At 73.8% G+C, this 56,170-nt stretch carries 49 protein-coding genes (2 of these 49 cut by a window edge); 28 read left to right on the top strand and 21 right to left on the bottom strand.

The window, feature by feature from the left end; translation table 11 throughout:
• The 14 genes from LPC08_RS13765 to LPC08_RS13700 form a co-directional block, all read left to right on the top strand.
• On the top strand, positions 1-243 hold the end of the coding sequence (locus tag LPC08_RS13765; protein WP_230448814.1) for an ArsR/SmtB family transcription factor. The gene continues 696 nt to the left of window position 1, outside the view; the window shows 243 of its 939 coding nt (coding positions 697-939); the start codon falls outside the window, past its left edge; the stop codon is at positions 241-243.
• Between the two features lie 110 nt (positions 244-353).
• Positions 354-2,306 (top strand): ABC transporter substrate-binding protein, encoded by a 1,953-nt coding sequence (locus LPC08_RS13760; protein WP_230448813.1) that lies wholly within the window; start codon positions 354-356, stop codon positions 2,304-2,306.
• A gap of 64 nt (positions 2,307-2,370) precedes the next feature.
• Positions 2,371-3,375, top strand: coding sequence for an ABC transporter permease (locus LPC08_RS13755; RefSeq protein WP_230448812.1), 1,005 nt, complete (start codon positions 2,371-2,373; stop codon positions 3,373-3,375).
• A 1-nt stretch (position 3,376) separates the two neighbouring features.
• Entirely contained in the window at positions 3,377-4,240 is an 864-nt protein-coding gene (locus LPC08_RS13750) for an ABC transporter permease (protein ID WP_230448811.1), read from the top strand.
• Entirely contained in the window at positions 4,240-5,268 is a 1,029-nt protein-coding gene (locus tag LPC08_RS13745) for an ABC transporter ATP-binding protein (RefSeq protein WP_230448810.1), read from the top strand. The genes LPC08_RS13750 and LPC08_RS13745 overlap by 1 nt, the downstream gene beginning before the upstream one ends.
• Positions 5,265-6,095, top strand: a complete 831-nt coding sequence (locus tag LPC08_RS13740; protein ID WP_230448809.1) for an ABC transporter ATP-binding protein — start codon at positions 5,265-5,267, stop codon at positions 6,093-6,095. Before LPC08_RS13745 ends, LPC08_RS13740 begins: the two co-directional genes overlap by 4 nt.
• Before the next feature lie 22 nt (positions 6,096-6,117).
• Complete coding sequence (arfA, locus tag LPC08_RS13735) at positions 6,118-7,662, top strand: arabinosylfuranosidase ArfA (protein WP_230448808.1); 1,545 nt, start codon at positions 6,118-6,120, stop codon at positions 7,660-7,662.
• 363 nt (positions 7,663-8,025) lie between these two features.
• Positions 8,026-8,853, top strand: coding sequence for an ABC transporter ATP-binding protein (locus LPC08_RS13730; RefSeq protein ID WP_230448807.1), 828 nt, complete (start codon positions 8,026-8,028; stop codon positions 8,851-8,853).
• Positions 8,843-9,691, top strand: a complete 849-nt coding sequence (locus LPC08_RS13725; RefSeq protein ID WP_230448806.1) for an ABC transporter permease — start codon at positions 8,843-8,845, stop codon at positions 9,689-9,691. The genes LPC08_RS13730 and LPC08_RS13725 overlap by 11 nt, the downstream gene beginning before the upstream one ends.
• Positions 9,692-9,723: 32 nt before the next feature.
• A complete protein-coding gene (locus LPC08_RS13720; RefSeq protein WP_230448805.1) occupies positions 9,724-10,095 on the top strand; it encodes a cupin domain-containing protein in 372 nt (123 codons plus the stop codon).
• A 70-nt stretch (positions 10,096-10,165) separates the two neighbouring features.
• Entirely contained in the window at positions 10,166-10,654 is a 489-nt protein-coding gene (locus tag LPC08_RS13715; RefSeq protein ID WP_230448804.1) for a CinA family protein, read from the top strand.
• Between the two features lie 128 nt (positions 10,655-10,782).
• Positions 10,783-11,517, top strand: a complete 735-nt coding sequence (locus LPC08_RS13710) for an ImuA family protein (protein WP_230448803.1) — start codon at positions 10,783-10,785, stop codon at positions 11,515-11,517.
• Positions 11,518-11,891: 374 nt separating this feature from the next.
• The gene (locus LPC08_RS13705; RefSeq protein WP_230448802.1) at positions 11,892-13,244 is read left to right on the top strand and encodes a Y-family DNA polymerase; all 1,353 of its coding nucleotides are present in this window, start codon (positions 11,892-11,894) and stop codon (positions 13,242-13,244) included.
• Between the two features lie 10 nt (positions 13,245-13,254).
• On the top strand, positions 13,255-16,506 hold the full coding sequence (locus tag LPC08_RS13700) for an error-prone DNA polymerase (protein ID WP_230448801.1): 3,252 nt from the start codon (positions 13,255-13,257) through the stop codon (positions 16,504-16,506).
• Positions 16,507-16,526: 20 nt separating this feature from the next.
• On the opposite strand, the gene LPC08_RS13695 is transcribed toward LPC08_RS13700, so the two are convergent.
• Entirely contained in the window at positions 16,527-17,702 is a 1,176-nt protein-coding gene (locus LPC08_RS13695) for an aminotransferase (RefSeq protein ID WP_230448800.1), read from the bottom strand.
• 13 nt (positions 17,703-17,715) lie between these two features.
• Positions 17,716-18,414 (bottom strand): DNA-3-methyladenine glycosylase family protein, encoded by a 699-nt coding sequence (locus LPC08_RS13690; RefSeq protein WP_230448799.1) that lies wholly within the window; start codon positions 18,412-18,414, stop codon positions 17,716-17,718.
• 293 nt (positions 18,415-18,707) lie between these two features.
• Here LPC08_RS13690 and LPC08_RS13685 point away from each other — a divergent pair, with 293 nt between their 5' ends.
• Complete coding sequence (locus tag LPC08_RS13685; protein WP_230448798.1) at positions 18,708-19,430, top strand: response regulator; 723 nt, start codon at positions 18,708-18,710, stop codon at positions 19,428-19,430.
• Complete coding sequence (locus LPC08_RS13680; protein WP_230448797.1) at positions 19,427-20,764, top strand: ATP-binding protein; 1,338 nt, start codon at positions 19,427-19,429, stop codon at positions 20,762-20,764. The genes LPC08_RS13685 and LPC08_RS13680 overlap by 4 nt, the downstream gene beginning before the upstream one ends.
• 341 nt (positions 20,765-21,105) lie before the next feature.
• Here the strand turns inward: LPC08_RS13680 and LPC08_RS13675 are convergent, their stop codons facing one another.
• The 3 genes from LPC08_RS13675 to LPC08_RS13665 all read right to left on the bottom strand — a co-directional run bounded on the left by LPC08_RS13675 (position 21,106) and on the right by LPC08_RS13665 (position 23,612).
• Positions 21,106-21,729, bottom strand: a complete 624-nt coding sequence (locus tag LPC08_RS13675) for a hypothetical protein (RefSeq protein WP_230448796.1) — start codon at positions 21,727-21,729, stop codon at positions 21,106-21,108.
• Between the two features lie 114 nt (positions 21,730-21,843).
• On the bottom strand, positions 21,844-22,191 hold the full coding sequence (gene uraH, locus LPC08_RS13670) for a hydroxyisourate hydrolase (protein WP_230448795.1): 348 nt from the start codon (positions 22,189-22,191) through the stop codon (positions 21,844-21,846).
• Positions 22,188-23,612, bottom strand: a complete 1,425-nt coding sequence (locus tag LPC08_RS13665; RefSeq protein WP_230448794.1) for a SidA/IucD/PvdA family monooxygenase — start codon at positions 23,610-23,612, stop codon at positions 22,188-22,190. The genes uraH and LPC08_RS13665 overlap by 4 nt, the downstream gene beginning before the upstream one ends.
• A 233-nt stretch (positions 23,613-23,845) precedes the next feature.
• Between LPC08_RS13665 and LPC08_RS13660 the strand changes: the two genes are divergently transcribed.
• Positions 23,846-25,123 carry a Zn-dependent hydrolase gene (locus tag LPC08_RS13660; RefSeq protein WP_230448793.1) on the top strand — a complete coding sequence of 426 codons (1,278 nt, stop codon included), beginning with the start codon at positions 23,846-23,848 and terminating at the stop codon, positions 25,121-25,123.
• Between the two features lie 12 nt (positions 25,124-25,135).
• Here LPC08_RS13660 and LPC08_RS13655 read toward each other — a convergent pair whose 3' ends face one another.
• Both LPC08_RS13655 and LPC08_RS13650 read right to left on the bottom strand, forming a co-directional pair.
• Positions 25,136-25,897 (bottom strand): SDR family oxidoreductase, encoded by a 762-nt coding sequence (locus tag LPC08_RS13655; RefSeq protein ID WP_230448792.1) that lies wholly within the window; start codon positions 25,895-25,897, stop codon positions 25,136-25,138.
• A gap of 63 nt (positions 25,898-25,960) precedes the next feature.
• Entirely contained in the window at positions 25,961-26,173 is a 213-nt protein-coding gene (locus tag LPC08_RS13650; protein ID WP_230448791.1) for a hypothetical protein, read from the bottom strand.
• Between the two features lie 247 nt (positions 26,174-26,420).
• On the opposite strand from LPC08_RS13650, the gene LPC08_RS13645 reads away from it, so the two are divergent.
• Both LPC08_RS13645 and LPC08_RS13640 read left to right on the top strand, forming a co-directional pair.
• Positions 26,421-27,152 (top strand): DUF1028 domain-containing protein, encoded by a 732-nt coding sequence (locus tag LPC08_RS13645; RefSeq protein WP_230448790.1) that lies wholly within the window; start codon positions 26,421-26,423, stop codon positions 27,150-27,152.
• A 143-nt stretch (positions 27,153-27,295) separates the two neighbouring features.
• Entirely contained in the window at positions 27,296-27,982 is a 687-nt protein-coding gene (locus LPC08_RS13640) for a Crp/Fnr family transcriptional regulator (protein ID WP_230448789.1), read from the top strand.
• Positions 27,983-28,007: 25 nt separating this feature from the next.
• Here LPC08_RS13640 and LPC08_RS13635 read toward each other — a convergent pair whose 3' ends face one another.
• Genes LPC08_RS13635 through LPC08_RS13625 form a run of 3 tightly spaced genes read right to left on the bottom strand, consistent with a single transcriptional unit; the run spans position 28,008 to position 30,915 of the window.
• Positions 28,008-29,018: a PDR/VanB family oxidoreductase gene (locus tag LPC08_RS13635; RefSeq protein WP_230448788.1), complete on the bottom strand. Its 1,011-nt coding sequence runs from the start codon at positions 29,016-29,018 to the stop codon at positions 28,008-28,010.
• A gap of 48 nt (positions 29,019-29,066) precedes the next feature.
• Positions 29,067-29,846 (bottom strand): GntR family transcriptional regulator, encoded by a 780-nt coding sequence (locus LPC08_RS13630; RefSeq protein WP_230448787.1) that lies wholly within the window; start codon positions 29,844-29,846, stop codon positions 29,067-29,069.
• 4 nt (positions 29,847-29,850) lie between these two features.
• Positions 29,851-30,915, bottom strand: a complete 1,065-nt coding sequence (locus tag LPC08_RS13625) for an aromatic ring-hydroxylating dioxygenase subunit alpha (RefSeq protein ID WP_230448786.1) — start codon at positions 30,913-30,915, stop codon at positions 29,851-29,853.
• 212 nt (positions 30,916-31,127) lie between these two features.
• On the opposite strand from LPC08_RS13625, the gene LPC08_RS13620 reads away from it, so the two are divergent.
• The 3 genes from LPC08_RS13620 to cueR all read left to right on the top strand — a co-directional run bounded on the left by LPC08_RS13620 (position 31,128) and on the right by cueR (position 35,346).
• Positions 31,128-32,270: a 5-methyltetrahydropteroyltriglutamate--homocysteine S-methyltransferase gene (locus tag LPC08_RS13620; RefSeq protein ID WP_230448785.1), complete on the top strand. Its 1,143-nt coding sequence runs from the start codon at positions 31,128-31,130 to the stop codon at positions 32,268-32,270.
• Between the two features lie 185 nt (positions 32,271-32,455).
• Positions 32,456-34,933 (top strand): heavy metal translocating P-type ATPase, encoded by a 2,478-nt coding sequence (locus LPC08_RS13615; protein WP_230448784.1) that lies wholly within the window; start codon positions 32,456-32,458, stop codon positions 34,931-34,933.
• On the top strand, positions 34,930-35,346 hold the full coding sequence (gene cueR, locus LPC08_RS13610; RefSeq protein WP_230448783.1) for a Cu(I)-responsive transcriptional regulator: 417 nt from the start codon (positions 34,930-34,932) through the stop codon (positions 35,344-35,346). Before LPC08_RS13615 ends, cueR begins: the two co-directional genes overlap by 4 nt.
• A 706-nt stretch (positions 35,347-36,052) precedes the next feature.
• Here cueR and LPC08_RS13605 read toward each other — a convergent pair.
• Positions 36,053-37,078, bottom strand: coding sequence for an LLM class flavin-dependent oxidoreductase (locus tag LPC08_RS13605; protein WP_230448782.1), 1,026 nt, complete (start codon positions 37,076-37,078; stop codon positions 36,053-36,055).
• A gap of 49 nt (positions 37,079-37,127) precedes the next feature.
• On the opposite strand from LPC08_RS13605, the gene LPC08_RS13600 reads away from it, so the two are divergent.
• Positions 37,128-37,646 carry a nucleoside deaminase gene (locus LPC08_RS13600; protein ID WP_230448781.1) on the top strand — a complete coding sequence of 173 codons (519 nt, stop codon included), beginning with the start codon at positions 37,128-37,130 and terminating at the stop codon, positions 37,644-37,646.
• Positions 37,647-37,665: 19 nt separating this feature from the next.
• Here LPC08_RS13600 and LPC08_RS13595 read toward each other — a convergent pair whose 3' ends face one another.
• The 3 genes from LPC08_RS13595 to LPC08_RS13585 form a co-directional block, all read right to left on the bottom strand.
• On the bottom strand, positions 37,666-40,116 hold the full coding sequence (locus LPC08_RS13595) for a recombinase (RefSeq protein WP_230448780.1): 2,451 nt from the start codon (positions 40,114-40,116) through the stop codon (positions 37,666-37,668).
• Between the two features lie 420 nt (positions 40,117-40,536).
• Entirely contained in the window at positions 40,537-41,940 is a 1,404-nt protein-coding gene (locus LPC08_RS13590; RefSeq protein WP_230448779.1) for a M20/M25/M40 family metallo-hydrolase, read from the bottom strand.
• Between the two features lie 52 nt (positions 41,941-41,992).
• The gene (locus tag LPC08_RS13585) at positions 41,993-42,640 is read right to left on the bottom strand and encodes a DUF6134 family protein (RefSeq protein WP_230448778.1); all 648 of its coding nucleotides are present in this window, start codon (positions 42,638-42,640) and stop codon (positions 41,993-41,995) included.
• Between the two features lie 237 nt (positions 42,641-42,877).
• Between LPC08_RS13585 and LPC08_RS13580 the strand changes: the two genes are divergently transcribed.
• Positions 42,878-43,411 (top strand): SixA phosphatase family protein, encoded by a 534-nt coding sequence (locus LPC08_RS13580; protein WP_230448777.1) that lies wholly within the window; start codon positions 42,878-42,880, stop codon positions 43,409-43,411.
• 434 nt (positions 43,412-43,845) lie between these two features.
• Here the strand turns inward: LPC08_RS13580 and LPC08_RS13575 are convergent, their stop codons facing one another.
• Positions 43,846-45,186: an ABC transporter substrate-binding protein gene (locus tag LPC08_RS13575; RefSeq protein ID WP_230448776.1), complete on the bottom strand. Its 1,341-nt coding sequence runs from the start codon at positions 45,184-45,186 to the stop codon at positions 43,846-43,848.
• Between the two features lie 305 nt (positions 45,187-45,491).
• Here LPC08_RS13575 and LPC08_RS13570 point away from each other — a divergent pair, with 305 nt between their 5' ends.
• From LPC08_RS13570 to der, 3 genes are all read left to right on the top strand, one after another.
• Positions 45,492-46,142 carry a tetratricopeptide repeat protein gene (locus LPC08_RS13570; RefSeq protein ID WP_230448775.1) on the top strand — a complete coding sequence of 217 codons (651 nt, stop codon included), beginning with the start codon at positions 45,492-45,494 and terminating at the stop codon, positions 46,140-46,142.
• A 6-nt stretch (positions 46,143-46,148) separates the two neighbouring features.
• Positions 46,149-47,522, top strand: a complete 1,374-nt coding sequence (locus LPC08_RS13565; RefSeq protein WP_230448774.1) for an outer membrane protein assembly factor BamB family protein — start codon at positions 46,149-46,151, stop codon at positions 47,520-47,522.
• A 208-nt stretch (positions 47,523-47,730) separates the two neighbouring features.
• Positions 47,731-49,107, top strand: a complete 1,377-nt coding sequence (gene der / locus LPC08_RS13560) for a ribosome biogenesis GTPase Der (RefSeq protein WP_230448773.1) — start codon at positions 47,731-47,733, stop codon at positions 49,105-49,107.
• Between the two features lie 216 nt (positions 49,108-49,323).
• Here der and LPC08_RS13555 read toward each other — a convergent pair whose 3' ends face one another.
• The 6 genes from LPC08_RS13555 to LPC08_RS13530 form a co-directional block, all read right to left on the bottom strand.
• Positions 49,324-49,536, bottom strand: coding sequence for a hypothetical protein (locus LPC08_RS13555; protein ID WP_230448772.1), 213 nt, complete (start codon positions 49,534-49,536; stop codon positions 49,324-49,326).
• 309 nt (positions 49,537-49,845) lie between these two features.
• Complete coding sequence (locus LPC08_RS13550; RefSeq protein WP_230448771.1) at positions 49,846-50,820, bottom strand: TAXI family TRAP transporter solute-binding subunit; 975 nt, start codon at positions 50,818-50,820, stop codon at positions 49,846-49,848.
• A 97-nt stretch (positions 50,821-50,917) separates the two neighbouring features.
• Positions 50,918-52,027: a cyanuric acid amidohydrolase gene (atzD, locus tag LPC08_RS13545; protein ID WP_230448770.1), complete on the bottom strand. Its 1,110-nt coding sequence runs from the start codon at positions 52,025-52,027 to the stop codon at positions 50,918-50,920.
• 145 nt (positions 52,028-52,172) lie between these two features.
• Positions 52,173-53,210: a DUF1835 domain-containing protein gene (locus tag LPC08_RS13540; protein ID WP_230448769.1), complete on the bottom strand. Its 1,038-nt coding sequence runs from the start codon at positions 53,208-53,210 to the stop codon at positions 52,173-52,175.
• Between the two features lie 444 nt (positions 53,211-53,654).
• Positions 53,655-54,515 carry a DMT family transporter gene (locus LPC08_RS13535; RefSeq protein WP_230448768.1) on the bottom strand — a complete coding sequence of 287 codons (861 nt, stop codon included), beginning with the start codon at positions 54,513-54,515 and terminating at the stop codon, positions 53,655-53,657.
• Positions 54,512-55,363 (bottom strand): DMT family transporter, encoded by an 852-nt coding sequence (locus tag LPC08_RS13530; protein WP_255702350.1) that lies wholly within the window; start codon positions 55,361-55,363, stop codon positions 54,512-54,514. The genes LPC08_RS13535 and LPC08_RS13530 overlap by 4 nt, the downstream gene beginning before the upstream one ends.
• A gap of 323 nt (positions 55,364-55,686) precedes the next feature.
• Here LPC08_RS13530 and LPC08_RS13525 point away from each other — a divergent pair, with 323 nt between their 5' ends.
• On the top strand, positions 55,687-56,170 hold the 5' portion of the coding sequence (locus LPC08_RS13525; protein ID WP_230448766.1) for an SDR family NAD(P)-dependent oxidoreductase. 272 nt of this gene lie beyond the right edge of the window; 484 of the gene's 756 nt are visible here — the first part of the coding sequence; it begins with the start codon at positions 55,687-55,689; its stop codon lies off the right edge, out of view.

Genomic DNA, 56,170 nt, shown 5'->3' with positions numbered 1-56,170 from the left:
AAGCTGGAGGGCTCCCAGTACGGACGGCTGACGACCTGGCAGGTGACGGACCAGGGCACCTTCTTCGACGGGCTGCGCCTCTCGGGGGTGACGCTGCGCGACCTCGACCTCGACGCCCACCACTCCATCCGCCTGCGCATCGGCATCGAGGAGACGGCGGCGCATCCGGGCGGCATCAACATCTTCGGCCGCCAGTTCGGCAACCACGACCAGGACATCGTGATGCGCCTGCGGCTGGCGTAAATAAACCCGATTGATGGGTTTATATCGCGAAATTGGTTGACGCCGGCGCCGTGACTCTCCTAGCCTCCCGACAACGAAGCCGGCTGAAGCCGGCACGGGAGGATCGGTTCATGTCGCTTCGCCGCAGGTCATTGCTGGCTTCCCCGATCGCGCTCGCCGCCGTGCCGGCCGGCGCCCGGATGGCGGAGGCGCAGACCGCCGGCCAGCCCGGCGCCGCCGCTTCGCCGAACGCCGCCGCCCTGACGAGCCGCCCGGCCCCGCCGCGGCGGGAGACGCTGATCCTGGAGAACCCGGAAGGCGTCATCCGGAACGCCGGCTGGTTCAACATCTGGGCGATCAACGCCGGCAGCCAGACCAACGGGCTGCAGCAGGTGGCGATGGACACGCTGTGGTACATCGACCCGGAGAGCGGGCTGGACGGCGCCTTCGACAACTCGCTGGCCGCCGAACCGCCGATCTACAACGCCGACTTCACCGAGATGACGGCGAAGCTGCGCCGCGGCCTGTACTGGAGCGACGGGGTGGAGTTCACCGCCGCCGACGTGATCCACACGGTCGAGACCCAGATCAAGAATCCGGCCATGCGCTGGAGCGCGCAGCTGATCCTGAACGTGGAGCAGGTCAGTGCGCCCGACCCCTACACCGTCGTCTTCCGGCTGAAGCGGCCGAACGCGCGCTTCCACGCCAACTTCCTGGTCCGCTTCAACGCCATCTGGATCATGCCGAAGCACGTCTTCGAGAAGGTGGCGGACCCCGTGCGGTTCGACTTCAACCCGCCCGTCTCGATCGGCGCCTACACGCTGCACAGCTACGACCCGGACGGCCGGCGCTTCACCTGGGAGCGGCGCGCGGACTGGCAGCGCACCAGCCTGGGCCGCTTCGGCGAGCCCGGGCCGCGCTACGTCACCTATGTCGATGGCGGCCCGCCGGACAAGCGGGTGATCGCGCAGCTCAACCACGAGCTCGACGTGGTGCACGACACCGCGCCGGAGGGCATGTTCACCCTGGCGCGGCAGTCGGAGCGGGTGCACGGCTGGTTCCCCGGCTTCCCCTACGCCCATCCCGACCCGACCCTGCCCTCGCTGATCCTCAACGCGCAGAACCCGCTGTTCCAGGACCGTCGGGTGCGCTGGGCGCTGGCGCTGCTGATCGACATGAAGGCGGTGTCGATGGCGAGCTACCGGGGCGCCGCCACCATCTCGGCCATCGCCCTGCCGCCGACGGGGACGCATCCGCGCGACTACCACGCCCCGTTGCAGGAATGGCTGACCGCCTTCGAGCTGGACACCGGCAAGCGGAAGATCCGGCCCTACGACCCGACCATCGGGGCGCAGATCGCCAACCTCGTCCGGCCCACCACGCCGAGCGTGCCGAGCGACCCGGCGCAGATCGCCCGCTCGCTCGGCTATGGCTGGTGGAAGCCCGACCCGCAGGCGGCGACGGAGCTGCTGGAGGCGGCGGGCTACCGCAAGCGTGGCAACGCCTGGATGACGCCGGACGGCAAGCCCTTCGCGATCAAGGTCGTCGTCGAGGGCGAGGCCCGGCCGGTGATGACCCGCGCGGGCACCATGGTGGCGCAGAACTGGCGGCAGTTCGGCATCGACAGCCGCATCGACGTGGCCCAGGGCGGCACCATGGCGGACCGGCGCAACGCCGGCGACTTCGAGGCGATCATCGCCTGGAGCGTCGAGACCTATGGCGGGCATCCCGACCTCGCCTACTTCCTCGACAGCTGGCACTCGCAATACGTCTCGCCGCCCGGCAAGGCGCAGCCCTTCCGCAACTGGCAGCGCTGGTCGAGCCCGGAGATGGACGCGATCATCGAGCGGATGCGCCGCACGCCCTTCGACGACCCGGCCGTGGTGGAGATCGGCCGCGACTACGCGAAGCTGATGGTGCAGGAGATGCCGATCATCCCGCTCATGGCCTACAACGTCTTCACCACCATGGACACGACCTACTGGACGGGCTTCCCGACTTCGGAGAACCCCTTCGCCAACCCCGTGCCGAACTGGGGCAACTCCCGCTCCATGCTGGTGCGCCTGAAGCCGCGCCCGGCCTGAATCCCGCGGGCGAGGGCAGCGCCGCCCGCCCGTTTCCTTCCGCGCCTCGTTCGGAGGACCGCGCATGCGGGCCTATGGCCTCTATCTGCTCAAGCGCCTGGCGCAGTTCGCCGTGGTCGTCTTCATCGGCATCAACGTGACCTACCTGATCACGCATGCCACGCCGATCGACCCGGTGGAGCAGACCATCACCGCCGCGACCTCCTTCGGCAACACCAGCCCGGAGGCGATCGAGATGATGCGCCGCTCGCTGCAGGACCTCTACGGCACGGGCGGCGGGGCGCTGGCGCAATGGGCCTCCTTCTGGCGCCGCATCCTGGTGGGCGATTTCGGCCCCTCCCTCTCCGCCTTCCCCACGCCGGTCGCCACGCTGATCGGGCGCGCCCTGCCCTGGACGGCCGGGCTGATGGTCGTCTCCACCCTGCTCGCCTGGGGGCTGGGGAACCTGCTGGGCGGCCTCGCCGGCTACCACCGCCGCAGCCGGCTGCTGAAGCTGGCCGGCATCGCCGCCATGGCCGTGCATCCGGTGCCCTACTACATCGTGGCCTTCGTGCTGCTGATCCTGTTCGGCTTCGTCTGGCCGGTGCTGCCGATCACCGGCGCCTACGAGCAGGGGCTGCGGCCGGGGCTGAACGCGGACTTCCTGCTCAGCGTGCTGCGGCATTCGCTGCTGCCGGCGCTGTCGCTGATCCTGGTGGGCATCGGCGGGTGGTTCATGGGGATGCGCTCCCTCGTCTCCAACATCGTCACCGAGGACTACGCCGTCTATGCCGGGCTGGCCGGGGTGAAGCGGCGGACGATCCTCTCCGCCTACGTCATGCGCAACGCCCTGACGCCGCAGGTCACGGGGCTCGCCATGTCGCTGGGCGCCATCTTCAACGGGGCCATCATCACCGAGCAGGTCTTCGGCTATCCCGGCATGGGCTCGCTGCTGATCGCCGCGGTGCATGCGGGCGACTACAGCCTGGTGATCGGGGTGACCACCGTCTCCATCCTCGCCGTCTCCTTCGCCGTGCTGCTGGTGGACCTGCTCTACCCGCTGCTCGACCCGCGCGTGCAGGCCCGCTGAGATGTGGCCGATCCTGCGGGACCTGCTCCGCTACAACTGGGAATTCACGGTCGGCGCGCTGCTGCTGGCCATGGTCGCGGTGGTGGCGGCGCTCTCCTTCCTCGCTCCCTATCCGCCGCTCGACGTCTACGTGGTGCCGCCGGACATGCCGCCCTCGGCGGAATACCTCCTGGGCACCACCTCGCGCGGGCAGGACGTGTTCTGGCAGCTTGCCTTCGCCATCCGCAACACGTTGCTCTTCGGCATCGCCGTCGCGGTCATCAGCCGCGTCATCGCCCTCGCGGTCGGCCTCTTCGCGGGCTATGCGGGCGGGACCGTGGACCGGCTGCTGATGTCGGTGAACGACACCTTCATCGTCATCCCGCTCTTCCCCATCCTGGTGCTGTTCTACTTCGTGATGCGCGACCAGATGAGCTGGGTGCTGCTGGCCGTGGTCGCGGCCTGTCTCGGCTGGGCCTATGACGCGCGGCTGATCCGCTCCATCGCGCTCTCGCTCAAGACCCGCGAGTTCACCGCCCAGGCCGCCTTCTCGGGCATGAGCGCCACGCGGATCGTGACGCGGGAGCACCTGCCCTATGTCATGCCGGTGGTCTTCACCACCACCATGAACAACATGAACTGGAGCATCGGGCTGGAGGTCACGCTCTCCGTCCTGGGCTTCACCGACGTCAACACCCCCACCATCGGCGGCATGATCTACTGGGCCAACCAGCATGCCGCCCTGGTCTCCGGCATCTGGTGGTGGATCGCCGCCCCCGTGGCCCTGGTGGTCGCGGTCTTCGTGGCGCTGTTCCTGCTCGCCGTCTCGATGAACGAGTACATCGACCCGCGCTCCCGCCTCGCCCGGCTGGGGGGCGCGACCTGATGCTGGCCGTGACGCCCCCCGCCGCGGCGACGCGGCAACGCCCGATCCTCTCGGTGGAGGGGCTGCGCGCCTACTACCAGGTCCGGGCCTACGGCACGGCGCGGGAGGTCCGCGCGGTGGACGACATCACGCTGGAGGTCCGGCGCGACGAGATCTACGGCCTTGCCGGCGAGAGCTCCTCCGGCAAGAGCACGCTGATCAAGACCATCGCCCGCGCCATCCGCCCGCCGCTGCGCGTGGTCTCCGGCCAGGTGCGCTTCGACTTCGGCCAGGGCCCGCGCGACCTCTACGCGCTGTCGGAGGCGGAGCTGGACGCGGTGCGCTGGCGCCACCTCTCCTACGTCATGCAGGGTTCGATGAACGTGCTGAACCCGGTGCGGCGCATCCGGCACAGCTTCGTCGACTTCGCCTTCCGCCACATGGGCCTGCCCATGAAGGGCTTCCTCGGCGCTGTGGAGGCGCATCTGGCCCACCTGCACCTGGAGCCGGGCGTGCTGGACCGCTACCCGCACGAGCTGTCGGGCGGCATGCGCCAGCGCGTCACCATCGCGCTGGCCACCGTCTGCCGGCCGGACTTCATCATCGCCGACGAGCCGACGACGGCGCTGGACGTGGTGGTGCAGAAGGGCGTGCTGGGCATGATCCGCAGCCTGCAGCGGGAGATGGGCTCCTCCGTCCTCTTCGTCACGCACGACATGGCGGTGCACGCCAACCTGACCGACCGGCTGGGCATCATGTATGCGGGCCGGCTGGTGGAGGAGGCGCCGACCCGGCAGTTGTTCCGCCATCCGCTGCACCCCTACACGCGCCACCTGATCGCCAGCCTGCCGCGCATCGGCGACGACGCGCCGCGCCACGGGCTGGAAGGCCGGCCGCCCAGCCTGGCGGAGCCGCCGCCCGGCTGCCGCTTCCACCCGCGCTGCCCCCTCGCCATGGAGGTCTGCCGGCGCGAGGTGCCGGCGATGGAGGAGCTGGCGCCCGGCCAGCGCGTCGCCTGCCACGCCGCGAAGCAGGGGATCGCCGCATGAGCGCGCCGCTGCTGGAGCTGCGTCATGTCGGCAAGACCTATGGCGGCGGGCTGTTCTCCCGCGCCCGCACGGCCGCGGTGCGCGACGTCTCCTTCACCCTGGCGGACGACCGGCCGGAGGTCTTTGCCATCATCGGCGAATCCGGCAGCGGCAAGTCCAGCCTCGCGCGCATGATCCTGGCCGCCAGCCCCGCGACGGAGGGGCAGGTCCTGTTCCGCGGCCAGGATCTGTCGCGCCTGCGCGGCCGGCGGGCGCGCCTCGCCTTCATGCGGCAGGTGCAGCCGATCTTCCAGAACCCCTTCGAGGCGTTCAACCCGCTGACGCGCGTGGACAGCTACCTGTACGCCACCGCCCGCAACCTGGGCGACGCGCCCGACCAGGCGGCGGCGGAGCGCCAGGCGGACGCGGCGCTGCAACAGGTCGGGCTGTCGCTGGCCGAGGTCCGCGGCCGCTTCCCGCACGAGATGTCCGGCGGCCAGCTCCAGCGCGCGGCCATCGCGCGGGCGCTGATCCCGGGGCCCGCGCTGCTGGTGGCGGACGAGCCCGTCTCGATGATCGACGCCTCGCTGCGGATGACCATCGTCAACCTGTTCCGCGAGCTGCGCGACCGGCTGCGCGTCTCCATCGTCTACATCACGCACGACCTCGCCACCGCCTACACGATCAGCGACCGCATCATCATCATGCGGCGCGGCGAGGTGGTGGAAGCCGGCGACGCGCGGACGGTTCTGTCGCACCCGCAGCACCCCTATTCGATCCAGCTCAAGGACGCCGTCCTCTCGATCGACGGCGCCTGGGACGAGGCGCCGACCGCGCAGCACGTCTGAACATCAGGGAAGGAAGCAGGCCTTGAAGGCACAGGTGACCATCGACCGCGACGTGGCGATCGGCGACACGCACGACCGGCTGTTCGGCGCCTTCGTCGAGCATCTCGGCCGCTGCGTCTATGGCGGCATCTACGAGCCCGGCCATCCGGAGGCGGATGCGAAGGGCTTCCGCAAGGACGTGATGGCGCTGGTGAAGGAGCTGGCGCCGACCATCATGCGCTATCCCGGCGGCAACTTCGTCTCCGGCTACAACTGGGAGGACGGGGTGGGCCCGGTGGAGCAGCGGCCGCGCCGCCTCGACCTCGCCTGGATGTCCACCGAGCCCAACACCTTCGGCACCAACGAGTTCATCGACTGGTGCCGCGAGACGGGCATCGAGCCGATGCTGGCGGTCAACCTCGGCACCCGCGGCGCCGATGCGGCGCGCAACCTGGTGGAGTACTGCAACCATCCGGGCGGCACCGCTTGGTCCGACCTGCGCCGCGCCCACGGCTGGGAGAAGCCGCACGACGTGAAGTTCTGGTGCCTGGGCAACGAGGTCGACGGCCCCTGGCAGATGGAACACAAGACGGCGCAGGAATACGGCCGCGTCGCCACGGAATCGGCCAAGATGATGAAGTGGGTCGATCCCTCGCTGGAGCTGGCGGCCTGCGGCTCCTCCGCCCGCAACATGCCCACCTTCGGCGCCTGGGAGCGGGAGGTGCTGGCGCACTGCTTCGACCATGTCGAGTTCGTGTCGCTGCACACCTACCTGAACAACTACGCCGACGACATGGGGGGCTTCCTCGCCAGCCCCGACCTGATGGACAGCTTCATCGAGGAGGTGGTGGCCATCGCCGACGCCGTGGCGGCCGAGCGCCGTTCCTCCAAGCGCCTCATGCTCAGCTTCGACGAGTGGAACGTCTGGTACCGCACCCGCGGCAAGCGCGAGGGGCGGACGGTGCCGGGCTGGCCGGTGGCGCCGAAGATCCTGGAGGAGGTCTACACCATGGGCGACGCGCTCGCCTTCGGCGGCGCCTGCATCTCCCTCCTCAACCATGCCGACCGGGTGAAGGCCGCCTGCCTGGCGCAGCTGGTGAACGCCATCGCCCCGATCATGACGGAGACGGGCGGCCCCGCCTGGCGCCAGACCATCTTCCATCCCTTCGCGCAGTTCTCGAACCTCGGGCGCGGGCGGGTGCTGCGGGTACAGGTGGAATCGCCGACCTACGAGGCCCGCTACTACGACCCGCGCGGCCCGCAGGAGCACCATTTCGCGCTGCCCGCCGTGCCCTACCTGAAGACCGCGGTGGTGCACGACCGGGAGGGCGGCTTCGTCACCCTCTTCCTCCTGAACCGGCATCTGGAGGAGCCGCTCTCCGTGCAGGTGGAGGCGCGGGGGCTGGAGCGTCTGCGGTTGCAGGAGGCGCAGGCGCTGCACCACCGCGACCTTTCCGCCACCAACACCCGGGAGGAGCCGGACCGGGTGAAGCCGGAGACGCTGCGCGAGGTCGAGCTTCGCGGCACCGGGCTGTCCGTCACCCTGCCGCCGGCCTCCTGGAACGTCATCCGGCTGGCGACCGGCTGATCCCGGCGGCGGCGCCCCCCGGCCCGGGGCGCCGCCGGTCCTTTCCGCCTCCCGGCGAGCCGGGACGTGCCGAAGCGTTGGGCGGAATGCCGCCCCGGGCACCGGACACGGCGCCCGGCGTCCCGACTTGGCCCACCCCTCCAGCCTATCCCCGGGGCCACCCGCCTGGGGCCCCCCTTGGGGCTACCTGGGCGGCGGCAGGCGCGGAACGCCCGGCCTGGGGGCCTCTCCCGGCCGCTGGCGTATCGCTTGCATGGCCTCCCCCCGGTGATCATCGACAAGGCTTTGGCCGGCCCGGCAAGGGGCCGCCGTGGAGTTGCGAATGCTGGGTGGCAGGTGGATGGCCTTGGAGCGTATCCGGGCATGAGCGCGGCGGAGCGTCCCTTCGTCGAGATCGGTGACGTCGCCATGCGCTATGGCGGGGTGGAGGGCACGCTGGCCCTGCACGGCTGCACGCTGCGGGTGGCCAAGGGCGAGTTCGTGGCGGTGGTCGGCCCCTCGGGCTGCGGCAAGTCCACGCTGATGCGGCTGGTGACGGGTCTCTGGCCCGCCTCCGCCGGCAGCGTGATCGTGGCCGGGCAGGAGGTGGACGGGCCGCTCTCGGTGGCCGGCATGGCCTTCCAGAACCCGACCCTGCTGCCCTGGCGCAACATCCTCGCCAACGTGATGCTGCCGCTGGAGGTGGTGGAGCCGCACCGCCGCAGGCTGCGCCGCGAGCGCCTGGCCTATGAGGACAAGGCCCGCCGGCTGCTCTCCATCGTCGGCCTGTCGGGCTTCGAGGGGAAGTACCCCTGGCAGCTCTCGGGCGGGATGCAGCAGCGCGCCTCCCTCTGCCGCGCCCTGATCCACGACCCGCAGCTCCTCATGCTGGACGAGCCCTTCGGCGCGCTCGACGTCTTCACCCGCGAGGATCTGTGGGTGGAGCTGCAGACCGTCTGCGCCACGCTGAGGCCCACCGTCATCCTGGTGACGCACGACCTGCGCGAGGCGGTGTTCCTCGCCGACCGGGTGCTGGTCATGTCCTCCCGCCCGGGCCGCATCATCGCCGAGCGCACCGTGCCCTTCGGCCGGCCGCGCTCGCTGGACGACATGTACACCCAGCCCTTCCAGGAGCTGGTCCACGAGCTGCGCGAGCACATCAGCGCCGCCCGCAGGGGCGAGATGGTCCCGGAGGCCGCCCATGCCACGTGACGGGATGCCGGGCCCGGCCCCCAGCCGGATCGAGGCGATGGCCGCCGCGGCGCGCCGCCGCCGCCGGCTGCAGCGTTGGCTGCCCTGGATGATCATCGTCGGCACCTTCGTGGTCTGGGAGGTGGTCTGCCGCGGCTTCCAGATCCCGCAGTTCATCCTGCCGCCGCCCAGCGACATCGCGATGAGCATGGTGAAGTGGTGGCGCCCCCTGCTGGAGAATTCCTGGCAGACGCTGATGACCACGCTGATCGGCTTCGGCTTCGCGATCGTCTTCGGCCTGCTGCTGGGCGTGGCCATCGGGTCGTCCACCGTGCTCTACCACGGGCTCTACCCGCTGCTGATCGCCTTCAATTCCGTGCCCAAGGTCGCGGTGGTGCCGATCCTGGTGATCTGGTTCGGCATCGGCACCGTGCCGGCCGTCATCACCGCCTTCCTGATCAGCTTCTTCCCCATCGTGGTGAACGTCGCCACCGGCATCGCGACGGTGGAGCCGGAGCTGCGCGACGTGCTGCGCGCCCTCGGTGCCCGGCCGATCGACATCATCCGCAAGGTCGGGCTGCCGCGGGCGATGCCCTACTTCTTCGCCTCGCTGAAGATCGCCATCACCGTCGCCTTCGTCGGCTCGATCATCGCGGAGACCGTCGCCTCCAACAACGGCATCGGCCACCTGATGATCCTGGCCAGCAGCCGCTTCGACGTGCCGCTGGTCTTCGCCGGGCTGATCGTGACGGGGGTGATGGGCGTGCTCATGTACGCCGTGGCCGTCGCCATCGAGCAGCGCACCACCGGCTGGGCGATGCGCGGCCAGGACGGGCCGCAGGTGGCCCCCGGCGGCTGAGGCCCCGCCCCGGCCCGCCGCCGGGGCCTGCCGTGGCGTCGGCTGATCCTGCGCACGGCCGCGGGGCGGGGAGGGAAGGGCGCCTGGACAACCTGTTCGACCATCTGCCGCCGCCCTCCGGCGACGAGGAGTTCACCGAGCTCCTGGTGCGGCCGGGGGTGCGGATCGAGCGCATCGTCTCCACCGGCCAGGTCACGCCGGAGGATTCTCCCTACGACCAGGCATGGGACGAATGGGTCCTGCTGCTGCGGGGGGCGGCGCGGCTCTGGCTCGAAGGCCAGGGCGAACGCGCCCTGCGCCCCGGCGATCACCTGCTGATCCCCGCCCGGTGCCGCCACCGCGTCACCTGGACCGATCCGGAGGCACCGACCGTCTGGCTCGCCCTGCATCTCGGCCCGCCGTGACGGCGCGCCCGGGTTGCCCGGACCCAAGCGCGGGGGCAGCCTTCGCTCTGCCCAGGGGATGGAGGACGCCATGCGGGACCTGATGCCGGCGGCCGCGCGACTCTCCGCCCTGCTGACGGCGCAGCGGGCAACCGTCGCGGTCGCGGAATCCTCGGCCGGCGGGCTGGTCTCGGCGGCGCTGCTGTCCGTGCCGGGAGCCAGCGCCTATTTCCTCGGCGGAGCCGTGGTCTATACGGGGCAGGCGCGTGCGGCCCTGCTGGGCATCACCCCCGGCGACATGGCCGGGATGCGCCCTTCCACCGAAGCCTATGCGCTGTTGCTTGCCCGTCGGGTGCGGGAGCGCTTCGGGGCGGTCTGGGGCTTGGCCGAGACGGGGGCCGCGGGACCCACCGGCAACCGCTATGGCGATCCGGCGGGGCATGCCTGCCTCGCGGTGAGCGACGGCACGGTGGAGCGGGTGATGACGGTCTCCACCGGGGAGTCCAACCGGGCGGAGAACATGCGCGGCTTCGCCTCGGCCTTGCTGGACCTGCTGGCCGGGACGCTGGGGCAGCCATAGCCGTCGGCCACGGCCAACGGGACCGGGGAAGGCAGGACGTGCTTGACCCGACGCAACTCCATGCTGGAACATATAGAGAACATACTGAATCCACTTCCGGAGTCGCATCCTTGTCCATGAGCCCCCCGATGGACAGGCCGGCCCTCCTCGCCGCGTTGCGTGCCAGCATCGCGCGCCAGGAACGCGCCGGCGCCGCCGAAGCCCTCTCCCGTGCCGCCTCGCGCGCCGTGCCGCTCGCGCCCCCCATCGACGCGGCGCTGCCGGGTGGCGGCGGCCTGCCGCGCGCGGCGCTGCACGAGCTGCTGGCCGCCGGCCCCGGCGCCGCGGCCGGCTTCGCCGCCCTGCTCCTCGCGCGCAGCGGCGGCACGGTGTTCTGGATCGCCCGCCGCCCCGACGCCTGGCCGCCCGGCCTGTCCCGCTTCGGCCTGCCGCCCTCCCGCCTGATCCTGGTGCAGGCGCGCGGCCGCAACGATGCGCTCTGGGCCATGGAGGAGGTGTTGCGCTGCCCCGCCGTGACCGGCGCCCTCCTGCTCGACGAGACCCCCGACCCCACCGCCGCCCGCCGCCTCCAGCTCGCGGCCGAGACGGGCGGCGGCATCGGCCTCCTCCTCCGCGACGACGTGCCGGAGGCGGCCGCCGGGCCGTCCCTGGCCACCACCCGCTGGCGCGTCTCCGGCCGTGCCGGCACCGGCCTGTCCCGCCACGACCTGGGCGACCCGCACTGGACGCTGGAGCTCCTCCGCACCCGCTCCGGGCGCCCGGGCCTGTGGAACGTCGCCTGGCGCCTCGGCACCGAAACCTTGACCGCCGAGGATCTGGAGCCCGACGCATGCGACGCCGCTTCTGCCGCCCGCCGCGCCTGACCCCGCCCGGCGCGCCCGCCGCCGCCCCGCCACCCCCCGACGCCGCGTCCGCCCAGCCCGGCCGTCGCCTCCTCGCCCTGCATCTGCCGCGGCTGGCGCTGGACCGGTTGGCGATGGAGGCGTCGCACCCGTGGCCCCAGGGCGGGCTCCGCCCCCCTGGACCCCCTTTCACACATGCGCTGCCGTCTCCGGCAGCGCCGCCCTCTGACGAACATGGGTCCAGGGGCTCCGCTCCGGGCGGATGGGGGGCATCGGGGGGATCGACGCACTGCGTCGATGCCGAAGGCCGGCAGCGGCTTCCCTCCGGGGGCCAGGACGCCCCGCCCCCCATCGCCCTCTGGACCCAGCGCGGCCCCCGGCAGGTGCTGACCGCGGTGGACGACGCGGCCGCGGCGGCCGGGCTGCGGGCGGGGCTGGCGGTGGCGGATGCGCGGGCGGCCTGCCCGGCGGTGCGGCTGGTGGCGGAGGATGCGGCGGCGAATGCGGCGCTGCTGCGGCGGCTGGGGCTCTGGGCAATGCGGTTCACGCCGCTGGCGGGGGTGGAGGCGCCGGAGGCGCTGCTGCTGGACATCACCGGCTGTGCTGCGGGGCAGGGCGAGCCAGGGCTGCGCGACGCGGCGGTGGGGCGGCTGGCGCGGCTGGGGGTGACGGCGGTCGGCGCCGTCGCGGGCACGGCCGGGGCGGCGCTGGCCCTGGCGCGGGCCGGGGCGGGCGTGGTGGTGCCGGCGGGGCGGGAGGCGGCGGCGACCGATCCGCTGCCGCTCTCGGTGCTGCCGGTGGAGCCTTCGGTGCGGGCGGCGCTGCGGCGGCTGGGGCTGTGGCAGGTGGGGGCGGTGCGGGCGCTGCCCCGGGCGGAGCTGGCGGCGCGCTTCGGGGCTGGGCTGGTCACGGCGCTGGACGAGGTGGCGGGGCTGCGGGGCCGGCCGATCCGCCCGCTGCGGCCGCCGCCCGACTTCACCGTGGCGCGCGAGCTGCTGGAGCCGATCGTGACGCGCGAGGCGGTGGACGCCGTCTTCGCCCGGCTGCTGGAGGCGCTGTGCCTGCGGCTGGCCGAGGCCGGGCGTGGGGCACGGCGCGTGGTGCTGCGCGCGCATGGGGTGGATGGCGGGGTGCAGGAGGTGGCGGTGGGCACGGCGCTGCCGATGCGGGCGCCCGCGCATCTGGAGCGGCTGTTCCGCGAGAGGCTGGAGCGGCTGGCGCCGGGCTTCGGCTTCGACCGGCTGGCGCTCTCGGCCGAGGCGACCGATCCGCTGGCGGCGGCGCAGGACGGCTTCGCGGGCGGCGAGGGGGCGGAGCGGGAGGCGCTGGCGCGTCTGCTGGACCGGCTGGGCGACCGGCTGCGCGTCTGGCGGCTGGACCCGCGCGCCGCCCACCTGCCGGAGGAGGCGGTGGCACACGGTGACCCGCTGGGGATGGCGAGGGAGACCCCGGCGCACTGGCATGACCGGCCGCGCCCCGTGCGCCTGCTGTCCCCGCCGGAACCGGTGGAGGCGATCGCGCCCCTGCCGGACGGGCCGCCGGCGCGGCTCACCTGGCGGGGCCGCGCGCTGCGGGTGCGCGCGGCGGAGGGGCCGGAGCGGCTGCACCCCTGCGGCGGGCCGGAGGCGGCGGCGCGGGAGTTCCGCGACTACTTCCGCGTGGAGGTGGAAGGGGGCGAGCGGCTCTGGGTCTGCCGCGTCGGCCGCGACGTGCCGATGCGCTGGTTCCTGCACGGCTTCCTGGCATGAAGGCGGGGGCGTGACCCTCTTCGCCGAGCTGGCGGCGCTGTCGAACTTCAGCTTCCTCGACGGCGCCTCGCACCCGCACGAGCTGGCGGCGACGGCCGCCGCGCTGGGCCATGCCGCGCTGGGCATCGCCGACCGCAACTCCTTCGCCGGCAGCGTGCGCGGGCTGGTGGCGGTGGAGCAGTTGAACGAGGCGGGGAAAGGACCTCTTCGCCATCTCGTCGGCTGCCGGCTGGTGCTGCCGGACGGGATGGAATACCTCGCCTGGCCCGCCGACCGCGCTGCCTACGGGCGGCTGGCGCGGCTGCTCAGCCATGGCCGGATGAACGCGCCGAAGGGCGAATGCCGGCTGACGCGCGACGACCTGATCGCGGGGGTGGAGGGCTGCGTCCTGGCGCTGGTGCCGCCGGACCAGCCGGGGGAGGCCTTCGCGGACCGGCTGCGGCGCGATGCGGCCGCCCTGCGCCGGCGGCTGGCGCTGCCGCTGTTCTGCGCCGCGACCTATCGCTTCGCGGGCGACGACGCGAAGCGGCTGGACCGGCTCGCCGCCATGGGCCAGCCGCTGCTGGTCGCGGGCGGCACGCGCTACCACGTCGCGCGGCGGCAGGCGCTGGCCGACCTGCTCACCGCCATCCGCCTGGGCCTGCGGGTGGACGAGCTCGGCTATGCCGCCGAGCCGAATGCGGAGGCGCATCTGAAGCCGCCGGCCGAGATGGCGCGTCTCTTCGCCCGCTGGCCGGAGGCGATGGCGGCGATCCCGCGCGTGCTGGAGACCTGCCGCTTCTCGCTGCGCGAGCTGCGCTACGAATACCCGGACGAGATCCTGGAGCCAGGCCTGACCGCGCAGCGGACGCTGGAGCGCCGCGTGGCCGCGGCGATGCGCGAGCACTGGCCGGAGGGCGCGCCGGAGACGGTGCGGCGCCAGGTCGCGGACGAGCTTCGGCTGATCGCGCGGAAGGACTACGCGCCCTATTTCCTGACGGCGCAGGAGATCGTGCGCTTCGCGCGGGAGCGGGGCATCCTCTGCCAGGGGCGCGGCTCGGCGGCCAATTCCGCCGTCTGCTACGTGCTGGGCATCACCGCGGTCGATCCGACGAAGCACGACCTGCTGTTCGAGCGCTTCCTCTCCATCGACCGCGACGAGCCGCCCGACATCGACGTGGATTTCGAGCACGAGCGGCGCGAGGAGGTGATCCAGCACATCTACGAACGCTACGGCCGGGACCGCGCCGCCATCGCCGCGACGCTCAGCCGCTACCGCCCGCGCGGCGCGATCCGCGAGGCGGGCAGGGCGATGGGGCTGAGCGAGGACGTCACCGCGCGGCTGGCCAAGGGAAGCTGGGGGCCGGGCGGCGCCTCGCTGGCCGAGGTGGCGCGCGAGGCGGGGCTGGACCCCGACGGCGACCCGCGCCTGGCCCGGACCATCGCGCTGGCCGAGGAGCTGACCGGCGGCGAGGACCCGTTCCGCATGGGCGGCCAGCCGGTGGGCTTCCCGCGCCACCTCTCCACCCATGTCGGCGGCTTCGTCATCACGCGTGGGCCGCTGGTGGAGCTGGCGGTGGTGACGGCGGCGGCGATGGAGGGGCGCACCACCATCGAGTGGGACAAGGACGACATCGAGGCGCTGGGCATCCTGAAGGTGGACGTTCTGGGGCTGGGGATGCTGAGCTGCCTGCACCGCGCGCTGGACCTGATCGCGGCGCATGGCGGAAGGCGCCACACGCTGCAATCCATCCCCGCCGATTGCCGCGAGACCTACGCCATGCTCTCGCGCGCCGACACGGTGGGCGTGTTCCAGGTAGAGAGCCGGGCGCAGATGAACATGCTGCCGCGGCTGCGCCCGAAGGAGTTCTACGATCTGGTGGTGGAGGTGGCGATCGTCCGCCCCGGCCCGATCCAGGGCGACATGGTGCATCCCTACCTGCGCCGCCGGAACGGCGAGGAGGCGCCCGACATCCCCAATCCCGAGCTGGCCGAGGTGCTGAGGAAGACCTACGGCGTGCCGCTGTTCCAGGAGCAGGCGATGCGCATCGCCGTCGTCGCGGCCGGCTTCTCCCCCGCGCGCGCCGACCAGCTCCGCCGCGCCATGGGCACCTTCAAGGGGCACGGCAAGGTGCCGGTCTTCCACGAGGAGTTCGTCAGCGGCATGCTGGCGAAAGGCTACGATCGCGACTTCGCCGAGCGCGTCTTCCAGCAGATCGAGGGCTTCGGCAGCTACGGCTTCCCGGAGAGCCACGCCGCCTCCTTCGCGCAGCTCGTCTACACCTCCGCCTGGATCAAGCGCCACCACCCGGCGGTCTTCGCCTGCGCCCTGCTGAACAGCCAGCCCATGGGCTTCTACGCCCCCGCGCAGCTCGTCCGCGACGCGCGCGAGCACGGCGTCGCCATCCGCCCCGCCGATGTCGCGGCCAGCGCCTGGGACTGCACGCTGGAGCCCGATCCGGGCAGCGCCGGCGGGCTGGCGCTGCGCCTGGGGCTGCGCCTGGTGGCGGGGCTCTCCGCCGAGGCGGGGGCGCGGATCGTCGCGGCGCGCCCCTTCGCCTCGCTGGCCGATTGCGTGCGCCGCGCCGGCCTGCCGCGCGATGCCGCCGCCGCCCTGGCCCAGGCGGATGCCTTCCGCGGCCTCGGCCTGGACGGGCGGGCCGCGCTCTGGGCGGCGCAGGCGGTGGAGCCGGCGCGGGGGCCGGAGGAGCTTCCCCTCTTCGCCGCCGCTGCCGCCACGCCCGCCCTGCCGCGCATGACGGCGGGCGAGCGCACCGTGCTGGACTACGGCGCCACCGGCCTGACCTTGCGCGACCACCCGCTGGCGCTGCTGCGTCCGGCCCTGGCCGCGATGCGCCTGGCCGATACGCGCCGCCTGCGCGATGCCCGGCGCGGCGCGCGGCTGCGCCTGCCCGGGCTGGTGCTGGTGCGGCAGCGGCCGGGCTCCTCCAAGGGGGTGGTGTTCTTCACCGTCGAGGACGAGCACGGCACCGCCAACCTCGTCCTCTACCCGGCCGTGGTCGCCGCGCACCGCGCCGCCGTGGTGGCCGCCCGGCTGCTGGTGGCGGAGGGGCGGGTGGAGCGGGAGGACGATCCCCGGCGCACCGAAACCCCCATCGTGCACCTGGTGGTGCGCCGGCTGGAGGACCGTTCCGACCTGCTGGACGGGCTGCACCGGCTGGAAAGCCCGGCCGCCTGGGCGGACCGTCTGCTGTCCCGCGCCGACGAGGTGATGCGCCCCGGTCCGCCGGCGCGCCTGCCGCCCTCGCGTGACTTCCGCTGAACGGCGCTGGCCCGGCGTGGCTAGCCCAGCCGGGACAGACGCTCCGGCACCTGCGCCAGCAGCCCCTCTTCCGCATTGGCGAAGGCCAGCCGCAGGTGGCGTTCCTGGCCCGGCCCGAAGAAGGGCCCCGGCAGGGTCATCAGCCCGTGGCGGGAGGCCAGGATCTCCGCCGCCGCCACCGCGTCCGGCGCGCCGGGGGGCAGGCGCAGATAGGCGAAGTAGGCGCCCAGCGCATCGATCTTCCAGCGGTTCAGCGGCGCCACGGCGCGGGTGAAGGCTGCCGCCCGCCCGGCCATCACCGCGCGGTTCGCCCGGCGCCATTCCGCCAGCGCCGGCACGGCCCAGGCCAGGGCGCGCTGCGCCGCCCGGGGCGGGCAGATCTGCAGCGTGTCCAGCGCCTTCATCATTTCCGCCCGGAAGGCCGGGCCGGCGACGATGGCGCCCACCCGGTGCCCCGGCACGCAGTAGGATTTGGAGAAGGAGTAGAGCTGCACCACCCCGCCGCGCCAGGACGGGTCGCCGAACACGTCGTGCGGCGGCTGCTCCGACCGGCCCGGCAGGAAGTCGCGATAGGTCTCGTCCAGCACCAGCCAGACGCCGCGCCGACGGCAGATCTCCGCCAGCCGCGCGATCAGCTCGGGCGACGCCACGGCGCCGGTGGGGTTGTTCGGCGTGATCAGCACCAGGGCGCGCACCTGCGGGTTGGCGTCCAGCAGGCTGGCGGTCCGCTCGGGATAGGGCAGGAAGCCGTCCGCCGCGCGGCAGGGCAACGGCACCACGCCGATGCCGGCCACCTCCAATGTCATCCGGTGGTTGAAGTACCACGGCGTCGGCAGCATCACCGACTCGCCCGTGCCGGCCAGCACGGAGACGGCGACGGCGAAGGCCAGGTTGCAGCCGGCGGTGATCGCCACGTCCTCCGCCCGGATGGCGGCCCCGTAGGCCGCGGAGAGGTCGGCGGCCAGCGCCTCCCGCAGCGCCGCTTCGCCCTCGATGGCGCCGTAGCCCGCGCTGGCCCCATCCCCGGCCTCCGCCGCCAGCCGCGCCAGCAGATCCGGGTGCGGGGGATAGCCCGGCACCGCCTGGGTCAGGTCCAGCGCCGGCCCGGAGGACCCGTCATAGGCGGCCGCCCAGGCGCGGGCGGCGGGGATGGCGGGTGCGGCGGTCGCGCGCAGCCGCGGCGAGAGGGACAGCATGAATCTTCTCCTCTCACGCGTCCGCGGCAGGGTCCATAGCGATATCGCCGGCCGGGCGTCCCGTCGCGTGCCGCCACCAGTGCCACAGCAACCGCGCCGCCAGGGAGCGGCAGGGCTGCCATTCCAGCGCGAGCGCGGCCAGGGCGCGCGGCGGCGGCCGTGTTGGCAGGCCGCGCAGGTGAGCGAGGCCGGCGGCGAGGGCCAGGTCGCCCTCCGGGAAGACATCCGCGCGCTGCTCGGCGAAGAGCAGGTGCACCTGGGCCGTCCAGCGTCCCAGCCCGCGCACGGCGCAGAGATGCGCCACCGCCTCCGCATCCTCCATGCCCGGCAGCTCGTCCAGCCGCAGCCGCCCGTCCAGCACGGCCATGGCCAGGGAACGGGCATGCGCCGCCTTGGGCCGCGACAGCCCGGCCTGCCCGCACAGCGCCGCATCGTCCAGCGCCAGCAGCCCCGCCGGATCCAGCGCGCCGGGCAGGGCGGCGAGCCGCCCCCAGATGGCGGCGGCGGCGCGGTCGCTGATCATCTGCCCGCAGATCGCCCGCAGCAGGCCGGGGAAGCCGCGCGGCCGGACACGCCAGGCCAGCGGGCCGGCCGTGGCCTCGATGCGCGCCAGATCGGGATGCGCCGCGGCCAGGGTGTCCAGCCCCGCCCGGGCCCAAGCGGGAAGGGGGCCGGGAAAAGGAAGGGCGGGCGGGTTGGCGGCGGCATCCATGCCGGGCTTCTGGCCCCTGGGCGCGCGGCCGTCCAACGGAAGGGAAGCGGAATGCAGGGGGGAGGCGGCAGGGAACCCGGGGGGGGGGAGAATGGGTTCGCCTGCCGCCTTCGACGCCGATACCTCGAGGAGGGGGAGGGGCACCGCCGTGACGCACAGATGCGCCTTTAATGGCCCCGACCCAAGCCAGGACACGTGCGGAAGTGCAACGGCAGGCAACGGTGGCGGCGGGAGAGACCGGCCGTTACAAACAGGGCAAGCCAGCCAGCCCGCGGATGCCTATGTAACAGCCCATGGAGCCCGCCCCCCACATCCTGGTCGTGGATGACGACCGCGAGATCCGCGACCTGCTCTCCCGCTTCCTGGAGAAGCAGGGCTTCCGTGTCACCGCCGCCCGGGAGGCGCGCGAGGCCCGACGCGCCTGGCCGCTGGGCCGCTACCACCTGGTCATCCTCGACCTGATGCTGCCGGGGGAATCCGGGCTGGACTTCGCCCGCTGGCTGCGCGGCCAGTCGGACGTGCCGATCGTGATGCTCACCGCCATGGGCGAGGAGACGGACCGCATCGTCGGGCTGGAGCTGGGCGCGGACGACTACGTCGCCAAGCCCTTCAACCCGCGCGAGCTGCTGGCCCGCATCCGTGCCGTGCTGCGGCGGGCGAGCGGCGAGGGCGCGACGCCCAAGGACCCGCCGCCCAAGGCGGTGCGCTTCGCCGGCTGGACGCTGGAACCCGCCCGCCGCCGCCTGCTCAACCCCGAGGGGGCGGAGGTGCCGCTCACGGGCGGCGAGTACGAGCTGCTGACGGTGCTGGTGGAGCGCCCCAACCGCGTGCTGACGCGCGACATGCTGATGGACCTGCTGCGCGGGCGGCAGGCCGGGCCCTTCGACCGCGCGATCGACGTCGCCGTCTCCCGCCTGCGGCGCAAGCTGGAGGATGACGGGCGCAACCCGTCGCTGATCAAGACGGTGCGCGGCGGCGGCTATGTCCTGGCGGCGAGCGTCGAGCGGGCGGCGTGATCCGGCGCGCGCTGCCGCGCAGCCTTGCCTCCCGCACGGCCCTCTTCCTGCTCCTCGCGCTGATGCTGGTGCAGGCGGCGGGGCTGACGATCCACGCCCTGGACCGGGTGGAGCTGCAGCAGATTTCCCAGGCGCGCGAGATCTCCTCGCGCGCCTTCGGCCTGTGGCGCACCCTGCTGATCACCCCGCGCGAGCGGCGTGCCGGCGTGCTGGACGAGATGGACCTGCCGGAGGGGCTGGAGGCCGCCCTGGCCGACCAGCCGGACGCGCGCGACGTGATCGGCCCGCCGCCGGAACCGCTGCTGCGCCTGCTGCGCCCCGAGGCCCTGCGCGCCGCCCCGCCGCGCTACCGCCCGCGCGAGATGCTGGCCGGGATCGGCCGCGGCGGCTCGCTGGTCGTCTCGCTGCAGTTGCCGGACGGGACGGACTGGCTGAACCTGCGCCTGTCCCTGCCGCCCACCCGGCCCTGGCATTCCGAGACCTTCCTCATCGCCTTCCTGCTGATGACGGTCGCGGCGTCCGTGCTGATCCTCTGGGCCACGCGCCGCCTGACGCGGCCGGTGCGCGACCTCGCCCGGGCGGCGGACGCGCTGGGCCGCGACGTCAACGCGCCCCCCATGCCGGAGGACGGGCCGGCCGAGGTCGCCACCGCCGCGCGCGCCTTCAACACCATGGCCGAGCGCATCCGCCGCTTCGTCGGCGACCGCACGCAGATGCTGGCGGCGATCGGCCACGACCTGCGCACGCCCATCACCCGGCTGCGGCTGCGCGCCGAGTTCCTGGACGATGACGAGCAGCGGAAGCGTATGCTGGCCGACCTGGACGAGATGGAGGCGATGGTGAACGCCACCCTCGCCTTCGCGCGCGACGACGCGGCCAGCGAGCCCTCCGTCCCGCTCGACCTCGCGGCGCTCTGCCGCACCGTGCTGGACGAGGCGGTGGACGCCCATCCGGAGGAGGCCGACGCCATCGCCTATGCGGGCCCCGAGCGGCTGACCCTGCGCGGCCGCCCCATCGCCCTGAAGCGCGCCGTCGCCAACCTGGTGCAGAACGCCCTGAAGTACGGCGGTGCCGCCCGGGTGCTGCTGCAATCCCCCCAGGGCGGCGTGGTCCGCCTGATGGTCGAGGATGACGGCCCCGGCGTGCCGGAGGAATCCCAGGAGGCGGTCTTCCAGCCCTTCCGCCGCCTGGAAACCAGCCGCAACCGGGAAACCGGCGGCACCGGCCTCGGCCTGCCCATCGCCCGCAACATCCTCCGCGCCCATGGCGGCGATGTGACCCTGGCCAACCGGCCGGATGGCGGGCTGCGCGCGCTGGTGACGCTGCCGGCGTGATGCCGCGCGCCGTGGCCGGCGGCGGACCGGGGGGAGGCGCTGCCTCGCCCCCGGGCCCCCCTCCGCCGGGGCCACAAGCGGGCTCCGGACCCCGCCGGGAGGCTGGCGCCGCGTGGTCGGTGTCAGCCTGCGGGCTACACCCGGGGAGAGCGCGGGCAGGCGGGGAACCGAGGAAGAATCAAAGGCCGCGCGTGCTGAGGCCCTCGTCGCCGGGGAGCGATGCTTCCCGGCGTGCCGACGCGTCTGTGAAAGGGGGGCCAGGGGCACTGCTCCTGGCGGATGGGGGGTCCGGGGGGCAAGGCGGAGCCTTCCCCCCGGTGCGACCGGGTGAGCGGCCCGCGTCACACCGGCAGGTTCTGCACCCCGATGCCGCCGCCCCCGGCCCAGGACACCTGGGCATGGGGGGTGGGCGGCGGGCTCTCCGTCGGCACGGCGGTCTGGATGTGCAGCTCCCCGGCCGGGGTCTTCATCAGTTTGATGGTGAGCCCCCCGGCCATGCCGGTCTTCGGGCGCCAGAAGGCCAGGACATCCCCCGGGTCGGGCAGGAAGTCCGTGCCCTCGTCGTTCTTCGTGCCGTCCTTGGCGCGGTAGCCCAGCATCGGGAAGCCGCCCGCGGTGATGTTGAGATGCGCGACCACGGCGAGGCAGTCCGGGCGGGACAGCAGGCGCAACGCCTCCTGGCCGCCGCGCGTGTTTAGCGCGAAGGCCACGGCCCGCGCCTGGCAGTTGCGGAAGCTGCTGGAGGCGGAGACCTTCTTCTTCCCCGGCTGCGGCAGCAGCCGGGCGCGCAGGGAGCGCAGACGCGCGTGCTTCGGGCCGCCGATGGTGGTCTCGATCAGCTCGTGGAAGATCTTGGAATGGCCGCCGGGCGCGTTGGGGCCCTGGCCGAGGGCACGGTCCTCGCTCGCCTCCAGGATGGCGATGATGTCGCGCTCCTCGTAGCGCCGCTCCAGCGTCGTCGTCATGCCCGGCCTCCCGTCGGCCGGACCATGCCGGGCCGCCGGTGGCCCGGCACCCCGCATTCGGGGGGTGACAGGCGGACCGCCCCGCCCGGGGCGATGCCCCCCGGGGCGCCCGCCTCAGGAGCCGCGATAGGTCGAGTAGGACCAGGGCGTGCAGAGCAGCGGCACGTGGTAGTGCCCGGCATCGGCCTTCAGCCCGACGCTGAGGGCCACCACGTCGAAGTAGCCGGCATCCTTGCCGCGCGCGGCGAAATAGGCCCCCACCCCGAAGCGCAGCTCGTAGCGGCCGGCGACGAAGGTCTCGGGCGTCAGCAGCGGCGCGTCGGTGCGGCCGTCCGCGTTGGTCCAGAGCGAGGCGATCCGCTCCGGCCCCGGCTCCATGCGCCACAGCTCGATCAGCATGCCCTCCGCCGGCACGCCATCCGCCGTGTCGAGGACATGGGTGGAGAGGGAGGGGCCCTTCATTCCGCGGCCTCCAGGATCTCCTGCGGGATGTCGCGCGTCAGCTCCGGCTCGGCATAGGAGAGCAGGCTGTCGAGATGCGCCGCGCCGTCATCCAGCCACAGCTCCCGGCACAGCCCGTCCACCGCCCGCGCCGTGCCGTACTTCATGCCGCTGATCGAGGCGCCGGACAGGCCCATCGAGGGCGCCGCGCCATAGCCCATGAAGTGGATGTGGCGCAGGAAGGGCGCCGTCCCCGGCTCCTTCTCGCGGAAGGCGAAGCTGCTCGTCAGGTAGGGACAGGCGGAGAGGTTGGGGAACTCCAGCCCCGGCGGCGGGGTATAGACGTCGCGCCAGAGCAGGATCCGGTCGGCGAAGCCCGTCAGCTCCGGCCGCAGCGTCAGGTCGAAGGCGGTACCGGTGCCGACGATGACGTGATCCGCCGCGTGCTCGCCGCGCGGCGTGGTCAGCACCACCCGGTCGCCCTCCATCCGCGCCCCGGTGACGCCGCTGCCCATGAACAGCGCGAAGCGCGGGTCCGAGGCGACGCGGTCCCAGCTCTCCTGCGGCGGCGGCTGGTTCAGGTCGAAGATGTGCCGCATGAAGCGCCACTTCGTCGCATCCGGCAGGGCGTGGAACTGGCCCAGGAAGCCCGCCTGCTCCATCCAGCGGAAGGGGTTCACCCGCGGCATCCGCTTGCGCCGGACCAGCATGGTCGCCTTCGCCGCGCCCCCCTCCAGCGCGGTGGCGAGGTTGTCGAAGGCCGAGGCGCCGGCGCCGACCACCAGGATATCCTTGCCCTTCAGCGCCGCGAAATCCACCGGGCCGGAGGTGTGCGAGACCCGCTCCGCCGGCAGGTCGGTGAAGGGCGCGGGGATCGACCAGCCGCCCGTGCCGTCCATGCCCGTGGCGAGCAGCAGCTTGCGCGCGCGCACCGCCTCCGTGCCGGACGGGGTGCGGAAGGTCAGCACCAGCAGGTCCTGGGCGGCGTCGTGCTCCACCGAGAGCAGCTCGTGCCCGTGCCGCACCGGCAGGTCCAGCACCTCCTCGTACCAGTCGAGGTAGCGCTGCCAGTCCTCGCGCCCGATCTTGTGCAGCGCCTCCCAGGCCGCCGCGCCGTCGCGGGCGGTGAAGAAGGCGCGGGGCGTCAGCGCCGGCACCCCCAGGTCGGGGCCGTTGACGTGCTTGGGCGTCCGCAGGGTCCGCATCCGGGCGAAGGTGGTCCAGACCCCCTTGCCGCCCTTGGGCGCGCGGTCGAAGACGGCGACGTTCGTCACCTTCTCCCGCCGCAGGCCGAAGGCGACGGACAGCCCCGTCTGCCCGCCGCCGACGATCGCCACGTCCAGCACGCCGGGTTGCTGCGGCACCCAGGGGTTCTTCGGGTAGTCGAGCAGATCCAGCTGCTCCCGAACCTCTGCTTCCAGCGTGGGCAGATCCTTGGCCATCGCAGCCGTCCCCAGTGCGTTTCGCATCGCACCATGGCGGCTTGCCCAGCGAGAGGGCAAGCCGGTTCCGGCGGGAAAAGATTCCTGACCGGACCGGTGCGGAAGCGGGGGCTTCCTCCGGCCGGAGTTGCTTGCCTTCGCGGCGACCTTGCTGCACCCGTCCACCCCAGCGGCGTGGCGCTGCCCAACCCACGGGGGCGGGGCGCGTTGGCCGAGCAAGGAGTTCTGCCCGCATGACCGATCCCGTGCCCAGCCGCCTTGCCGCCGCCATCAGCGAAACCCGCCAGTGGGACCGGTTGATGCAGATGGCCCGGATCGGCGGCTTCAGCGGTCCGGAGGGCGAGGGGGTGAACCGCGCCGCGCTCTCTCCCCTGGATGCGGAGGCCAGGCGGCTGCTGATCCGCTGGGGCCGGGAGCTGGGCATGAGCGTCTCGGTGGATCCGATCGGCAACCTGTTCCTGCGCTGCGAGGGCACGGAGCCCGGGGCGGCGCCGGTGATGGCCGGCAGCCACATGGACAGCCAGCCCAATGGCGGGCGCTTCGACGGCATCTGGGGCGTGGTTGCCGCGCTGGAGGCGGTGCAGGCGATCCGCGACAGCGGCACCGCCATCCGCCGCCCCATCGAGGTGGTGGCCTGGACCAACGAGGAGGGCAGCCGCTTCGCCCCGGGCTGCATGGGCTCCATGGCCTGGTCCGGCCATGCCCCGGCCGACAGCTGGGACCTGTCGCGCGACGTGGAGGGCGTGACCTTCCGCGAGGCGCTGGAGACGCTGCTGGCCAGCGAGTCCGACCTGCCGCACCGCCCTCTGGGCCCCTCGGAGGGGCACCGCCCGCACGCCTATGTCGAGGCGCATATCGAGCAGGGGCCGCGGCTGGAGGCGGAGGGGCTGGACATCGGCATCGTCACCGGCATCCAGGGCAGCCGCTGGTTCACCGTGGAGCTGGTGGGCGAGACGGCGCATGCCGGCACCGCGCCGCTGAAGCTGCGCAAGGACGCGGTGCAGGACATGGTCCGGGCCATCACCGCGCTGGACGCGCTGATGACCGATCCGGAGGACATCCTGCGCTTCACCGTCGGGCGGATCGAGGTCTTCCCCAACAGCACCAACACCGTCGCCGACCGGGTGCGCTTCAGCATCGACTTCCGCCATCCGGACAAGGACGTGCTGCTGCTGAACGGCGACGCGATCGAGAGCACGATCCGCACCGCGGTGAAGGCCTGCCAGGTGACGGTGGCGGAGACCTTCCACTCCCTCCCCACCGAGTTCGACGGCAGCGTCCAGGATGCGCTGGAGGATGCCGCCCTCGCCCAGGGGCTGCGGACGATCCGCCTGCCCAGCGGCGCGCTGCACGACGCGAAGTTCCTGGTCCCGGTCTGCCCGACGGGGATGCTCTTCGTTCCCTCCCGCAAGGGCATCAGCCACAACCCGGCGGAATACACCTCGCCGCAGCAGCTGGCTGCCGGGACCCGGGTGCTGGCGGAGGCGCTGGCCCGGCTGGCGAACGGGTAGCGGCCCGGCCGCTCAGCGCCCGCCGCCGACCGGCAGCAGCGCGCCGTTGACGTAGGAGGCGGCGCCGGAGAGCAGCCAGAGCACCGCCTCCGCCACCTCCTCAGCCGTGCCGGGGCGGCCCATCGGCACGCTGGCCGACAGCCGTTCCAGCCGGTCGGGCATGCCGGCGCGGGCATGGAGTTCCGTCCCGATCAGCCCGGGATTGACCGCGTTCACCCGGATCCCCTCCGCCCCCACCTCGCGGGCCAGGCCGAGGGTCAGCGTGTCCAGCGCCCCCTTGCTGGCGGCGTAGTGGATCCACTCGCCTGCCCCGCCGATCTCCGAGGCGCGGGAGGAGACGTTGACGATGGCGCCGCCGCGGCCGCCCAGCGCCGTGGACATGCGCCGCACCGCCTCCCGGGCATGGGCGGCGGCACCGAGGACGTTGACGCGGAAGACCGTCTCCCAGACCTCGTCGGGCGTGTCCGCCAGCCGCGACTTCCGCCCGACGATGCCCGCGTTGTTCACCAGCCCGTCGAGCCGCCCGAATGCCGAGTCGATCTCGGCGAAGGTGGCCCGCACCTCCGCCGGGTCGCCCGCATCGGCCTGACGCAGCAGGGTCCGGGCCCCGAGGCCGCGGCAGGCCAGGGCCGTCGCCTCGGCGCTCTCGGACTCGCCCCGATAGGTGAGCAGCAGGTCCCAGCCCCGCGCCGCGGCGAGCCGGGCGATGGCGGCGCCGATGCCCCGGCCGGCCCCGGTCAGCAGCAGCACCGGGCGTGTGTCCGGTCCGGCCATGCAGATCTCCTCCCCAGCGTGGGGGCCGGTTCTCCGACCGGCCCTAGGGCCAGGGTAGCGACCTCAGCCCTGCCAGAGGAAGACCAGCCCCGCGAGGAAGGCGATGACCAGGGCGCCGTAGAGCACGGCGCGGGCCAGTCCCCACAGCTCCGAGCTGGGCGGACCTTCCTCGGGCTTGTAGGCGGGCCGCACGAATTTGGGGACCTGCGGCGGCTCCGGGGCAACCGGCAGGTCGTCATCCTGGGACGAATTCGCCCGTAGCGTCTCGATTGCCACGCTCGGTACCTCCTGCGGAACTGGATGAACCCCTCGAAGTACCCGGAGGGACTCTGTTTCCACTTTATTATTAGCCGCCTGCCTTCGCCACAACCTCAAGCTGAGGGTAACGGCAGGGCCGGCGGCAGCCTCCATCTCTGCAACCTTGGGCTGGGTTGCAAAAACTGAAACGCAATGATCGGCGCGGCGACTGCACAGACCCGCGAGGGGTGTTACACTCCCGTCCCATGCCCCAGGCTGACAACTCATGACGTGGTCGATCGTCGCGCGCGATCCGCAATCCGGCGCCTTCGCCGTGGCCGTCACGACCTGCTCCTTCGCCGTCGGCGCGTCCTGCCCGCACCTGCGGTCCGGCGTGGGGGCCGTATCCACCCAATCCTTCACCAACCGCTACCTCGGCCCGGCCGTCCTGGACGGGATGGAGCGCGGCCTGCCGCCCGCCGCGGCCATCGAGGGCGCGCTGGCCGGTGATGCCGGGCGGCACCTGCGGCAGATCCACGCGATCGACCGGCATGGCAGGACCGCGGCCTGGACCGGGGAAAGCTGCATCGAGGTGGCCGGCGCGCGGGAGGGGCGTGACGCCTCCTTCGCCGGCAACATGCTGGCCGGGGCCGCCGTGCTGCGGGACACGGTGGCCGCCTATGCGGCCCGGGATTCCGAGCCCCTGCCGGAACGCCTGCTCTCCGCGCTCGACGCGGGCGAAGCCGCCGGCGGCGACCGGCGCGGCCGGCAGTCCGCGGCCCTGGTGATGGTGGGGGCGGAGGATTTCCCCGACCTCGACATCCGGGTCGACGACCATCCGGAGCCGCTGGTGGAGCTGCGGCGGCTGCTGACGATCTGGCGACGCGACCGCGCGCCCTACCTGGACCGTGCGCCTCGCAAGGCCGATCCCTCGGGCTTCATCGACATGGGCGCCATGGAGGCCGGCTGGCGCGAGCGCGGCCTGGACCTGCGCTTCCCGCGCCTTGTCCGGGACTGATGCCGGGGGACCGCCCGGGACCGGCCCTTGGCGCATGCCAGCATCCACCCCGATGGTTGCGGCATGCCGCGCCACTGCGCCTATAATTGCCGGGACCGGGAATGGGAGCGGCAGCGATTCACCGCGTATGCGCCGACTGCCAGGTGCGCGATCAGGCGCTCTGCGGCAGCCTGAACGATGAGGAACTGTCCGCCCTCAAGGCGCTGGGCCGGCACCGGACCCTGGAACGCGGCCAGACGCTGATCTGGGCGGGGGAGGAGGCCATGGTCTGTGCCAACCTGCTCTCCGGCGTGCTGAAGCTGAGCGCCGCCACGGCCGACGGGCGGGAGCAGATCGTCGGCCTGCTCTACCCCGCCGACTTCGTCGGCCGCCCTTATGCCGAGGCGGCGGAGCACACGGTCACGGCGCTGACCGACGCCGAGCTTTGCGTCTTCCCGCGCAAGCCCTTCGAGGCGGCGCTGGAGGACCATGTCCGCATGGAGCGGCTGCTGCTGCGCCGCACCCTGGCGGCGCTGGACGAGGCCCGGGCACGGATGCTGCTGCTGGGACGCAAGACCGCCGAGGAGAAGGTGGCGAGCTTCCTACTCGACATGGCGCAGCATCTGGGGGGGGCTGGGGGCCGTGCCGGCGGCGCCCACGAGCCGGGTGCCGTCAGCTTCGAGCTGCCGGTGACGCGGGCGCAGATCGCCGACGTGCTGGGCCTGACCATCGAGACCGTCAGCCGGCAGATGACCCGGCTGAAGCGCGCGGGGCTGATCGACCTGCCCTCCGGCCGCATGGTCACCATCCGCAACCCCCCCGCCCTGCAGGACCTGGCCGAGGCCGCCTGAACGGCCCCCGGGGCCGGCGGGACGATCAGGCGGAGAGCTTCACGCCGGGGTTCAGCCGCATGTCGCCGCGGAAGGCAGGGTCCACGGTGATCGTGCCCCCGACCATGCGCGAGACGCAGGCGCAGATCTTCCGCCCTTCCTCATGCTGGTGATCGCTGAAGAAGACGTCGCGATGGTCCAGCGTGCCCTCAGCCTCCAGCACCTCCATGGCGCAGAGGCCGCATTCGCCGCGCCGGCAGTCGGACAGCACGCCGACCCCGGCCGCCTCCAGCGCATCCAGCATGCTGCTGGCCGCCGGGACCTCGACCTCCATCCCCAGCCGCGGCACCCGCACCCTGAAGGGCAGGGTGGGGTGGCGGCCGGAGGAGCCGAAGGTCTCGAAGACCAGCCGGGCCACGGGCCGCCCGGCGGCCCGCCATTCGCGCTTGGCCGCCTCCAGCAGGCCGAGCGGGCCGCAGACATAGGCCTCCGCCTCCGGAGGCAGGCGGGCGAACTCGGCGGCCAGGTCCATGCGGCGGCCCGAATCGTCGGGGAAAGCCTCCAGCCGGTCGCCCAGCTCCGCCTCCAGCTCCTCCAGATAGGCCATCTCGCCGCGCGCCCGGCCGCCGTAGAGCATGCGGAAGGGCACGCCGCGGCGGCGCAGGCTGGTGGCCATGCCGCGGATCGGGGTGATGCCGATGCCGCCGGCGATGAGGAGGTATCCGGGGGCGTCCAGGGAGAGCTGGAAGAAGCTGTCCGGCGGCGCCACTTCCAGCCGCGCCCCCACCGGCAGCGACCACATGTAGCGCGAGCCGCCGCGCCCCGGCTCCTCGCGCTTCACCGCGATTCGCCAGCAGCCGTCCCGCGGCTGCTCGCCCACCAGCGAATAGCGGCGCAGGTCGGTCTTGCCGTCGATCAGCACCCGCACGCAGAGATGGCTGCCGGTCGGGTAGGCGGTGGCGCCACCCTCCGGCGCCAGGGTGAACTCCCGGATGGAGGGCGTCAGGTCGCGCGTGGCGCGCAGGATCGCCGTGGCCCAGTGGCTGTCGAAGCGCATGCTCGTCTCCCCCTTATCCCCGCCGCCGTGCAGACCAGCGGACGCCGTTCAGACCAGCGGGCGCCGCTGGATCAGCGCGCCGCCCTGGACCAGGTGCAGCTTCCCCTGCCGCAGGGCGAGCGACAGGTTGCGGTGGGCGAGGCGCGCATGCTCCCGCATGATCGCCTCCGCCCGCGCGCCCTCGCGCTGCGCGATCGCCTCGGCCACCGCGCGGTGCTGCTCCTGCGCCAGGGTCAGGATCAGCCGCGCCTCCGGCAGCGCGCCCTGGGCCAGGACGAAGCCGTTGGGCGAGGCGAAGGGCAGGGCCACCGCCTGGCCGATCTTGCGTGCCACCACCGCGCTGTCCGCCAGCTCCGCCAGCAGGCCGTGGAAGTGCTCGTTCAGCGCGACGTACTCGGCGAAGTCGATCGGCCCGTCCGTGGCGGCCATCACCGCGTCGATGCGGGCGATGATCTCGCGCAGGTGCTCCAGCCCCTCGGGCGAGGCGCCGCGCTCCGCGGCGAGGCGCGCGGCGAGGCCCTCCAGCGTGCCGCGGACCTCGATGGCGTCGCGGATCTCGCGCTCGGTGAAGGCCTTCACCGCGAAGCCGCCGGAGGGGATGGGCTCCAGCAGCCCCTCCTCCGCCAGCCGGGCCAGCGCCGCCCGTACCGGCGTGCGCGAGGCGCCGAGCCGGTCGGAGACGCCGTTCTCCGACAGGCGCTCGCCCGCCGGCAGCTCCCCGTCCAGGATCAGCTCGCGCAGGCGCAGCAGCGTGGTGACGCTTTGCGGGGCGTTGCCCTGGGGGCCAGTGCCATAGGGGCCATTGCCGGGGGGCGCAGGGCCGGACAAGCCGCTACTCCGCCGCGACGCGCAGCGGCACGCCGCCGCCCAGCTCGTGGTCGATCATGCGGTCGATCACCCGGCGCGCCCACATCGCCCCGGCATCGATGTTGAGGTTGTAGAAGACATGGTCGGGATGCTCGTCGATGGCACGCTGCTGCGCCTCGACGATGATCTCGTCCTCGCGGAAGACCTTGGTGATGGCGTCGCGGATGTCCGTGGTGACGCGCTGCTCGCCGATCCGGTAGTCGCGGACATTGGCCCAGAAGTAGTGGCAGGCCCGGTCCGTGGCCGGGGTGATGGTGTTGATCACCACCATGCTGACGCCCTGGCTGCGGTCGCCCTCCGGCGCGCCGGTGCCGGTCGGCGCCACGCCCACGTCGATCGCCACCGTGCAGGGCGCCTCGAAGCGGATGATCTGCCAGCGGTCCACCAGGCCCGGCTTGCCCAGCTGCGCGCGCCAGAAGGGGGGCGGCTCGATGCCGACCATCCAGCGCGTGACGGTCGCCGTCCGGTCGCCATGGCTGACGTCGAAGGGCGCCTCCGCCACCGCGTCGTTGCCGATGCTGCTGCCGTGGATGAAGGTCTCGTGGGTCAGGTCCATCAGGTTGTCCACGATCAGCCGGTAGTCGCAGGCGGCGTGGATCACCTTGCCGTCGCCGGCCCAGGCGGGGTCGTGGTTCCAGTGCAGGTCGGGCACCAGCGCCGGATCGGCCAGGGCGGGATCGCCGGGCCACACCCAGATGAAGCGGTGCTTCTCCACCACGGGGAAGGAGCGGACGCTGGCGGAGGGGTTGATCGTCTCCTGCGACGGCATGTGGGTGCAGCGGCCGCGCTCGTTGAAGCGCAGGCCGTGATAGGCGCACTGCACCTCGTTGCCGCGCAGCCGGCCCATGGAGAGGGGCACGAGGCGGTGCCAGCAGGCATCCTCCAGCGCCACCGCGCGGTCGTCCTCGGTGCGGTAGAGCACGAGCTTCTTGTTGCAGATGGTGCGCGGCAGCAGCTCCCGCTTCACCTCCGCATCCCAGGCTGCGGCATACCAGGCGTTCAGCGGAAAGCGAGGGCGCGGAGCGGTCATGGCGCGGCTTCCTTGGGACGTTGCTTCTGGCCTGTATACAACCGGTACCCCAGTAAGGCAAGCGTCGAATCAGAGAGGCGGGCCATGGCCGTTTGACGCCTCCCGGGACCGTTCCTAGGCTTTTTCCCGGCGGCCCGCCCCGAAGGGGTGACCGACGACGGCCCCGGCCGGGCAGGAGGTTCGGCCGGGACGCAACGACAGGAGGAACAGCCGTGTCGCATTCCGATGTCATCGACCGGCCGCCCGCGGCGCGGCCCGAGCTTCCCCCGTTCCGCGCGCACCACGTCGGCAGCCTGCTGCGCCCGCCCGTCCTGCGCGACGCGCGCAAGGCCCGCGCCGAGGGGCGCATCTCCGCCGGCGAGCTGCGCGAGGTCGAGGATGCGGAGATCGACCGCGTCATCGCCAAACAGGAGGAGGTCGGGCTGCGCGCCGTGACCGATGGCGAGTTCCGCCGCGCCTACTGGCACTACGACTTCCTGGGCGGGCTGGAGGGGATCGAGATCTACGAGCCCCAGGAGAAGGTGCAGTTCGAGGGGGCGACCCTGCAGCACAAGCTGCGGGTCAATGGCCGGATCGCCTGGAAGCCGACCATGATCGACGATTACCTGTATACAGCCTCCCGGGCGCGGCATGCGATCCCCAAGCAGACCATTCCCTCGCCCAGCGTGGTGCATTTCCGCGGCGGGCGGCAGGCGATCGACCGCAGCGCCTATCCCGACCTGGATGCCTTCTTCGACGATCTCGGCCAGGCCTACGAGGATGCGGTGCGCGCCTTCGCCGCGGCCGGCTGCCCCTACCTCCAGCTCGACGAGGTGAACATCGCCTATCTCTGCGACCCCCGGCAGATCGAGGGGCTGAAGCAGCGCGGCGAGCATGTCGAGGGGCTGCTGCAGATCTATGCGGACATGATCAACCGCGCCACCGCCGCCCGGCCACCGGGCATGGCGATGAGCATGCATCTGTGCCGCGGCAACTTCAAATCCACCTTCATCGCCTCGGGCGGCTACGAGCCGGTGGCGGAGGTGCTGTTCAACCAGATCGACATCGACGCCTATTTCATGGAGTACGACGACGAGCGCTCCGGCGGCTTCGAGCCGCTGCGCTTCGTCCCGCGCGGCAAGAAGGTCGTCGTCCTCGGCATCGTCACCAGCAAGACCGGCGCGCTGGAGAGCAAGGACGAGCTGAAGCGGCGCATCGAGGCCGCGGCGAAGCACCTGCCTCTGGAGCAGCTGGCCATCAGCCCGCAATGCGGCTTCGCCAGCACGGAGGAGGGCAACAGGCTGACCGAGCAGCAGCAGTGGGACAAGCTGCGTCTCTGCGTCGAGGTGTCGGAGGAGGTCTGGGGGAAGGGCTGACCGCCGGCCCCGCCGCGGGGCGCCGGGACGGGGAGGCGGCCGGGGCGGCAGCCCGGCCGCCGCCGCAATCCAGCCATGCCGGGCAAGCCCCGGGCGGCCTACCCAGATCGACCCTGCTCCGCCCTTGACCTTCCCATGATGGGAAGCCCCACCTCGGGGCGGTGATTGTTCCGCAGGGACGCGCCATGTCCGCCGCCACGACCGAGACCCGCCCTCCGCCCGCCCGGGCCGCCGCCCCGGTGGAGCTGTCCGTCGAGGGGATGACCTGCGCCTCCTGCGTCCGCCGGGTGGAAAAGGCACTGGCGGCCGTGCCGGGGGTGGCCGAGGCCTCGGTGAACCTTGCCACCGGCCGGGCGCGGGTGACCGGGAAGCCCGGAGGGACCCACGATCTGCCGGCCCTGCTCCACGCGGTGGAGGGGGCGGGCTACGCCGTCGGGCGGGAGACGTTCGACCTGCAGGTGGCGGGCATGACCTGCGCCTCCTGCGTGGGGCGGGTCGAGCGGGCGCTGCGGCGCGTCCCCGGGGTGCTGGAGGCAAGCGCGAACCTGGCCTCGGAGCGCGCGCATGTGGTCGCCGCCGCGGGCGCCACCGATGCGGACGTCCTGGCCGCCGCCGTCGCGGGGGCGGGCTATGAGGCCACCCCGCTCAGCGAGTCCGGCGCGGCGGGACAGCAGGAGGCGGATCGTGCCGCGGCACGGGAGCGGCGGGAACGGCGGCACCTTGCCATCGCCGCGCTGCTCTCCCTGCCGATGCTGGCCGGCATGGCCGGGCACCTGCTCGGCCGGGACTGGATGCCGCCCGGCTGGGTGCAGTTCGCCCTCGCCACCCCTGTCCAGTTCTGGCTGGGCTGGCGCTTCTACGCCGCCGGCTGGAAGGCCCTGCGGGCGGGAACGGCCAACATGGATCTGCTCGTGGCCCTGGGGACCTCGGCGGCCTGGGGGCTGAGCACCTGGAACCTGCTCGCGGCTGGCGCGGGGGCGCATGCGCATGGCGACCCGCACCTGTACTTCGAAAGCTCGGCGCTGATCGTCACCTTCATCCTGATGGGCAAGTGGCTGGAGGGGCGGGCGAAGCGCTCGACCGCCTCGGCCATCCGCGCGCTGATGGCGCTGCGCCCCGATGTGGCGCGCATCCGGCAGGACGGGACGGAGCGCGAGGTCCCGCTGGCGCGCATCGCCCCGGGCGACCTGGTCGTGGTGCGGCCGGGCGAGCGCATCCCCGTGGACGGGGTGATCGCCGAGGGCGGCGGCAGCGTCGACGAATCCATGCTGACGGGCGAGAGCCTGCCGGTGGAGAAGGAGCCGGGCTCGCCCGTCTCCGCCGGTTCGATCGGCACGGACGGGCTGCTGGTGATCCGGACCACGGCGACCGGCGGGGAGACCATGCTGGCGCGGATCGTGCGGATGGTGGAGGGGGCGCAGGCATCGAAGGCCCCCGTGCAGCGGCTGGTGGACCGGGTCAGCGCCGTCTTCGTGCCGGCCGTGCTGGCGGTGGCGCTGGTCACCTTCCTGGGCTGGTGGTGGTGGGGCGGCGACCTCGCCACCGCGATCCTGAACGCCGTGGCGGTGATGGTCATCGCCTGCCCCTGCGCGCTGGGCCTCGCCACCCCGACGGCGATCATGGTGGGCACCGGCGCCGCTGCCCGCGCCGGCATCCTGATCAAGGATGCCGAGGCGCTGGAGCGGGCGCATGCGGTGACCGTCGTCGCCTTCGACAAGACCGGCACGCTGACCGAGGGCAGGCCGGTGGTGACGGATCTGGTCCCCGCGGCCGGCGTGGCCGAGGCGGAGCTGCTCTCCCTCGCCGCCGCGCTGCAGGCGGGCAGCGAGCACCCCCTGGCCCGGGCGGTCCGCGGCCGCGCCGAGACCGCCGGGCTGGCCGTCGTTCCTGCGGCCGGCTTCCGCGCCCTGGCCGGTCGCGGCGTGGCCGGCGAGCGGGACGGCCGCCGGCTGCTGCTGGGGAACCGCCGCCTGATGGCCGAGGAGCAGGTTCCGATCGAGGTACTGGCCGCCCGCGCCGACGGGCTGGAGGCCGCGGGCCGCACCGTCTCCTGGCTGGCCGAGGCCAAGTCCGAGGCGGGGGCGCCGCCGCGCCTGCTGGGCCTGATCGCCTTCGGCGACACGCCCAAGCCCGGGGCGGCGGTGGCGGTCGCGGCGCTGCATCGCCAGGGCATCCGCAGCGTGATGCTGACCGGCGACGGTGCCGGCGCCGCCCGGGCCGTGGCCACGCCGCTGGGCATCGACGAGGTGGCGGCGGAGGTGCTGCCCCAGGACAAGGCCGCGGCGGTGGAGCGCCTGCGCGGCGAGGGCCGCGTGGTCGCCATGGTGGGCGACGGGATCAACGACGCCCCGGCCCTGGCGGCGGCGGATATCGGCATCGCCATGGCCACCGGCACGGATGTCGCCATGGAGACGGCGGGGGTCGCGCTGCTGCGCGGCGATCCGTCGCTGGTCCCGGCGGCGGTGGAGGTCTCGCGCCGGACCTATGCCAAGATCCGCCAGGGGCTGTTCTGGGCCTTCGCCTACAACGTGGTCGGCATTCCCCTGGCCGCGCTGGGCCTGCTGAACCCGATGGTGGCGGGGGCGGCGATGGCGTTGAGCAGCGTGTCGGTGGTGACGAACGCCCTGACGCTGCGCGGCTGGAAGCCGGAGGGACAGGCATGAACATCGGCGAGGCGGCGCGGGAGGCCGGGCTTTCGGCCAAGTCGGTGCGCCACTACGAGAGCATCGGCCTGCTGCCGGCGGCGCCGCGGACCCCGTCCGGCTATCGCGTCTATTCCGGCGCGGACATCCACCGGCTGCGCTTCATCCGCCGGGCCCGAACCTTCGGCCTACCCATGGAACGCATCCGCGCGCTGCTGGCATTGTGGGAGGATCGCGGCCGCGCCAGCGGCGACGTGAAGCGGGTGGCGCTGGCGCATGTCGAGGATTTGCGGCGCAAGGTGGCGGAGCTGACCGCCATGGCGGACACGCTGCAGGAGCTGGCGGAGCGTTGCGAGGGCGGCAGCCGGCCCGATTGCCCGATCCTGCGCGACCTTGCCGACGGCCAGGCCGCCCCGGCGTCCCGCGGCGGCTGAGGCGGTTCTCCACCGGGGGGCGGCCGATCACACTTCCGCGGGACTGGCAGGCCGAGGTACGTGCTTAACGTCCCGTTAACCAACGCAAGGCTCGGATGGCCTCGGTACGTCGGCTTGGCCGATCCGGAGGCTGCCGCCATGCGCGGCCGGAACGGTCCGATCGATCGTGCCAGTCTATCGACTGTACTCACTGTGGATTGCACTCAAACTGCCGGTCGCCACGGCCTCTGGCGGCCGGCGATTTTGGGTGCCGCCCGCCGGGGATGCCAGGCACGCGGCCGCGGCCTGCACCCGGCGCGGCGGTGCGATGCCTTGATGCGTCCCGGCAGGGTGCCCGTGGCCCGGGGGCAAGGCTCCGCCTCGCCCCCGTACCCCCACTCCGCCAGGACCCTGCGGGCCCTGGACCCGATCAGCGCTGCCGCGGGACAGCCTGATACGGGGTCAAGGCGCCGAGGAGCCACGCTCCTCGGCGGGTCCGGCCTCAGCCCTCGCTGACGCCTTCAAAGCTATTCTGGAGTCCCGCCTGTCCGAGCTCCGTCAGGGTTCAACTCGCAGGCTGACGCTCACCGCGCAAAGCCAACTCCCAGCGGGGACCGGGGCCCGCTTGTGGCCCCGGCAGGGGAGGGTCTGGGAGGGGACGGCGTCCCCTCCCGGTCCACCGCAGGAACACGGCAGCACGACGGGTCAGATCATCCGGCCGCCGGTATCAGGCAACCGCTCCGTCACGGGCCTTCAGCCCTGCGGCCTCCGCCAGCAGGGCGTAGGACTGCCGCCGTGCCTCGGCGTCATGGGTCGCGGTGAGGACGGCCATTTCCTGGGCCCCGCACCGCTCGGCCAGGGCGGCGAGGCGGTCCCACACCTGGGCGCCGGTGCCGATGATGGCGCGGGCGCGCAGCCGCTCCAGCTTGGCCAGATCCGCCTCGGTATAGGGGTAGGCCTCCGCCTCCTCGATGCTGGGCAGCGGGCGGTAGACACCGCGGTCGCGGCCGAGGCGCCACAGCTCGCGGGAGCGGAACAGGCGCCGCGCCTCGGCCTCCGTCTCCCCGGCCAGGGCGAAGACGCAGAGCGCGGCGTGGGGCTCCCGGATCACGCCGGGGCGGAAGCCTTCCAGGTAGAGCGCCAGCGCCTCCTCCGCCCCGCGCCCGTCGGTGATGAAATGCGCGAAGCAGTAGGGCAGGCCGAAATGCGCCGCGACCTGCGCGCCGTAGTCGCTGCTGCCCAGCACCCAGACCTGCGGCGTGGTGGGCACCTCCGGCTGGGCGCGGATCGGGGCGAAGGGGTGGCCCTGCGGCAGGCCGCCACCCAGCCAGCCCAGCAGGTCGCGGAGCTGGCCGGGGAACTGCTCCGCCGCCTCGCGCGCATTCGGGTTCAGTGCCAGCGCGGTCAGCCCGTCCGAGCCAGGTGCCCGGCCGACGCCGAGGTCGATGCGGCCGGGGGCGATGCCCTCCAGCACGCGGAACTGCTCCGCCACCTTCAGCGCGGCGTAATGCGGCAGCATCACCCCGGCCGAACCGACGCGGATGCGGGAGGTGGTCGCGGCGATGGCGGCGATCAGGATCTCCGGCGCGGGGCCGGCCAGGGCCTCGCTGTTGTGGTGCTCCGCCAGCCAGTAGCGGGCATAGCCCAGCGCCTCGGCCAGCCTGGCCAGGGCGAGGGTCTCCTGGATCGCGTCCACCGGCCCGCGGCCGGAGGCGATGGGGGATTGGTCGAGGATGGAAAGGGTCGGCGCCATGCGGCAGAAGTTGGGGCCTGATCCCCCTTGCCGGAAGGAGCCGCCCCGCATGGCCGATGCCCCCGCGGACCACCAGGACCCGCCGCCGCCCGAGAGCGGGGCCGCCGACGCGCCGGCGATGCGCCGGGCGATCGCCTTGTCGCGGGAGAATCTGGATCGCGGCGGCGGCCCCTTCGGCGCCGTGGTGGTGAAGGACGGGGCCGTGGTGGGGGAGGGGACCAACCGCGTGGTGCCGGATGCCGACCCGACCGCGCATGCGGAGGTGGTGGCGATCCGCGACGCCTGCCGCCGGCTGGGCACGCACGACCTGTCGGGGGCGGTGATCTACACCAGCTGCGAGCCCTGCCCGATGTGCCTCTCGGCGATCTGGTGGGCGCGGATCGGGATCGTCTGGTACGGCAACGACCGCAAGGATGCCGCGGCGATCGGCTTCGACGACGACGCGCTGTACCAGGAGGTGGCACGCCCGCTGGAGGCGCGCCACCTGCCGCTGCGGCGCTTCCTCGCCGGGGAGGCGGCGGGGGTGTTCCAGGCGTGGGAGGCGAAGCCGGACAAGGTGCCGTACTGACGCGGCACCCGGCCGTCGGTCAGATCGGGCAGACCCCGCTGGCGCATTGCAGGTGCGCCCAGTCCACCGCCTCGCGCACCGTCTCGTCGTCGATCTGCTCGACCAGGGCGGCGAAGCGGCCGGCGCTGATCTCCTCCTCCGGCAGGTACTCGTAGCCGAGCTGGTGGTCCGGCTTGCTCGGCAGGATGGAGCAGCAGCGGACGGTGGGCTGGTGTTCCTTCACCATGGCGCGGAAGGCGTCCAGGTCGTGCCGGTCGGTATAGACCTTCAGGGTGTAGCTGACCTGGTTGCCCTGGTCGCGGCCGATCCAGTGGCGCTCGAGCAGGCGCAGCCAGTGGTACTGCTCTTCCGGCGTCGCCTCCGGCGCCGTCACCAGCCCGTCCGCGAGGCCCAGTCGCTGGAGCAGCGGCACGGTGGGGAAGCCCACGATGCTCATCCCGGGGAAGGAGCGGAGGGTACGCAGCGGGTAGCCGCGCGCCGCGTAATCGGCCAGCAGCGGGTCGGAGCCGGGGAGCCATTCGCCCGTCGTCTCGTCACGCGTGCCCTTGAACTGCACCCAGCGTAGGTACTGGCGGCGGGCCGGCAGGTGGGCGCCCTCGGTCAGGCCGAAGAGCTTGCTGGTGGTGCCGGCCGGCTTGACCGTGGTGACGGTGACCGGGCGCGCCATGCCGAGCTGGTCGGCATAGGCGTTGGCCTCCGCCTTGGCGGCCTCCGACAGCCGGGCGACGGCGGCCCAGAAGGGTGCCGCGCGGTCCTCGTCCAGCAGGTCGCGGAAGCCGAGGCCGAAGCGCACCCAGGCCCATTCGTGCAGGCCGGTCGGGCCGATGCCGATGCGGTTGGTGCGCGCGACCTCCTCGCCATAGAGCGCATCCATCCGGTTGGCGCGGATCAGGAAGCGCACGCCCAGGCGCACGGATTCCTCCACCCGCGCATCCCATTCCGCCGCGACCTCGCCGGGGATGTCGCCCGGGGTCAGCGCGTCGATCTCCACCGGGCAGGCGAGCAGCGGCGCGTAGTCGGCGATCACGCAGTAGCCGCCGGTGACGTGCAGGGTGATCTCGCCGCAGGGGTTGGTCGTCACCGGGAAGCGCGCGGTGGAGGCGCGGCGCGCCGTCTCGGCCAGCAGGCCCGCGGCCGCGTCCACCTGGTAGCGGTCGGAGCGGAAGTCGCGCCCGTCCTCGTGCACCGGCTTGTCCCAGGCGACGCCCGTGCGGTGGTCCTCCAGCAGGTCGCCGTTGATGAAGCCCGGCTCGCCGTTGACGAAGGCGCAGCGGGTCACCTCCTCGAACACGGCGCGGGCGTGGCGGGTCAGGGGGTCGGCCGCGTCCCCCTGGCGGACGCGCTGCCAGAACTCGCGGTCCGCCATGACGGAGTTGTTGGCGGTCCACAGCCCGCCCTCCGACTTGGCGCGCACGAAGCGCAGGATGCCGGGATCGCGCCAGGACTTCGTCGCCATGCGCGCGGCGCGGCGGGCGCCGCCGACCTGCACCTCGACGGAGAGGTGGTGGTCCACCAGCAGCGCCTGCTCCCAGGGCTGCAGCGCCTCGTCCGCCGGGTCGCGGTGGCGCGCCGGCTCGATGACATGGCGGCGGATGTTGATCAGCCCGCGCAGGAGGGAGATGGGCCCCGAGGCCGGGCGTCCCTGCATGCCGCGGATGGGCGAGCCGGCCGGGCGGACGTCGGAGAGGTCGAGCAGCAGGGTGCGGTCGCGCTCGCCACGGAAGGCCATGGCCTCCAGGATCTCAACCGCCTTGGCCCAGCCCTCGCGGCTGTCCGCCACGCGGTGGACCAGTGTGCCGGCGGGCAGGCCGGACGGATCGGCGACCAGCTCCGTGGCCAGGAAGCCGCGGACGGTCTCCTCCAGCGCCGCGTCGAAGGCGGCGTCGTCCGTGCCCCAGGGCAGCAGCCCCATCTCCACCCCGAAGCGGCGCAGTGTCGCGCGGTCGGCCGGGTAGTCCGGATGGGAGGCGGAGAGGTGCAGCTTCAGCGCCGGCGCCTGGCCCCAGTCCACCACCGCCAGCTCGTCGTCATAGGCGCGCCCGACGCCCGAGCCGTTCAGCAGCAGGTAGAACTCGGCGAAGGAGGCGATGGCGGTCGCGCAGTTGGTGAAGACCTCCATGTTCCGCCGCGGCTGGTCCGCGTCGCCATGCTGGAGGTGCCGGCCGGAAGTCAGCAGCGCGCCGGTGGCGATGGCGTTGCGCAGCCGCACGGCCTCGCCGGGCGCCGTGCGGCCGAGCGCGGTGTTGCCGGCCGCCACCCGGTCGGCGACCCGGCCGAAGCTCTCGCCATCCTCGGGCCGGAAGACGGTGCGACGGCCGACGGCGAGGCCCATGCCCGCATCCAGCGCGCGGGGCGGCAGGGGCGCCTCGCTGAAGCCGGGGCCAGGGTCGGCGCCACCCGGGCGGCCTTGCCGCAGCACGGCGTCGGCCGTCTGCGGCAGGGGCGCGAAGGGGGTGGCGAATCCGTCCATCAGGGAAACCTCGTTGGCAGTGGCGGGCGCGGGAGGACAACGCGGCTCAGCCCGCGTCGTTCCATGGATATGGTGTCCCAAGGAGGCTTCGGCCACAATATCTTGCGTCCGGATGGTGGGAGGGTCTAGCCGCCCGGTACGCCCGGATCGCAGCGATTCGGGCTGTCCGAGGCCGTCCGGGCGTGGCTGCGGCCGCCCGCCTCCCGAGGCGGTGGGGCCGTTGGGCCCGCCCGAGGGGCAGTCGGTGCCGGGCAGACTCCGCCCCATCCCGGGGCGCCGGAAGATGTGAATGGGACCCGTCCGGCGCGGCGGGCCCAGGGCGCTTCCGCCGGCCGATCCCGTTGCCGGCCGATCCGGTCGCGCAGGGCGCCGCCGCCGGGGGGCCCCGCAGAAGGAGGTTGGCGCCGGGGCCGCGGGGCGTCAGCCCGCCGTCCGGAACGGCGCGAAGGCGTCCGGGCTCATCCGCCCCAGCCGGTCCAGCAGCATGGCCCAGCCGCGCAGGCCGAGCGGCAGCGAGTCCAGGTGGAAATGCTCGTTCGGCGCGTGGACGTCCTCGTCCGGCCGGTTAAAGCCGAACATCAGCGTGTCGATCCCCAGCATCTCGCGGAACACCGCGGTGATGGGAACCGTGGCGCCGAGCCGCACTGGCACCGGGTCCTGGCCCGACAGCTCCCGCCACACCGCGCGCGCCGCCTCGAACAGCGGATGCCCCGGCGGCAGGCTGGAGGCGGGGGAGCCGTTGCGGGCGAAGCGGACGTCCAGGTGGCAGCCTTCCGGGCACAGGCCGCGCAGGTGGTCCACCACCGCCTGCCGCGCCTGCTCCGGGTCCTGGCCGGGGACGAGGCGCAGGCTGACCTTGGCATGCGCCTGATGCGGGATGACGGTCTTGCCGCCCTCCCCGGTATAGCCGCCCCACAGCCCGTTCACGTCGATGCAGGGGCGCAGGGTGATGCGCTCGCGCATCGTGCGGCCCGGCTCGCCGAAGGGGACGGCGCCGACCTCGGCGAAGAAGGCCGCCTCGTCGGGAGAGAAGGCGGCGGCCTCGGCCTGCTGCGCCGCCGAGGGTTCCGGCGCGCCGTCCAGGAAGCCCGGCACCGCGATCCTGCCGTCGCGGCCATGCAGCGAGGCCACCAGCACCGCCATCTCGTGCAGGGCGTTGCGGATGGCGCCGCCGTAGCGGCCGGAATGCACGTCCTTGGCCGCCGTGGTCAGCGTCATCTCGAAGCCGCTGGAGCCGCGCGCGCCGACATTCACCGTGGCGACGGTCGGGCTGGCCCGCCCGCCATCGGCCGAGAGCATGGCATCGGCGCGCAGCAGGCCGCGGTGCGCCTCCACGATGCTGCGCAGCCCGGGGCTGCCCGTCTCCTCCTCCCCTTCCAGGAAGAGGGTGACGTTCACCGGGCAGCCGCCATGGCGCAGGAAGGCGGCCAGGGTCTCGATGGCGATGGTGGTGGAGCCCTTCACGTCCGAGGCGCCGCGCGCGTAGAGGCGCCCGTCGATCTCCGTCGGCTCGAAGGGCGGGGTGCGCCACGCCTCCAGCGGATCGGGCGGCTGCACGTCGTAATGGCCGTAGACCAGCAGGGTGGGCCGCCCGGGCGCCCCGTGCCAGGTGGCGCAGACGGCGGGCTGGCCGTCGCCCTCCAGCAGCCGCGCATCGGCGAAGCCCGCCCCGCGCAGCCAGTCGAGCAGGAAGGCCCGGGTGGCGGCCATGCCCGGCGCATAGGCCGGATCGGCGCTGACGCTGGGCAGGCGGAGGAAGGCGTCGAGCCGCGCGCGGATCGCGTCCTGGCGGCTCAGCAGGTCATCGAGGACGGTCTGGAGCATGCGGCCATGTCTAGGACGGATCGCGCGGCGGGGGCACGGCCCGCGCCGTGCGTCAGCCCGTCTCGGGCTCGTAGCGCACCGGCGTGCCGTCATCGCCCTTGGCGGCATAGGACACCCAGCGGCCGGCCTCGTCGTAGCCGGCCTCGGCGAAGGGCGCGGTCGCCTGCCGCCAGACGCGGCCGGCGCGCACCGGCCGGGCCTCCGCCGGCTGGCCCGTGGTCGTGTCGAAGAGCGGCCGGGTGAGCGTCGCCTGGTCCCACCAGGACAGGGGCGCGGCATCGCGCGGCAGCCGGGCCTCGCGGCCATCCCCCTGGATGGCGAGCAGCCCGTCGCCCTGTGCGCGCAGGCTGGATTGCACGACCAGCCCCTGGCGCTCCGAGAGGGAGCGGAAGCCGGTCAGCCGTTCCCCCTCCCAGGTCTCGGTGTAGTCGTGGCGGTAGCGGAAGACAGTGAAGCCCATCAGCCGGATGAGGATCGCGATCTCCGTCCGCGCGCTGAGCACCGGCCCCTGGCGGGAGAAGGACACGCGATGCGTCCCCACCGGGCTGCCGTCGCGGATGATCCGCCAGCGATAGCCCCCGGCGGGCGGCGCGGCCCGGAGGCGGGCCGGGACCAGCAGCAGCGGAGCGGCGAGCAGCGGGGACGCCAGCAGGGCCCGGCGGGGCAGGGCGGGCGCGCCGGTTCCCGTGGGTCGCGCCACGCCTGCCGTCGGGCCGTCCCCCGGCCCCCGCCTCCCCGTCGCTGCCGTCAAGCGCGCCTCCCTGTCCCCTCGCGCCGGCTGCCCGGCCCGCCCCCACGGGGGCCGCGCAGATGGGGCGCCCCCGATCCGCCGGCTAGACACGGCAGCCGCACGCCTGCGTCAACCGCCACCCACCCCCTCGCCCGGCGGGCGGCGCGGCGGGCGACAGGCGGGCGCCGCCATGCCATGCTGGGGGACATGCGACAGTTGCTGCTGCTGCGCCATGCCAAGTCGAGCTGGGACGACCCTGCCCTGTCCGACCATGCCAGGCCGCTCAACGCGCGCGGTCGCCGTGCCGCCGTGGCGATGGCCGGTGCCTTCCACGGGCTGGGCCTGGCGCCGGAGGTGGTCCTGGTCTCCTCCGCCCGCCGGACCTTGCAGACCCTGGAGGCGCTGGTGCCGCTGGAGGGCACGCCGCTGGTCGAGCCGATGGACGAGCTCTACCTCGCCCCCTGGCGCAACCTGCTGGGCACGCTGCAACGCGTGCCGCAGACCGCCCGCAGCGTGCTGCTGGTGGGGCACAATCCCGGCCTGCACGACCTGGCCACCGCCCTGGCGGGACCCACCGCCCTGGCCGCCGGCGGCCGCGACGCCCGCCGGCTGGCGGAAGGCTACCCGACCGGGACACTCACGGAATTCGCCGTCGCCGCCCCGTGGCAGGGCCTCCAGCCCGGCGGTGGCCGCCTCGTCCGCCTGCTGGCGCCCGGCGACCTGCCGGAGATGGCAGCCTGATACGCACGGCGTGATGCGCTGATCCGTGCCGGCGCGGGATGCGCCCGTGGCCCGGGGGCAAGGCGCTGCCTCGCCCCCGTACCCCCACTCCGCCAGGACCCTGCGGGCCCTGGACCCATTTGGCGCTGCCGCGGGACAGCCTGCGACGGGGTCACAGCGCCGAGGAGCTTGGCTCCTCGGCGGGTACGGTATCCGCACTCGCTGACGACTTCTGAAGCTTTTTCAGAGTCCCGCCTGTCCGCGCTCTCCCCGGGACCAGCCCGCAGGCTGACGGCAGCCATGAAGCGTCAGACTCCCAGCGGGGTCCGGGGCCCGCTTGTGGCCCCGGCAGGGGAGGGTCTGGGAGGGGACGCGTCCCCTCCCGGTCCGACGCCGGAACGCGACCGGTCAGGTCGTCCTGCCGTCCGTATGGGACTGGGGGCGGCGGGGTCGGTTCAGGCCTTGCTGACGTTCCAGGACAGGGTGGCCGGGCCTTGCAGCACGCCCTGGACGGACGTCCGCCAGGCGCTGCGCTGCACGTACTGGCCCAGCGGGACGTTGGGCACCGTTTCGAAGGTGATCCTCTGGATGGCGTCGGACAGGCGGCGCTGCTCCGCCTCCTCGCCCGCCTCCAGCCAACGCTGGGTCAGCGCCTCGACCTCGGCGTTCTCGTACCAGCCGAAATAGCCCTTCTGGCCCAGTCCGCGGACCAGGAAGTTCACCGCCTTCGCCGCCGCCGGATCGGCCGGCATGAAGGGCGCCCCGATCTCATCGCCGAAGCGCGTGCCGCAGGGGAAGGCGGAGCGGCAGAGGCGCCAGGCCTGCGGGTCGTCGCCGGCGGCGACCCGCATGAAGTCCTCCTGGTTCACCGCCTTTAGCACCGCCCGGCGCAGCCGCGGGTTGTCGAAGGGCGGGTTGAGCTGGTTGGAGCGCAGCACGGCCGCCCAGCCGGTGGGGTCGATCGGCTTCAGCGTGATGTCGCGGCGCTGGGCCAGGACGGGGACCAGGTCCGCCACCGGGCGCTCCAGCCAGTCCACCTCGCCCTGTTGCAGCGCCGCGGCGGCGGTGGCGCCGTCGGGCAGGACGCGCCATTCGATGCGGTCGACCTTCGCGACCTTGCCGCCCGAGGTCCAGTCGGCCGCCTCGCCGCGCGGGACGTAGCCCGCGAACCTCTCGTAGACGGCCAGTGCCCCGCTCACATACTCGCCGGCGACGAAGCGGAAGGGGCCGGAGCCCACCATCTCCGTCACCTGCCGGCCGGGATCGGTCTGCGCCAGCCGCTCCGGCATGACGAAGGCCGGGAAGACCGAATGCGCCATCAGATAGGCGAGGTTCGGGAAGGGCTGGTGCAGCCGCGCGCGGAGCGTGCGGTCGTCCGCCGCCTCCCAGGCCGCGACGAAGCTCCCGACCACCTGTCCCGTGGCCTGCCGCGCGCACCAGCGCGCCAGGCTCGCCACGCAATCCGCCGCCCGCACCGGCTCGCCGTCATGGAAGCGCAGCCCGTCGCGCAGGCGGATCGTCCAGGTCAGCCCGTCGGGCGAGACCTCGTGCCCCTCCGCCATCTGCGGCCGGACGTTGCCCGCGGCATCCGTGGCGTAGAGCGCATCGAAGACGGCGTAGCCGTGGCACAGGCTGATATAGGCGGTGGACCAGACCGGATCGAGCAGCGTCAGGTTGGCCGAGGGGACGTAGCGCAGCACGGAGGCCGGCGCCGCCACGGCGGGGCGACCGAGGAGGCGGGGCTGCGCGGTCAGCGCCGCGGCGGCCCCGGCTGCCAGCAGGTTGCGACGTCGCACGAGGAGATCCTTCCCTGGGCTGGGCCCTGAACTGACGCCGTGGTGCGGTTCCCGTGGCCGCTCGTTCCGGCGGCGCGGCCCGGATTCTGGCGATTAATTGCTCGATGGTCAATAAATCTGGCGGGACCGTGGGACGGGCCCCGGAAGGGAGGCGCCGTCGCGGCCGGCCCCGCCGCGGCGCATCCTGGAACCGCACCCCGAACAGGGCCGGCACAGGGACTTGTGGCGGCATCCGCGCGTTCGGGCTTAACGCCGGGGGGAGGGGCCGCTATGGTCCGCGACCTTTACAGGGGGTGGCTCCGCAGGTGCCCGACATCTTCGACGAGGTCCAGGAAGAGCTGCGTGCCGAGCGCGCCCGGCGTCTGGCGACGCGATGGGGCGGGCTGTTCGGCGTGGTGGCCCTGGCGGCGCTGCTCGGGGTCGGTGGCTGGCAGGGCTGGCAGTGGTGGCAGGCCCGGCAGGCCAACCAGGCCGCGGCCATCTTCCTGGAGGTCAGCCGCGCCACGGAGGCCGAGAACGCCGACCTGAAGGCCGCTGGCGACCGCTTCGCCGCCCTGGCCGACACGGCACCACATGGCTACCGCGTGCTGGCGCGCCTGCGCGCCGCCGCGCTGCGGGCGGAGACGGGGGACGGCGTGGCCGCCCTGGCCCTGTGGGACGCCGTGGCGAGCGATGGCGCGGCCGATCCGCTCTATCGCGACCTCGCCTCCCTGATGTGGTCGCTGCACGGGCTCGACAGCCAGGATCCCGGCCTGCTGGCCTCCCGCCTCGCGCCCCTGGCGGCCGAGGGCAACCCGTGGCGCGCCTCCGCCCGCGAGCTTCAGGCCCTGGTCGCCGTGCGCCGTGGCGAGCGCGAGGCGGCGAAGCGCAGCCTGCAGGCGCTGGCGGCGGACGTGACCGCGCCGCAGGGCGTGCGCGACCGCGCCGCGCGCCTTGCCGCCGGGCTTGATGGATAAGGTTTGATGACGATCAGGCGTGACCTCTCCCGCCACCCCCTGGTGGCCGGTCGGCGGATGGCGTTGCTCGGTGCCATGGGGCTGCTCGCCGGGTGCGAGACCCTGGAGGACCTGCTCTCCGACAAGCCGCCGCCCCTGCCGGGCGAGCGCCGTTCCGTGATCGACGGCGCCCGGAGCGTGAGCCCGGACCCCGCCGTGGCCAGCCGCCCGGTCAGCCTGCCCGCCCCGGCCCCCATCGCCTCCTGGCCGCAGTCCGGCGGCAGCCTGGACCATTCCCCCGGGATGGCCGACCTGCCGGCCGAATCGCTGCGCCAGGCCTGGAGGAGCTCGGTGGGCGCCGGCAGCGCCTATCGCCAGCGGATGACCGCCGGCCCCGTGGCCTCCGCCGACACCGTCTATGCGGCGGATGCCTTCGGCGAGGTCTCGGCCTTCGACCTGGCCCGTGGCGGGCGGCGCTGGCGCCTGGACACCAGCCCGAAGGACGACGACGTCGGCGCGGTGGGCGCCGGTGCCGCGCTGGAGGGCGATACGCTCTACCTGGCCACCGGCCTGGCCGAGGTGCTGGCGGTGAACCCGGCGGACGGCACCGTCCGCTGGCGGGTCCGCACCCCCGCGCCCACCCGGGGCGCCCCCACCGTGGCGAACGGCCGCATCTTCGTCGTCACGCTGGAGAACCACCTGATCGCCCTCTCCACCGAGGATGGCCGGCGGCTCTGGACCTATCGCGCGCAGCCCGTCACCGCCGTCCCGCTCGGCCTGCCCTCCCCGGCGGTGGAGGGGGAGATGGTCGTCGCCGGCTTCCCCTCGGGCGACCTCGTCTGCCTGCGCCCCAGCGACGGCCGCGTGCTGTGGACCGAGGCGCTCTCCGCCCTGCCCAGCGAGCGGCGCGGCGGCATCGCCGACCTGCTTGGCGTCACCGCCGCCCCGGTCATCTCCGACGGGCGGGTGATCACGGTCGGACGCGGCGGCACCACCATGGCGGTCGACCTGCGCTCCGGCCGCCGGCTGTGGGAGCGGGAGGTCGGCGGCACCGTCACCCCCGCCGTGGCCGGGGACTGGATCTTCCTCGTCTCCTACGACCAGGAGCTGGTGGCGATCAGCCGCGACAGCGGCCAGGTGCGCTGGGTGACGGCGCTGAACGCCCCGCCGCCGCCCGGCAGCCGCCGGCGCGAGCCGGCCAGCTTCGCCGCCCCGGTGCTGACCGGCGGCCGCATCATCGTGCCGGGCACAGGCTCGGAGGCGCTGGTCGTCGATCCGGCCGATGGCGCCGTGGTCGCCCGCCTGCCGCTGCCGGGGCCGGTGAGCCTGCCCGCCGCCATCGCCGGCGGCGCCCTGCTGGTGCTGGCCGACGACGGCAACCTGGCCGCCCTGCGCGCCTGAGGCGCGCGGGCGCGTCGTCCGCCACGGCACGGTGGCGTCGCGCCGCGGGCCGACCGCGGGGCATGTTCTGCCGCGGAACCGTCGCGCGGGGGGCCGGTCGGGCTTCCGCAAGGCGGCAGCGGCGTTGCAGATATGGCGTTGCGTCGCAGCGCCCGTTCGCGGCGGGGGCCGCCTGCCCCCCGTCGCCCTGAGAGGACCCCATCCCGCCATGAAGCCGCGCATCGCGATCCTCGGCCGGCCCAATGTCGGCAAGTCGAGCCTGTTCAACCGCCTCGTCGGCCGCCGGACCGCCATCGTCGACGACACCCCCGGCGTGACCCGCGACCGCAAGGAGGGCGAGGCCCGCATCGCCGGGCGGGAGGTGACGGTGGTGGACACCGCCGGGCTGGAGGAATCCCCGCCCGACACCATCCCCGGCCGCATGCGCGCCTCCTCCGAGACGGCGCTGCGCGAGGCGGACCTGATCCTGTTCGTGGTGGATGCGCGCGCGGGGCTGACCCCCTCCGACCGCGCCTTCGCGACCTGGCTGCGGCGGCAGAGCAAGCCGGTGGTGCTGCTCGCCAACAAGGCGGAGGGCCGGACCGGCGCCGCCAACGCGCTTGAGGCCTACGAGCTCGGGCTGGGCTCGCCGATCCCCGTCTCCGCCGAGCATGGCGACGGCTGGGGCGAGCTGCATGCGGAGATCGCCGCCAAGCTGCCGCCCGAGCCGGAGGACGAGCCGGAGGAGGAGGAGGACGAGGAGACGCGGCGCGCCAACCGCCCGCTGCGCCTGGCCATCGTCGGCCGCCCCAACGCCGGCAAGTCCACCTTGCTGAACGCCCTGCTGGGCGAGGAGCGGATGATCACCGGGCCGGAGCCCGGCCTGACCCGCGACTCGGTCGCGGTGGAGTGGGTGGACCGGGCGGGTGGCCCCGGGGGTGGTGGCAAGGTCCGGCTGGTGGACACGGCGGGGATGCGCAAGCGCGCCCGCGTCCATGAGGGGCTGGAGCAGATGTCGGTGGCCGCCACCATCGCCGCGCTGAAGGAGTGCGAGGTCGCCATCCTCGTCCTCGACGCGCTGCTGGGCATGGACGAGCAGGATCTGCGCATCGCCCGGCTGGCCGAGCGCGAGGGGCGCGCGGTCGTGATCGCGCTGAACAAGTGGGACGCCGTCGAGGACCGCAACGGCACCCGCCGCGCGCTGGAGGACGTGCTGACCGCCTCGCTCGCCCAGTCCAAGGGGGTGACGGTGGTGCCGATCTCGGCCGCCACCGGGCGCGGCGTGGAGAAGCTGATGCCGGCGGTGCGCGAGACCTACGAGCGCTGGAACCGCCGCGTGCCCACCGGCGCGCTGAACCGCTGGTTCGACACGATGCTGGAGCGTCACCAGCCTCCGCTGGTGGAGGGCAAGCGCCTGAAGCTGCGCTACGTCACGATGCCGAAGGCGCGGCCGCCGACCCTGACGATCTTCGGCACGCGGGCGGAGCTGCTGCCCGAGGACTATCGCCGCTTCCTGGTCAACGGCTTCCGCGAAGCCTTCGACATGCCGGGCGTGCCCATCCGCCTGCACCTGCGCGGCACCAGCAATCCCTACGAAGACGATTGATCCGGACGGCCGGGGGCGGGGCTGAGGGCACGGTGTCGCCGCGCGGCGCGGCCGCTGTCCTGAGGGCCCGCGGATGGCGGCGTCCGCAGCCTGTCACGGCGCCGGCAAAAAGAAAGGGCCGGCCGGACGGAGTCCGACCGGCCCAGACGGCCGTTTCCGAGGAAACGGCCGGTCGAGCGACGACCTGCCGGGATTAGGCCGCCGCCGATCTCGGGATCAGCCGTCCTGCTGCGGCGTCGCGGCGGCCGGGCGGCGGCTGCGGGCCTTGCTGGCGTGCTGGCGATGGGTGCGCTGGGCCGAGGAGGCGTGCCGCGTGGTGGAGGCCTCGGTGCCGTGCCGGGTGGTGCGCGCATGCGCGTCCGGGGCGGTCGCGAGGGCGGCAGGAACGGTCAGGGCCGCCAGGGTGAGGAGCAGGCGCAGCGACTTCATGAGGCCAACTTTCCGATCAAGCGTTCCGTGGCGCGGCGTCCCTGGCGGGGTTCGTCCGCGTGAGGAGAACTTGCGCCCGGGCGCCTCACCCCCCGATGGGCCGGCGCTGACAATTCGTTCACGCGGCTGGATCGGACCTCACGACCCCGTCACGGACAGCCGCGCGGCAGCACTCCTCGGGTCCAGGGCCCCCAAAAGGGGATCAGCGGGTCCTGGCGGAGTTGGGGGTACGGGGGCGAGGCAGCGCCTTGCCCCCAGGCCACGGGCGAACCCTACGCCGGCACGGATCAAGGCATCATGCCGTCCGTATCAGTCGCCGATCACGGTGCCCGGCACGGCACGGTTGCCGTAGTAGCGCAGCGCGCCCGGGTGGAAGGGCAGCAGCGTGTTGTGCGTGAAGTTCGCGGGCACGGTGGCTGCGGCGGCCGGGTGCGCCTCCATCATCTCCGCATGGGCGTCGAAGACCGCGCGGACGATGTCGTAGACCAGGTCGACGGGCAGGGACCGGTGCACGACGGCCAGGTTGTACAGTCCGACCGTCTCGTAGCCCTCCATCAGCGAGGGATAGGTGCCCGGCGGGATGGTCGAGGCGCCGAGTTCCGGCAGGGCCAGCCGGATCGTGCGGATCTGCGCGCGGGAGAGCGGCAGGTAGCGGATCGCGCGCTTTGCCTCGAGGTCGGCCACGGCGGGGAAGGGGGTGCCGGCCGCCACCGCCAGCGCGTCGATCTGCCCGGCCCGCAGCGCCTCTGCCAGCGCCTCCCAGCTGCCATGCACCGGTTGCGCCCGCAGCCCCAGCGCCGCCAGCATCGGCGGCGTGTAGGTCGCCCCGGTGCCGCCCTCCGGCCCCACGCCCAGGCGCTTGCCGTCCAGGGCGGACAGCGAATCGATCGCCGAATCCCGCCGGGCCAGGAAGTGGAAGGGCGTGTCGTACATGGCGAAGGCGGCGTGCATCGCGCGCATCGGCTGGCCGCCCGTCTCCTCCCCGCCGCTCCAGGCGCGCAGCGCCGCGCCGAGGGTGACGAAGGCGATGTGGGCCTCGCCCGCCTCCAGCAGGCGGATGTTCTCCGCCGGGCCGCTGGTCTCCCGTAGCGAGATCGGCAGGCCGAGCGCGCGGCCCAGCACCTTCGCCAGCCCCCGGCCATAGGCGTGGTAGGTACCGCCGGGCGAGGCGGTGGCGAGGACCAGGACCTGCGGCCAGCCGGGCGCCTGCGCCCTGGCCGGCCCGGCGAAGCCGAGCGCGGCCGCGGCCAGGGCCCCGGCGATGCCCGTGCGGCGTGTGACCATGGCGCGTCCACTCCCTGCCTCGTGGCCCGCTGCCCGGCGGGGCCGTTGCGGCGGAGGTTGCGGCAGGGCGCGCCGCGGCGCCAGCGCGCCGTGCGGCTCAGCCGCGGCGCGCGATCGCCGCGACCGGCCCGCCGCCATCCGGCCCCTGGTGCTCGGCGCCGCCCGAGACGAAGAGGTCCGTCCGCCCCACCGCCGCCGCGACCACGCCGCCGACCAGGGCGCGGGCATGGCGCGTCGCGTTGATGTCGCTGTCGTCGTTCATGATGTGCCGCCGGCCCCGGATGGCGCCGCTGGCGGAGGGCTCCGCCTTCACCAGCAGGGCGACCAGCCGCTCCGACTCCGCCGCCCCGAGCTGCCCGCCGCCCCCCAGCCCCACCGCCGCCAGGGCGCGCTGCACGGCGGGCAGGTCGATGCCGTCCCGCATCACGTCATGCGCGATGTGGAGGTCGCCGGCCCAGGCGGGGCTGTTGCCGAAGACGATCACCTCGTTGCGGACCAGCTCCACCCCGGCCGAGGCGCTGGCGCGTCCGGACCAGAGCGAGAGGTCCCCGCCGATCGCCGCATCGGACAGCGCCGCCGCCTCCACCTCGCCCAGGGCCAGGGCGACGCCGAGCGCCGAGGCGCCGCGCGACAGCCCCATCGAGGCATAGGTGTCGTGGGTGGCGACCGACTGCCCGCGCGACGCCGCCTCGGCGATGCGCTCGGAGATCAGCAGCGGGCACTTGATCTGCACGAAATGCACCTGCGCGGGATCGTCCAGCGCGGCGTCGCGCATGGCGGCGCGGACGGCCTCCGCCGTGCGCTCCACCTGGGCCATGCGGCCGATCTCCTCCGGGCGGAAGGGCGGCGTGAAGGCGGTGCCGATGGCGAGCGCCCCCGCGGGCTCGGCCGGTGCCTCGGCCTCGGCCACCGACAGCACCAGGAAGTGCGGCGACAGCCCGCCCTCCGTGCCGCCGGACATCACCATCGCGACGCGCTCCAGCACGGCGTCCCGCGACGTGTCCAGCCGGGCGGCGAGCATCGTGCCCAGCTCGGCCACCGCATAGGCGCGGGTGAAGTCGTTGACGCAGCCATTGCCCTCGGTCTTGCCGAGGATGGCGACGACCGCGGCCGGGTCCACGGTGCCGGCGTCCAACAGGGACGCCACGGCGGAGACGTCGCCGGGATGGGCCATCGGCACGCGGTGCAGGGCGGCGCGGCGGGTCATGCGCGCGGGCACCGGGGATGGGGGCGGGGGTGGCTCATCATGCGTTCCCTGTCTGGCGTTTCGGCAGCCGGCGTTTCGGCCTCCGGCGAGGCCGCGACGAGGCGGCCGGGGCGGTACGTGCAAGCGTCCTGCCACGCCGGGCCGGCTAGCCGTGCCTGACCTCCGCCGTCGCCTCGTTCCAGCGCCAGCAGGGCGGGGTCTCCGGGACCCGCACGCCGCCGACCCAGCGCGGCTGCGGGCGGTGCGACAGCCAGTCCGCCTCCCCGGCCAGCACGGCACGGCCCAGCGGCGTGAGCGAGAGCCGCTCAAGCGGCCAGCGCCGCTCCTCCCCGTCGAAGCTGCCCTCGAGCGCGGCCGCGTCCGCCTGGCGCAGGCTCTCCACCACGTCGTGGAAGATCAGGTCGGTCATCCAGGGCAGGGGCTCGCGCTCCGTCATGAGCTGGTGGAAGACCTGCGCGGCGGTACGCGGCGCCTCCGCGACGATCTGCAGCGTGAGGCGCTGGCTCAGCCCCAGCCCGTCCCGCGTCCAGGGCAGCTCCTGCAGGTGCCGGCGCAGCGCGCGGCCGAGCTGCGGCACGCCCGACGTGCCCGCCCGGGCCAGGGCCGCCAGGGCGCGCGGGTCGGGCGCACGCAGCGCCGCCCAGGCCTGCTGGCCGGCGAGCAGCGCCGCCTCCGGCACCGGCGCGCGCTCCTCCCAGAGCAGGCGCAGCGCCTCGGGCGGCAACTGTCCCAGGCCGATGAAGCGTGTCCCGCCGGGGTAGCGGGCGGGCGAGATCAGCTCGAGCCGGCGTGGTGGCCGGGTCGCGAAGGCCGCCAGGCAACGGGCCAGGATGAGCTGGTCGTAGGTGTCGTGCTCGAACCAGAGCACCACGCGGGCGTAGCGATCCGCCGCAGCGGCCAGGCCGGCCTCCCCGTCCCGCAGCTTCGCGTCGATCGCGCCCCGGTCCATGCCCGAGCCCGCGCCATAGGCGTGGTGGAGGAAGGCCGCGCGCCGTTCCAGCCAGTCCGGGCCCTCCGTCACGGGGCCCTGGCAGACGGGGTCGGAGTATTCCAGGAAGTCGCCGCCGAAGCCGGCCTCCCGCAGCCCCGGCCCGATGTCGGAGCCGCAGCGGATGTGCAGCGTGGCCATCTCCCGGTCCGGGGCCGGCGCGCCGCCGCGGATGCCGGACCAGCTCCGGTCCATGGCCTGGACGTGCGCCTTCAGCCGCGGCCAGCTCGGCAGGCCCAGTTCGCGTGCGATGACGAGCTGCGCCTCGCCCAGCCGCGCCAGCTCCGCTTGCGGGGCGGCGCCGCGCGGGTGATGCAGGCGGAAGCGGCGCAGCGCCTCCGCCTCGCCGCGGCGGAGGGCCGCGAGCAGCTCCTTGGCGCGCTTGCGCTGCTGCTCGAGGTTCAGCCGGAACGGCGAGGCCGCCCGTCCGGATGCGGACGCGCGATCGGGATGGTCGGACAGGAGAAGCCCCTTCCATGTGCCTGTGTCCGCCGCTCAGGCAGGAAAGGGTGGGCAGGACAGGCGCCACTCTCCGGGGGACGTGGGCGCAGCCCTTTCCGCGGACACGGGGGCTCCGGCCGAGCCGGCGTCGAGCAGAGCAGCCGCCGGCAGGGTGGTCAAGCCGCGGGCCCGGGTGCCTCAGCGCCGCCGCGCGGTCCGCACGACGTAGAGCGCGCTGCCCAGGATCAGCGCCGCGCCCAGCGCCAGCCAGGCATCCAGCCTCTCGCCGAACAGCAGCGCCCCGGCCAGCGCGGCGAAGACGAGCCGCACGTAGCCCAGCGGCGCGATCAGCGAGGCATCGGCCAGGCGCAGCGCGTGGATCGTCCAGCGCATGCCCGTCGCCCCCAGCAGCCCCACCACGGCCAGCAGGCCGGCATTGCGCCATCCGGGCCATTCCAGCCCCGGCCAGGCGGCGGGCAGCGCGCCGGCGAGGGTGATCAGCCCGACATAGAGCATGATCGTGTCGATCCGCTCGCCCTGGGCCAGCGCCCGGGTCGCCAGGGTGACGGCCGCGCCGAGCAGGGCGGAGACCAGGGCCCCCAGCGCCGCCCATTCCACCGGCAACGCGCCGGGGCGCAGGATGACCAGCACGCCGAGGAAGCCCACCAGCGTCGCCCCCCAGCGGGCGCGGCCCACCGCCTCGCCCAGGACCGGGCCGGCCAGGGCGGTGGTGAACAGCACGGCGGTGAAGGACAGCACCGTCGCGGTCGCCAGCGGCAGCGCCGAGAAGGCGTTGTAGTAGAGCCCCCAGGAGCAGATCGAGAGCGTGCCGCGCAGAAGCTGCAGCGGCAGCTCGCGCGTGCGCAGCAGCCCGGTGCCCTCGCGCGCCAGGCCATCGCGCCAGACGACCGGCGCCAGCGGCACGAACTGGCCGAGGGCGCGGGCCAGCACCACCGTCGCGATCGGTACCCCCGCCATCGCCTTCACCGCCGCCGTCTCCAGCGTGAAGAGGATCGCCGCGGCGATCATCAGCAGCGCGGCCCGGACGGACGGCCTCACCGCCGCCGCGCCTCCACGGCGGTGATGGTCAGGGCGCTGCCGACGATCACCGCCGCCCCCAGCCAGGCGGCGCCGTCCGGCACCTCCGCGAACAGCCACCACCCCGCCAGCGCCACCACGGGCAGGCGCATGTACTGCAGCGGCCCCACCGCGCTGGCCTCGCCATGGCGCAGCGCCTCGGTGGTCAGCCACAGGATGCCCGGCGTCACCAGCCCGAACACCGCCAGGATGGCGATGTCGCCCCAGGCCAGCGGCTGCCAGCCGGCCACGGCGATCGGCAGCACGCTCAGCGTCGTCACCACCCCGACCCAGCCCACCACGGTCAGCGTCCGCTCGGTGCGGGTGAGGACGCGGGAGGTCAGGGTGATGCCGCACCAGCACAGCGCCGCCGCCAGCGCCGCCGCCACGCCCGGCAGGGGGATGGCCGCCCCGGCCGACCAGGGCCGCAGCATCAGCGCCACCCCGGCCAGCCCCGCGAGAGTCGCGGCCCAGCGCGCCGGCCCCACCCGCTCGCCCAGCACGGGGCCGGCGAGCATTGAGGTGAACATGACGTTGGTGAAGGAGAGGACGGTGGCGCTGGCCAGGTCGAGGAAGGCGAAGGAGAGGAAGTAGAGGCCCCAGGTGGCCAGGCTGCACACCCCGCGCAGCAGGTGCAGCCCCAGACGGCGCGTGCGCATCACCAGCAGCCCCGCCGCCATGATCGAGGGTGCCACCCAGGCGAGCTGGCCGAGGCAGCGGGCCAGCAGCTGCGTCCCGATGGGGATCCCGCGCGCCGCCATCCAGCGCAGGAACAGCGCCTCGACCGAGAACATCAGCGCGGCGCCGAGCATGAACAGCGCCCCGCGCAGGTTGTCCCGCCGCGGGTCGGCCCCGGGGCCGCCGCCGGCCGGGCCCGGCCCGCCGGGGGGGATCGGCCCGGGGGGGATCGGCGCGTCCGCGGCGAGCCCAGGGGTAGGCCCTCCAGGGGTAGGCCCCCCAGAGGTAGGCCCCCCAGGGGTAGGCCCAGGGGCGCGCATTGACGACCTCACCAGCCCGGCCCCAGCCTTCTTTCCCGTACCGCGCCGCAGCTTCGGCCGCGCGCCGGGCAGCGACAAGCCGGGGAGGGGGAAGGGCAGGCATGCCGCGCGCGGCATGGAGCGCTTCCCCTGTGCCCGTGGCGGGGGACAGGTGGATGAAGCTGGATTTCGACGGGACGGTGGTGGCGGTGACGGGTGCGGGCCACGGCTTCGGCCGGGTGATCGCGCGCGGCTTCGATTCGGCCGGGGCACGGGTCTTCGGCTGCGACCTCTCGGCCGAGGAACTGGCGGAGACCGCCGCCGGCACCGGCATCTCCACCGACGCCTTCGACCTGACCGCCCCCGGCGCCGCGCGCGGCTGGATCGCCCGGGTGGAGGCGGCGGCCGGCGCCCCGGTCGGCGTGCTGGTCTGCAATGCCGGCGGGGTGCGCGGCCAGGTGATGCGCCCGGTGGAGGAGGTGCCGGAGGCGGACTGGCACGCGCTGTTCGACATCAACCTGCACGCGGCCTTCAACCTCTGCGCGGCCGCCGCGCCGGGGATGAAGCGGGCGGGGACGGGGCGCATCGTCACCATCAGCAGCGGCGCCGGGCTGCAGCGCTCGCTGACCGGGATCCAGGCCTATTGCTCCGCCAAGCACG

It is taken from the genome of Roseomonas sp. OT10 (genome assembly GCF_020991085.1).
GTDB lineage: Bacteria > Pseudomonadota > Alphaproteobacteria > Acetobacterales > Acetobacteraceae > Roseomonas > Roseomonas cutis.
Note: the sequence above shows the minus strand (reverse complement) of the source record. Positions and strands in the feature narration are given on the sequence as shown.

What these genes read in the sequence shown, in the direction of transcription:
- LPC08_RS13690 (WP_230448799.1), bottom strand. Translation starts at nt 18,414, where the DNA reads ATGGATGCCGCCGCCAACCCGCCCGCCCTTCCTTTTCCCGGCCCCCTT.
- LPC08_RS13750 (WP_230448811.1), top strand. Translation starts at nt 3,377, where the DNA reads ATGTGGCCGATCCTGCGGGACCTGCTCCGCTACAACTGGGAATTCACG.
- LPC08_RS13605 (WP_230448782.1), bottom strand. Translation starts at nt 37,078, where the DNA reads ATGGCGCCGACCCTTTCCATCCTCGACCAATCCCCCATCGCCTCCGGC.
- LPC08_RS13715 (WP_230448804.1), top strand. Translation starts at nt 10,166, where the DNA reads ATGCGGGACCTGATGCCGGCGGCCGCGCGACTCTCCGCCCTGCTGACG.
- LPC08_RS13685 (WP_230448798.1), top strand. Translation starts at nt 18,708, where the DNA reads ATGGAGCCCGCCCCCCACATCCTGGTCGTGGATGACGACCGCGAGATC.
- LPC08_RS13725 (WP_230448806.1), top strand. Translation starts at nt 8,843, where the DNA reads ATGCCACGTGACGGGATGCCGGGCCCGGCCCCCAGCCGGATCGAGGCG.
- LPC08_RS13555 (WP_230448772.1), bottom strand. Translation starts at nt 49,536, where the DNA reads ATGAAGTCGCTGCGCCTGCTCCTCACCCTGGCGGCCCTGACCGTTCCT.
- LPC08_RS13695 (WP_230448800.1), bottom strand. Translation starts at nt 17,702, where the DNA reads ATGCTGTCCCTCTCGCCGCGGCTGCGCGCGACCGCCGCACCCGCCATC.
- LPC08_RS13645 (WP_230448790.1), top strand. Translation starts at nt 26,421, where the DNA reads ATGACGTGGTCGATCGTCGCGCGCGATCCGCAATCCGGCGCCTTCGCC.
- LPC08_RS13615 (WP_230448784.1), top strand. Translation starts at nt 32,456, where the DNA reads ATGTCCGCCGCCACGACCGAGACCCGCCCTCCGCCCGCCCGGGCCGCC.
- LPC08_RS13655 (WP_230448792.1), bottom strand. Translation starts at nt 25,897, where the DNA reads ATGGCCGGACCGGACACACGCCCGGTGCTGCTGCTGACCGGGGCCGGC.
- LPC08_RS13730 (WP_230448807.1), top strand. Translation starts at nt 8,026, where the DNA reads ATGAGCGCGGCGGAGCGTCCCTTCGTCGAGATCGGTGACGTCGCCATG.
- LPC08_RS13635 (WP_230448788.1), bottom strand. Translation starts at nt 29,018, where the DNA reads ATGCGCTTCGACAGCCACTGGGCCACGGCGATCCTGCGCGCCACGCGC.
- cueR (WP_230448783.1), top strand. Translation starts at nt 34,930, where the DNA reads ATGAACATCGGCGAGGCGGCGCGGGAGGCCGGGCTTTCGGCCAAGTCG.
- der (WP_230448773.1), top strand. Translation starts at nt 47,731, where the DNA reads ATGAAGCCGCGCATCGCGATCCTCGGCCGGCCCAATGTCGGCAAGTCG.
- LPC08_RS13675 (WP_230448796.1), bottom strand. Translation starts at nt 21,729, where the DNA reads ATGACGACGACGCTGGAGCGGCGCTACGAGGAGCGCGACATCATCGCC.
- LPC08_RS13565 (WP_230448774.1), top strand. Translation starts at nt 46,149, where the DNA reads ATGACGATCAGGCGTGACCTCTCCCGCCACCCCCTGGTGGCCGGTCGG.
- LPC08_RS13600 (WP_230448781.1), top strand. Translation starts at nt 37,128, where the DNA reads ATGGCCGATGCCCCCGCGGACCACCAGGACCCGCCGCCGCCCGAGAGC.
- LPC08_RS13740 (WP_230448809.1), top strand. Translation starts at nt 5,265, where the DNA reads ATGAGCGCGCCGCTGCTGGAGCTGCGTCATGTCGGCAAGACCTATGGC.
- LPC08_RS13590 (WP_230448779.1), bottom strand. Translation starts at nt 41,940, where the DNA reads ATGCTCCAGACCGTCCTCGATGACCTGCTGAGCCGCCAGGACGCGATC.
- LPC08_RS13660 (WP_230448793.1), top strand. Translation starts at nt 23,846, where the DNA reads ATGACCGATCCCGTGCCCAGCCGCCTTGCCGCCGCCATCAGCGAAACC.
- LPC08_RS13665 (WP_230448794.1), bottom strand. Translation starts at nt 23,612, where the DNA reads ATGGCCAAGGATCTGCCCACGCTGGAAGCAGAGGTTCGGGAGCAGCTG.
- LPC08_RS13580 (WP_230448777.1), top strand. Translation starts at nt 42,878, where the DNA reads ATGCGACAGTTGCTGCTGCTGCGCCATGCCAAGTCGAGCTGGGACGAC.
- uraH (WP_230448795.1), bottom strand. Translation starts at nt 22,191, where the DNA reads ATGAAGGGCCCCTCCCTCTCCACCCATGTCCTCGACACGGCGGATGGC.
- LPC08_RS13550 (WP_230448771.1), bottom strand. Translation starts at nt 50,820, where the DNA reads ATGGTCACACGCCGCACGGGCATCGCCGGGGCCCTGGCCGCGGCCGCG.
- atzD (WP_230448770.1), bottom strand. Translation starts at nt 52,027, where the DNA reads ATGACCCGCCGCGCCGCCCTGCACCGCGTGCCGATGGCCCATCCCGGC.
- LPC08_RS13755 (WP_230448812.1), top strand. Translation starts at nt 2,371, where the DNA reads ATGCGGGCCTATGGCCTCTATCTGCTCAAGCGCCTGGCGCAGTTCGCC.
- LPC08_RS13625 (WP_230448786.1), bottom strand. Translation starts at nt 30,915, where the DNA reads ATGACCGCTCCGCGCCCTCGCTTTCCGCTGAACGCCTGGTATGCCGCA.
- LPC08_RS13760 (WP_230448813.1), top strand. Translation starts at nt 354, where the DNA reads ATGTCGCTTCGCCGCAGGTCATTGCTGGCTTCCCCGATCGCGCTCGCC.
- LPC08_RS13710 (WP_230448803.1), top strand. Translation starts at nt 10,783, where the DNA reads ATGGACAGGCCGGCCCTCCTCGCCGCGTTGCGTGCCAGCATCGCGCGC.
- LPC08_RS13745 (WP_230448810.1), top strand. Translation starts at nt 4,240, where the DNA reads ATGCTGGCCGTGACGCCCCCCGCCGCGGCGACGCGGCAACGCCCGATC.
- LPC08_RS13540 (WP_230448769.1), bottom strand. Translation starts at nt 53,210, where the DNA reads ATGGACCGGAGCTGGTCCGGCATCCGCGGCGGCGCGCCGGCCCCGGAC.
- LPC08_RS13595 (WP_230448780.1), bottom strand. Translation starts at nt 40,116, where the DNA reads ATGGACGGATTCGCCACCCCCTTCGCGCCCCTGCCGCAGACGGCCGAC.